This window comes from Micrococcus sp. IITD107 (assembly GCF_041927415.1).
Taxonomy (GTDB): domain Bacteria; phylum Actinomycetota; class Actinomycetes; order Actinomycetales; family Micrococcaceae; genus Citricoccus; species Citricoccus terreus.
This window is the reverse complement of sequence record NZ_JBHFFN010000001.1, coordinates 112,982-168,163: the sequence shown is the minus strand read 5'-3', so window position 1 is coordinate 168,163 and position 55,182 is coordinate 112,982. Positions and strand designations below refer to the sequence as shown.

General features: G+C 69.0%; 56 protein-coding genes, 1 other RNA gene and 1 pseudogene (2 of these 58 only partly in view). 19 read left to right on the top strand and 39 right to left on the bottom strand.

All coding sequences use genetic code 11. The annotated features are described in order from the left end of the window. A protein-coding gene (locus ACEXHE_RS00810) for a sulfurtransferase (RefSeq protein ID WP_285180084.1) crosses the window boundary here: on the bottom strand, positions 1-315 show its 5' portion. Its footprint begins 630 nt before the window's first position; the window shows 315 of its 945 coding nt (coding positions 1-315); its start codon is at positions 313-315; its stop codon lies off the left edge, out of view. Beyond that, positions 312-1,097, bottom strand: a complete 786-nt coding sequence (locus ACEXHE_RS00805; protein WP_374784386.1) for an MBL fold metallo-hydrolase — start codon at positions 1,095-1,097, stop codon at positions 312-314. The genes ACEXHE_RS00810 and ACEXHE_RS00805 overlap by 4 nt, the downstream gene beginning before the upstream one ends. Positions 1,098-1,134: 37 nt before the next feature. Here ACEXHE_RS00805 and ACEXHE_RS00800 point away from each other — a divergent pair, with 37 nt between their 5' ends. Continuing rightward, positions 1,135-1,632, top strand: a complete 498-nt coding sequence (locus tag ACEXHE_RS00800; protein WP_374784385.1) for a Fur family transcriptional regulator — start codon at positions 1,135-1,137, stop codon at positions 1,630-1,632. On the opposite strand, the gene ACEXHE_RS00795 is transcribed toward ACEXHE_RS00800, so the two are convergent. The 6 genes from ACEXHE_RS00795 to ACEXHE_RS00770 form a co-directional block, all read right to left on the bottom strand. Next, on the bottom strand, positions 1,560-2,441 hold the full coding sequence (locus ACEXHE_RS00795) for a metal ABC transporter ATP-binding protein (RefSeq protein WP_374784384.1): 882 nt from the start codon (positions 2,439-2,441) through the stop codon (positions 1,560-1,562). The genes ACEXHE_RS00800 and ACEXHE_RS00795 overlap by 73 nt on opposite strands. Beyond that, positions 2,431-3,315, bottom strand: coding sequence for an iron chelate uptake ABC transporter family permease subunit (locus ACEXHE_RS00790; RefSeq protein WP_374784383.1), 885 nt, complete (start codon positions 3,313-3,315; stop codon positions 2,431-2,433). The genes ACEXHE_RS00795 and ACEXHE_RS00790 overlap by 11 nt, the downstream gene beginning before the upstream one ends. 13 nt (positions 3,316-3,328) lie before the next feature. Further along, complete coding sequence (locus ACEXHE_RS00785) at positions 3,329-4,402, bottom strand: metal ABC transporter substrate-binding protein (RefSeq protein ID WP_374784382.1); 1,074 nt, start codon at positions 4,400-4,402, stop codon at positions 3,329-3,331. A 110-nt stretch (positions 4,403-4,512) separates the two neighbouring features. Continuing rightward, positions 4,513-5,598 (bottom strand): hemolysin family protein, encoded by a 1,086-nt coding sequence (locus ACEXHE_RS00780; protein ID WP_356965894.1) that lies wholly within the window; start codon positions 5,596-5,598, stop codon positions 4,513-4,515. Beyond that, a complete protein-coding gene (locus ACEXHE_RS00775; protein WP_374784831.1) occupies positions 5,595-7,001 on the bottom strand; it encodes a hemolysin family protein in 1,407 nt (468 codons plus the stop codon). The genes ACEXHE_RS00780 and ACEXHE_RS00775 overlap by 4 nt, the downstream gene beginning before the upstream one ends. A 193-nt stretch (positions 7,002-7,194) precedes the next feature. Beyond that, positions 7,195-8,673 carry a GuaB1 family IMP dehydrogenase-related protein gene (locus tag ACEXHE_RS00770; RefSeq protein ID WP_374784381.1) on the bottom strand — a complete coding sequence of 493 codons (1,479 nt, stop codon included), beginning with the start codon at positions 8,671-8,673 and terminating at the stop codon, positions 7,195-7,197. A gap of 164 nt (positions 8,674-8,837) precedes the next feature. Here ACEXHE_RS00770 and ACEXHE_RS00765 point away from each other — a divergent pair, with 164 nt between their 5' ends. From ACEXHE_RS00765 to ACEXHE_RS00755, 3 genes are all read left to right on the top strand, one after another. After that, the gene (locus tag ACEXHE_RS00765; RefSeq protein ID WP_374784380.1) at positions 8,838-12,683 is read left to right on the top strand and encodes a multifunctional oxoglutarate decarboxylase/oxoglutarate dehydrogenase thiamine pyrophosphate-binding subunit/dihydrolipoyllysine-residue succinyltransferase subunit; all 3,846 of its coding nucleotides are present in this window, start codon (positions 8,838-8,840) and stop codon (positions 12,681-12,683) included. A gap of 149 nt (positions 12,684-12,832) precedes the next feature. Next, the gene (locus ACEXHE_RS00760; protein ID WP_091694767.1) at positions 12,833-13,435 is read left to right on the top strand and encodes a GDSL-type esterase/lipase family protein; all 603 of its coding nucleotides are present in this window, start codon (positions 12,833-12,835) and stop codon (positions 13,433-13,435) included. An 83-nt stretch (positions 13,436-13,518) separates the two neighbouring features. Then, positions 13,519-13,593 (top strand): 50S ribosomal protein bL37, encoded by a 75-nt coding sequence (locus ACEXHE_RS00755; RefSeq protein WP_143109412.1) that lies wholly within the window; start codon positions 13,519-13,521, stop codon positions 13,591-13,593. Between the two features lie 145 nt (positions 13,594-13,738). Here the strand turns inward: ACEXHE_RS00755 and rsrA are convergent, their stop codons facing one another. Together rsrA and ACEXHE_RS00745 are read right to left on the bottom strand one after the other, a co-directional pair. Then, positions 13,739-14,023 carry a mycothiol system anti-sigma-R factor gene (rsrA, locus tag ACEXHE_RS00750; protein WP_091694771.1) on the bottom strand — a complete coding sequence of 95 codons (285 nt, stop codon included), beginning with the start codon at positions 14,021-14,023 and terminating at the stop codon, positions 13,739-13,741. Then, a complete protein-coding gene (locus tag ACEXHE_RS00745) occupies positions 14,020-14,730 on the bottom strand; it encodes a sigma-70 family RNA polymerase sigma factor (RefSeq protein ID WP_091695363.1) in 711 nt (236 codons plus the stop codon). The genes rsrA and ACEXHE_RS00745 overlap by 4 nt, the downstream gene beginning before the upstream one ends. A gap of 197 nt (positions 14,731-14,927) precedes the next feature. Here ACEXHE_RS00745 and aroA point away from each other — a divergent pair, with 197 nt between their 5' ends. From aroA to ACEXHE_RS00720, 5 genes are read left to right on the top strand one after another with little or no spacing between them, the layout of a single operon-like run. Further along, complete coding sequence (gene aroA / locus ACEXHE_RS00740; RefSeq protein ID WP_374784379.1) at positions 14,928-16,289, top strand: 3-phosphoshikimate 1-carboxyvinyltransferase; 1,362 nt, start codon at positions 14,928-14,930, stop codon at positions 16,287-16,289. Next, complete coding sequence (gene rsgA / locus ACEXHE_RS00735) at positions 16,286-17,410, top strand: ribosome small subunit-dependent GTPase A (RefSeq protein WP_374784378.1); 1,125 nt, start codon at positions 16,286-16,288, stop codon at positions 17,408-17,410. Before aroA ends, rsgA begins: the two co-directional genes overlap by 4 nt. Positions 17,411-17,419: 9 nt before the next feature. Beyond that, positions 17,420-18,250, top strand: a complete 831-nt coding sequence (gene hisN, locus ACEXHE_RS00730; protein ID WP_374784377.1) for a histidinol-phosphatase — start codon at positions 17,420-17,422, stop codon at positions 18,248-18,250. Beyond that, positions 18,247-18,789: a fluoride efflux transporter FluC gene (locus ACEXHE_RS00725; RefSeq protein WP_374784376.1), complete on the top strand. Its 543-nt coding sequence runs from the start codon at positions 18,247-18,249 to the stop codon at positions 18,787-18,789. Before hisN ends, ACEXHE_RS00725 begins: the two co-directional genes overlap by 4 nt. Beyond that, positions 18,786-19,217 (top strand): CrcB family protein, encoded by a 432-nt coding sequence (locus ACEXHE_RS00720; RefSeq protein ID WP_260061097.1) that lies wholly within the window; start codon positions 18,786-18,788, stop codon positions 19,215-19,217. The genes ACEXHE_RS00725 and ACEXHE_RS00720 overlap by 4 nt, the downstream gene beginning before the upstream one ends. A 107-nt stretch (positions 19,218-19,324) precedes the next feature. Here the strand turns inward: ACEXHE_RS00720 and ssrA are convergent. From ssrA to ACEXHE_RS00665, 11 genes and pseudogenes are all read right to left on the bottom strand, one after another. Continuing rightward, positions 19,325-19,695, bottom strand: a transfer-messenger RNA (tmRNA) gene (gene ssrA, locus ACEXHE_RS00715). 118 nt (positions 19,696-19,813) lie between these two features. Next, positions 19,814-20,320 (bottom strand): SsrA-binding protein SmpB, encoded by a 507-nt coding sequence (smpB, locus tag ACEXHE_RS00710; RefSeq protein ID WP_091694832.1) that lies wholly within the window; start codon positions 20,318-20,320, stop codon positions 19,814-19,816. An 81-nt stretch (positions 20,321-20,401) separates the two neighbouring features. Next, a complete protein-coding gene (locus ACEXHE_RS00705; protein WP_356965877.1) occupies positions 20,402-22,045 on the bottom strand; it encodes a peptidoglycan DD-metalloendopeptidase family protein in 1,644 nt (547 codons plus the stop codon). Between the two features lie 41 nt (positions 22,046-22,086). Continuing rightward, positions 22,087-23,001 carry a permease-like cell division protein FtsX gene (gene ftsX / locus ACEXHE_RS00700; RefSeq protein WP_374784375.1) on the bottom strand — a complete coding sequence of 305 codons (915 nt, stop codon included), beginning with the start codon at positions 22,999-23,001 and terminating at the stop codon, positions 22,087-22,089. Beyond that, positions 22,998-23,702 carry a cell division ATP-binding protein FtsE gene (gene ftsE, locus ACEXHE_RS00695; RefSeq protein WP_091694844.1) on the bottom strand — a complete coding sequence of 235 codons (705 nt, stop codon included), beginning with the start codon at positions 23,700-23,702 and terminating at the stop codon, positions 22,998-23,000. The genes ftsX and ftsE overlap by 4 nt, the downstream gene beginning before the upstream one ends. 184 nt (positions 23,703-23,886) lie before the next feature. Continuing rightward, positions 23,887-24,552: a CoA transferase subunit B gene (locus tag ACEXHE_RS00690; RefSeq protein ID WP_091694847.1), complete on the bottom strand. Its 666-nt coding sequence runs from the start codon at positions 24,550-24,552 to the stop codon at positions 23,887-23,889. Continuing rightward, a complete protein-coding gene (locus ACEXHE_RS00685) occupies positions 24,552-25,343 on the bottom strand; it encodes a CoA transferase subunit A (RefSeq protein WP_091695371.1) in 792 nt (263 codons plus the stop codon). Before ACEXHE_RS00685 ends, ACEXHE_RS00690 begins: the two co-directional genes overlap by 1 nt. A 56-nt stretch (positions 25,344-25,399) precedes the next feature. Next, positions 25,400-25,612: pseudogene (locus ACEXHE_RS00680) on the bottom strand (SDR family oxidoreductase); the annotation flags it as partial. A 101-nt stretch (positions 25,613-25,713) separates the two neighbouring features. Continuing rightward, positions 25,714-26,943 carry an acetyl-CoA C-acetyltransferase gene (locus ACEXHE_RS00675; protein WP_374784374.1) on the bottom strand — a complete coding sequence of 410 codons (1,230 nt, stop codon included), beginning with the start codon at positions 26,941-26,943 and terminating at the stop codon, positions 25,714-25,716. Positions 26,944-27,000: 57 nt separating this feature from the next. Then, a complete protein-coding gene (locus tag ACEXHE_RS00670; RefSeq protein WP_374784373.1) occupies positions 27,001-27,180 on the bottom strand; it encodes a hypothetical protein in 180 nt (59 codons plus the stop codon). Positions 27,181-27,196: 16 nt separating this feature from the next. Continuing rightward, positions 27,197-27,685 (bottom strand): SRPBCC family protein, encoded by a 489-nt coding sequence (locus tag ACEXHE_RS00665; protein ID WP_374784372.1) that lies wholly within the window; start codon positions 27,683-27,685, stop codon positions 27,197-27,199. 121 nt (positions 27,686-27,806) lie between these two features. On the opposite strand from ACEXHE_RS00665, the gene ACEXHE_RS00660 reads away from it, so the two are divergent. Further along, a complete protein-coding gene (locus tag ACEXHE_RS00660) occupies positions 27,807-28,115 on the top strand; it encodes a hypothetical protein (protein WP_374784371.1) in 309 nt (102 codons plus the stop codon). On the opposite strand, the gene prfB is transcribed toward ACEXHE_RS00660, so the two are convergent. Beyond that, complete coding sequence (gene prfB, locus ACEXHE_RS00655; protein WP_091694870.1) at positions 28,066-29,178, bottom strand: peptide chain release factor 2; 1,113 nt, start codon at positions 29,176-29,178, stop codon at positions 28,066-28,068. The genes ACEXHE_RS00660 and prfB overlap by 50 nt on opposite strands. A gap of 28 nt (positions 29,179-29,206) precedes the next feature. Next, positions 29,207-29,875 carry an AmiS/UreI family transporter gene (locus tag ACEXHE_RS00650; protein WP_374784370.1) on the bottom strand — a complete coding sequence of 223 codons (669 nt, stop codon included), beginning with the start codon at positions 29,873-29,875 and terminating at the stop codon, positions 29,207-29,209. 198 nt (positions 29,876-30,073) lie between these two features. On the opposite strand from ACEXHE_RS00650, the gene ACEXHE_RS00645 reads away from it, so the two are divergent. From ACEXHE_RS00645 to ACEXHE_RS00630, 4 genes are read left to right on the top strand one after another with little or no spacing between them, the layout of a single operon-like run. Continuing rightward, positions 30,074-31,534: a rhodanese-like domain-containing protein gene (locus ACEXHE_RS00645; RefSeq protein WP_374784830.1), complete on the top strand. Its 1,461-nt coding sequence runs from the start codon at positions 30,074-30,076 to the stop codon at positions 31,532-31,534. Next, positions 31,531-32,127, top strand: a complete 597-nt coding sequence (locus tag ACEXHE_RS00640) for a rhodanese-like domain-containing protein (protein WP_374784369.1) — start codon at positions 31,531-31,533, stop codon at positions 32,125-32,127. The genes ACEXHE_RS00645 and ACEXHE_RS00640 overlap by 4 nt, the downstream gene beginning before the upstream one ends. Positions 32,128-32,130: 3 nt before the next feature. After that, positions 32,131-33,033, top strand: coding sequence for a sulfite exporter TauE/SafE family protein (locus tag ACEXHE_RS00635; RefSeq protein ID WP_374784368.1), 903 nt, complete (start codon positions 32,131-32,133; stop codon positions 33,031-33,033). Then, positions 33,033-33,311, top strand: a complete 279-nt coding sequence (locus tag ACEXHE_RS00630; protein ID WP_091694885.1) for a metal-sensitive transcriptional regulator — start codon at positions 33,033-33,035, stop codon at positions 33,309-33,311. The genes ACEXHE_RS00635 and ACEXHE_RS00630 overlap by 1 nt, the downstream gene beginning before the upstream one ends. Positions 33,312-33,581: 270 nt before the next feature. Here ACEXHE_RS00630 and ACEXHE_RS00625 read toward each other — a convergent pair whose 3' ends face one another. From ACEXHE_RS00625 to ACEXHE_RS00595, 7 genes are all read right to left on the bottom strand, one after another. Continuing rightward, positions 33,582-34,037, bottom strand: a complete 456-nt coding sequence (locus ACEXHE_RS00625) for a hypothetical protein (RefSeq protein ID WP_374784367.1) — start codon at positions 34,035-34,037, stop codon at positions 33,582-33,584. 14 nt (positions 34,038-34,051) lie between these two features. Then, positions 34,052-34,498 carry a hypothetical protein gene (locus tag ACEXHE_RS00620; protein ID WP_374784366.1) on the bottom strand — a complete coding sequence of 149 codons (447 nt, stop codon included), beginning with the start codon at positions 34,496-34,498 and terminating at the stop codon, positions 34,052-34,054. After that, positions 34,479-34,859, bottom strand: a complete 381-nt coding sequence (locus ACEXHE_RS00615; RefSeq protein WP_374784365.1) for a TadE family protein — start codon at positions 34,857-34,859, stop codon at positions 34,479-34,481. The genes ACEXHE_RS00620 and ACEXHE_RS00615 overlap by 20 nt, the downstream gene beginning before the upstream one ends. A 10-nt stretch (positions 34,860-34,869) precedes the next feature. Continuing rightward, positions 34,870-35,103, bottom strand: a complete 234-nt coding sequence (locus tag ACEXHE_RS00610) for a hypothetical protein (RefSeq protein ID WP_374784364.1) — start codon at positions 35,101-35,103, stop codon at positions 34,870-34,872. A gap of 128 nt (positions 35,104-35,231) precedes the next feature. Beyond that, positions 35,232-36,173 carry a type II secretion system F family protein gene (locus ACEXHE_RS00605; protein ID WP_374784829.1) on the bottom strand — a complete coding sequence of 314 codons (942 nt, stop codon included), beginning with the start codon at positions 36,171-36,173 and terminating at the stop codon, positions 35,232-35,234. A gap of 5 nt (positions 36,174-36,178) precedes the next feature. Continuing rightward, on the bottom strand, positions 36,179-37,033 hold the full coding sequence (locus ACEXHE_RS00600; protein ID WP_374784363.1) for a type II secretion system F family protein: 855 nt from the start codon (positions 37,031-37,033) through the stop codon (positions 36,179-36,181). Then, positions 37,033-38,256: a CpaF family protein gene (locus ACEXHE_RS00595; RefSeq protein WP_374784362.1), complete on the bottom strand. Its 1,224-nt coding sequence runs from the start codon at positions 38,254-38,256 to the stop codon at positions 37,033-37,035. Before ACEXHE_RS00595 ends, ACEXHE_RS00600 begins: the two co-directional genes overlap by 1 nt. A gap of 217 nt (positions 38,257-38,473) precedes the next feature. On the opposite strand from ACEXHE_RS00595, the gene ACEXHE_RS00590 reads away from it, so the two are divergent. Beyond that, positions 38,474-41,614 (top strand): FtsK/SpoIIIE domain-containing protein, encoded by a 3,141-nt coding sequence (locus ACEXHE_RS00590; protein ID WP_374784361.1) that lies wholly within the window; start codon positions 38,474-38,476, stop codon positions 41,612-41,614. On the opposite strand, the gene ACEXHE_RS00585 is transcribed toward ACEXHE_RS00590, so the two are convergent. Next, positions 41,611-43,005, bottom strand: a complete 1,395-nt coding sequence (locus ACEXHE_RS00585; protein WP_374784360.1) for an MFS transporter — start codon at positions 43,003-43,005, stop codon at positions 41,611-41,613. The genes ACEXHE_RS00590 and ACEXHE_RS00585 overlap by 4 nt on opposite strands. 240 nt (positions 43,006-43,245) lie before the next feature. Here ACEXHE_RS00585 and ACEXHE_RS00580 point away from each other — a divergent pair, with 240 nt between their 5' ends. Further along, positions 43,246-43,761 carry a hypothetical protein gene (locus ACEXHE_RS00580; RefSeq protein WP_374784359.1) on the top strand — a complete coding sequence of 172 codons (516 nt, stop codon included), beginning with the start codon at positions 43,246-43,248 and terminating at the stop codon, positions 43,759-43,761. A 42-nt stretch (positions 43,762-43,803) separates the two neighbouring features. Here the strand turns inward: ACEXHE_RS00580 and ACEXHE_RS00575 are convergent, their stop codons facing one another. Beyond that, complete coding sequence (locus ACEXHE_RS00575; protein ID WP_374784358.1) at positions 43,804-44,415, bottom strand: LURP-one-related/scramblase family protein; 612 nt, start codon at positions 44,413-44,415, stop codon at positions 43,804-43,806. Between the two features lie 180 nt (positions 44,416-44,595). Here ACEXHE_RS00575 and ACEXHE_RS00570 point away from each other — a divergent pair, with 180 nt between their 5' ends. Genes ACEXHE_RS00570 through ACEXHE_RS00560 form a run of 3 tightly spaced genes read left to right on the top strand, consistent with a single transcriptional unit; the run spans position 44,596 to position 47,022 of the window. Beyond that, positions 44,596-45,777, top strand: a complete 1,182-nt coding sequence (locus tag ACEXHE_RS00570; protein ID WP_374784357.1) for an LLM class flavin-dependent oxidoreductase — start codon at positions 44,596-44,598, stop codon at positions 45,775-45,777. Beyond that, on the top strand, positions 45,774-46,481 hold the full coding sequence (locus ACEXHE_RS00565; RefSeq protein WP_374784356.1) for an FMN reductase: 708 nt from the start codon (positions 45,774-45,776) through the stop codon (positions 46,479-46,481). The genes ACEXHE_RS00570 and ACEXHE_RS00565 overlap by 4 nt, the downstream gene beginning before the upstream one ends. After that, on the top strand, positions 46,456-47,022 hold the full coding sequence (locus ACEXHE_RS00560) for a MarR family winged helix-turn-helix transcriptional regulator (protein ID WP_374784355.1): 567 nt from the start codon (positions 46,456-46,458) through the stop codon (positions 47,020-47,022). The genes ACEXHE_RS00565 and ACEXHE_RS00560 overlap by 26 nt, the downstream gene beginning before the upstream one ends. 57 nt (positions 47,023-47,079) lie before the next feature. On the opposite strand, the gene ACEXHE_RS00555 is transcribed toward ACEXHE_RS00560, so the two are convergent. The 7 genes from ACEXHE_RS00555 to ACEXHE_RS00525 all read right to left on the bottom strand — a co-directional run. After that, positions 47,080-48,033: an SseB family protein gene (locus tag ACEXHE_RS00555; RefSeq protein WP_374784354.1), complete on the bottom strand. Its 954-nt coding sequence runs from the start codon at positions 48,031-48,033 to the stop codon at positions 47,080-47,082. Then, positions 48,030-48,827 (bottom strand): bifunctional 1-(5-phosphoribosyl)-5-((5-phosphoribosylamino)methylideneamino)imidazole-4-carboxamide isomerase/phosphoribosylanthranilate isomerase PriA, encoded by a 798-nt coding sequence (gene priA, locus ACEXHE_RS00550; protein ID WP_091694932.1) that lies wholly within the window; start codon positions 48,825-48,827, stop codon positions 48,030-48,032. Before priA ends, ACEXHE_RS00555 begins: the two co-directional genes overlap by 4 nt. Before the next feature lie 38 nt (positions 48,828-48,865). Beyond that, positions 48,866-49,033 (bottom strand): hypothetical protein, encoded by a 168-nt coding sequence (locus ACEXHE_RS00545; protein ID WP_177227825.1) that lies wholly within the window; start codon positions 49,031-49,033, stop codon positions 48,866-48,868. Continuing rightward, entirely contained in the window at positions 49,033-49,674 is a 642-nt protein-coding gene (gene hisH, locus ACEXHE_RS00540) for an imidazole glycerol phosphate synthase subunit HisH (RefSeq protein WP_091694935.1), read from the bottom strand. The genes ACEXHE_RS00545 and hisH overlap by 1 nt, the downstream gene beginning before the upstream one ends. Next, on the bottom strand, positions 49,674-50,291 hold the full coding sequence (gene hisB, locus ACEXHE_RS00535) for an imidazoleglycerol-phosphate dehydratase HisB (RefSeq protein WP_356965798.1): 618 nt from the start codon (positions 50,289-50,291) through the stop codon (positions 49,674-49,676). Before hisB ends, hisH begins: the two co-directional genes overlap by 1 nt. A gap of 125 nt (positions 50,292-50,416) precedes the next feature. Then, entirely contained in the window at positions 50,417-51,532 is a 1,116-nt protein-coding gene (locus ACEXHE_RS00530) for a histidinol-phosphate transaminase (RefSeq protein WP_374784353.1), read from the bottom strand. A gap of 85 nt (positions 51,533-51,617) precedes the next feature. Continuing rightward, positions 51,618-55,182 carry the 3' portion of an Ig-like domain-containing protein gene (locus ACEXHE_RS00525; RefSeq protein ID WP_374784352.1) on the bottom strand. Its footprint extends 2,594 nt past the window's final position, so only the last 3,565 of its 6,159 coding nucleotides appear in the window; its start codon lies beyond the right edge, outside the window; the stop codon is at positions 51,618-51,620.

Here is a 55,182-nt window from a genome sequence, read left to right as displayed (position 1 = left end):
GGGCAGGGGATGCCGCCCGTCCTGGGGTTCACCGTGGCCGGCCAGCTGATCATTGAGGGAGACGTAGACCGCCCCGGGCAGATGGCCCTGCAGGTGGTCCTCATGGGCACCGCCGCCCAGCGGTGTCCACCGCACATCCAGCAGCTTGACGGTGCCGGCCCGGGGTGCCGGGGTGGCCGGGACGAATCCGGGTCCGGTCCTCGGGGCCACCACGGACTCGGCGCGCTCGGCCGGGTCGAGGTCCACACCCAGCCAGTCGGCCAGCACCCAGGGGTCCACCAGGACCGGATCGGTGACCGGAAGCAGGCCGCTCATGCGCGTGCACCGGGCGTGGCCGTCGTCGGGAGGTCCTGGCCGGTGCCGCCCCCCGGGACCTGGACGCTCTCCCCCACTTGCAGACGGGTCAGCTCGGCGCCGTCCGCCTGGGCGAAGCCGCCGGTGAGCTTGAGATAGATGCCGTGTCCGTGCTCGCTGAGCAGGCCGTCATGCACGGGGATGAGCTGACGGGCCCCACGGGCGGCCATCAGGCGCAGGAAGTCGATGCTCTCGGAGACCTTGGCCCACGGAGCGTTGAGCGGGACCAGGACGGCGGCGGGTCGGTGCTCCCCCGGCACCGCGAAGCAGTCGCCCGGATGGTAGACAGCACCGTCCAGGACGTAGCCGATGTTGTCCACGCGGGGGATCTCCATGTGGATCATGGCGTGGTCCCCGCCCACGGTGTCCACACGGAACCCCGCCGCCTGGAACGACTCCCCCGGCACCACGGTGTGGATCTGTCCCGTGTCCGCGCCGGCCTCGGCGGCAGCGGAGCGGAGACGGTCGGCGGCGGCCTGAGGCGCGTGCAGCTGCACGTTCGGGTGCGCGGCCAGGTGGGCCAGCACGGGACCATCATCCACGTGGTCCGCATGCTCATGGGTGATCAGGATGTGGTCTGCATCCTCCAGCGCCGCCGGGACCTCGGTGAAAACGCCGGGGTCCAGCACCAGCACCTGCCCGTCCTTCTCCACGCGTACACAGGCATGCCCGAGCTTGGTCAGGGTCAGGGCGCCGGCGGCAGAGGCCTGCGTGGCGCCGGGCGCGGAGTCGGTGGTGCTCACCCGTTCAGCCTACCGACCCGCTGGTACCCTGCAAGGGATGACCGAGCAGCCCTCCACCCCCGCAGCACCCGCCTCGTCGGCGTCCTCCCGCAACACCCCCGCCCCCGTGCGGCAGCGGTCGACCCCCCAGAAGGCGGCGGTCAACCGGGTCCTGGACGAGCTGCCGGACTTCCTCTCCGCCCAGGACCTGTTCCAGCTGCTGCGTGAACGCGGCGAGAAGGTCTCTCTGGCCACGGTGTACCGGACGCTGCAGCAGCAGGTGGAGGACGGCACCGTGGACATGCTCACCCCGGACGACGGCGAGGCCCGCTACCGGCGCTGCGCCGTCGAGGAGCACCACCATCACCTGGTGTGCCGTCAGTGCGGCAGCACGGTGGAGATCCTGGCGCCCACGGTGGAGTCCTGGGCGGCCCAGACCGCCGCCGAGCACGGCTACACCTCCGTGGAGCACACCGTGGAGATCTACGGTCTGTGCCCAGCCTGCTCCGCAGAGTCCGCCGCGTCGCCTGACTCTGCCGCGTCCGACCACGCCTGACCCGCCACCACCCCGGACTCGGGCAGCACCTGCACGCCTGGCCCGCACTCCGGATCGTCGATGAACGTCCCGGCCGGACGGTGGATCGAGCCCAGACCATAGACCGACTCCAGGTTCTCCTGGGTCAGCACCTGCTCGGGCGTGCCGGAGGCCACCACGCGCCCGCCCATCAGGATCACGTGGTCGGCAGCACGCGCCTCATCCAGGTCATGCGTGGTCAGCACCACCGAATGTCCGTGGTCGGTCTCGGCGTGGATCAGGTCGTCGATGGTGCGGGCCGAGACCAGGTCCAGTCCGGTCATCGGCTCATCGAGCATCAGCAGCTCGTGGCCCTGGGCGATCCCCTGGGCCACGTACACGCGCTGGCGCTGACCCCCGGAGAGCTCGTCCAGGTGCCGGTGGGCCAGATCGGCCACGTGCATCTGCTCCATGGCCTCCTGCACCGCGGCCCGGTCCTGGCGCCGGCAGGGACGGAACCACCCCAGGGAGGGGTACCGTCCCATCCGCACCACGTCCCGCACGGTCATCGGCGTGCCCTCCGGGTACACCACGGACTGCATGACGAAGGAGATGTTGTGCCGGGCCTGCTCCACCGGCTGGCCGAACACGCGCAGGGTGCCCGAACTGGGCGTGAGCACACCGGCCATGGCCTGCAGCAGGGTGGACTTGCCCGAGCCGTTGGGCCCGATCACCGCCGTCACCGTCCCGCGCGGCACCCGGAACCCGGAGCTGCGCACCGCCAGATGGTCTCCGTGCCGCAGCACCAGACCGTCGGCCTCCACCACCCAGTCCTGGCTCTCACCGGACATCGGCGCCCACCTCCAGAGCAGATTCACGACGACGGCCCCGGGAGTTCCGCGCGGACCGCAGGGTCTCGCGGACGGCCAGGACCAGGAAGAACAGCACGATGGGCACCAGGGCCATGGTGGCCGAGCCGGCGGTGCCGATCCGGTAGCTGAGCACCAGCCCGCACCAGACCGAGAACAGGGCGATCAGCACCGACCACGCGAACATGGCCGGCACCGTGCGGGAGATCAGCGCAGCCGTGGCCGGGGGGCCCACCAGCAGGCCGAACACCAGCAGGGTGCCCACGGCCTGGAAGCTGCCGATCACCGACGTGGCGATCAGCACGAGCAGCAGCATATGGGTCAGCTGGGGCCGCATCCCCAGGGACCGGGCCTTGGGCGGGGCGAAGGACAGGGCCATCATCGGACGGTAGAGCAGCACCGCCAGGACGATCACCGCCACGGCCATGATCGACTGCACGCGGATGTCCTCCCAGCTCACCCCCAAGGCGTCGCCGAACAGGATGCTGGTCAGCGAACCGGTGTAGGAGTCCGAGCGGGAGATCATCACCACGCCCAGGGCCATCATGCCCACGAACAGCAGGCCGATCGAGGTGTCCTCCTTCAGCGTGGTGCTGCGGTGGATCAGCTCGATCCCGCCCACCATGGCCACAGCGGCGACGGCGGCGCCGAGGTAGGGCGAGAAGTCGAAGAGGACTGCGGCGGCGATCCCCGGGATCACCCCGTGCACGAAGGCGTCCCCGAAGAAGCTCATGCCGCGCAGCACCAGCCACACGCCCACGACGGAGGACATCACCGCGGCGATCATCCCGCCGATCAGGGCACGCTGCTGGAAGCCCAGAGTGAAGGGCTCAGCCAGCCAGTCGATCAGCTCCATGCGTCCAGCCCCCTCACGTCAGGGCGTCGGCGAGCGCACGGGCGTTGAAGACCATGGCCTCCGCGTAGGTCTCTGCTCCGGAGCCGGCCGGGCCGATCCCGCTCTCGTAGAGCTCCACCACGGGCACGTCGCCGACCTCCTGGGCCACGGCCTGGACGGTGCTGCTGCCGGCCCCCACGCTGGTCAGCAGGGCGTCGGCGCCGCTGTCGCGGATCTGGTCCACCAGGGCGGCCAACTCCTGCGAGGAGGGCTCAGCATCGGTGGACCCTCCGGGGATGACCACCCCGGAGACCTCCAGCCCGTAGGCGTCGGCCAGGTAGTTGTAGGCGGCATGGTCGGTGACCAGGGTGCGCCGGTCCTCGGGGATCTCAGCCAGGATCTGCGCCACCTGCTGGTCCACCTCTGCCAGGTCGGCCTTCACCTCGCCGCCGCAGTCGGCGTACCTCGGCTCGCCCGTCTGCTGGGCCAGGGCTTCACCCATCACCTCAGCGGCCTGGGCCATCCGGCCGGCGTCCATCCACACATGCGGGTCGAGCGGACCATGGTCGTGTCCGTCATGCGCGTCACCCTCAGCCTCGTCGGCGTGCTCGGCATGCTCTTCGGCCGTCTCGCCGGCATGGTCGTCATGTCCATCCACAGCGGTGAACGGCAGCGGGTCCAGCTCCGGGGCGACCTCCAGGATCGTGGCACCGTCTGCCGCGGCGTTGGACAGGGCCGCCTCCAGCCCGGCCTCCAGGCCCAGCCCGTTGGCGAAGACCATCTCGGCCCCGGCCATCTGCGCCACCTGCTGCGAGGATGCGGAGAAGTCATGCGGATCGTCCCCGGGGCCCATCACGGCCGCCGACCCCGTGCCGACGCAGTCGGTGATCTGGCCCAGCACGCTGCCCAGCTGGGTCGTGGTGGCCACCGCCACCACCTCTCCCTGAGGAGCGCTCGAGGTGGCCTCAGCCCCCTCCGGTGAGGTGCCGCCGTCGTGACCTGCGCCGCAGGCCGAGAGGGTCAGCAGGGCAGTCAGGCCCAGCGCGCCAGGCATCAGGGCACGACGACGGCCACGCACCAGGGCGGGCACGCTCGGGGAGTGCGTCATGGGGGTTCCTTCCCGGCCGGACGGTGCCGACAGACGAGATGAGTTATTGCGAACCGTTAGCAATATAGCACGGTGCTGCAGCCCGTTCGGACGCACCTCACCCGTCGAGGTCAGCGCGATTCGGAGGACTGCTTCCGCCCACGGATCCGACTGGCGTTCTGCGCCTGGGTGGCGTCGTGGATCTCACCCACCAGCACCTCCAGCACATCCTCCAGGAACAGCACGCCCACCGTCTGGCCAGAGGCGGAGATGACGCGAGCCAGGTGGGAGCCGGTGCGTTGCATCAGGCTCAGTGCATCCTCGATCTCGTCCTGGGCCCCCACGTTGGCCAGCGACCGGACCTTGGTGACAGGCACCGACTCCTCGTAGCGGGACTCCGGCACCGTCATGACGTCCTTCAAGTGCAGGTACCCGGTGTAGGCGCCGTCGGTGTCCTGCAGCACGAACCGGGAGAACCCGGTGCGGCCCACCGCGATCTCGAAGGAGCGGGGGTCCACGTCGGCGGGCAGGGTGACCACATCGGAGACCGGAACCATCACGCTCTCGGCGGTGTAGTCCGAGAACTCCAGGGCACCGGAGATCAGTCCCGAGCCGTCGTCCACCAGCCCGGTCCGGGTGGACTCGGCCACGATCGACTGGACCTCCTCCAGGGTGTAGGTGGAGGTGACCTCGTCCTGGGGCTCGACCTTCATGGCCCGCAGCACCAGGTTCGCGGTGTGGTTGAGCACCCAGATCACCGGGTGCAGGATCCGGCTGATCCACACCAGCGGGGTGGCCAGCAGCAGCACCGCCTTGTCCGCCATGGACACGGCCATGTTCTTGGGCACCATCTCACCGAAGGTCACATGGAGGAAGGTCACGATCAGCAGGGCGATGACGAAGGCGGAGACGTCCGCCACCCCGGTGGGCACGCCCACGGTCTCCAACGGGATGACCAACAGGTGGTGGATCGCCGGCTCGGCCACGTTCAGGATCAGCAGCGAGCACACGGTGATGCCCAGCTGGCAGACCGCGAGCATCTGGGAGACGTGCTCCATGGCGAACAGCGCGGTCTTGGCGCGGGCCGAGCCGGATTCGGCCTTCGGCTCGATCTGACTGCGCCGGGCGCCCATGACGGCGAACTCACCGCCCACGAAGAAGGCGTTGGCCAGCAGCAGCACCACCAGCCACACGATGCCCATGACGTCCTCGCTCATCGGGTCACCTCCCCTGCGGCTCGATCCGTGCGGCCGATCCGGCTGCCGCGTCCACCTCGGCCGGACTCACGGGAGTCCGACACCGGGGTGAGCTCGTCCGCCGGCGTGCGCTCCTCCGGGATGAACTTGATCCGATCGATGCGTCGACCGTCCATGCGCTCGACCTCCAGGATTCCGCCCTCGGCTTCCACCTTGTCCCCGACCTCGGCCACCCGCCCCAGAACGGCCATCATGTACCCGCCGACGGTCTCATAGGCACCGCCCTCCGGCACCTTCAAGGTCGCGATCTGGGCCCCGGCCTCGTCCGGACGCATCAGACCGGGAAAGTACCATTTGCCCGAGGCGGTCTGCAGCACGCCGGGGGTGATGCGGTCGTGCTCGTCCGAGACCTCGCCGACGATCTCCTCCACCAGGTCCTCGAGGGTCACCACCCCGGCGGTGCCCCCGTACTCATCCACCACGACCGCCATCTGCAGGCTCGCCTCGCGCAGCTCGGAGATCAGCTGGTCCAGGTGCACCGTCTCCGGCACCCGTCCGATGTCGGTCATCACGGTCGCAGCCACCAGGTCGGCACGGCGTGCGCGAGGCACGGCCACGGCCTTCTTGACGTGGAGCACGCCGCGGATGTCGTCCGGGGACTCTCCCAGCACCGGGAAGCGGGAGAAGCCGGTGCGCCGTGCGGTGTCGATCACCGACTCCAGAGGCTCCTCGGCATCCACGGTCTCCATCCGGATGCGCGGGGTCATCACATCGGCCGCCGTACGGTCGGAGAAGCGCAGGGTGCGGTCCAGGAAGGTCGCAGTCTGCTCATCCAGGGTGCCCATGGCCGCCGAGCGGCGCACCAGCGAGGAGAGCTCCTCCGGCGTGCGGGCTCCGGAGATCTCCTCCTTGGCCTCGAAACCCATGGTGTGCAGCACACGGTTGGAGAAGCCGTTGAGCAGGATGATCACCGGGCGGAACACGGCGGTGAACATCAGCTGCGGCCGGGCCAGCAGCCGCCCGACCTGCATCGAGCGGGCGATCGAGAGGTTCTTGGGGACCAGCTCACCGATCAGCATCGAGAGCAGGGTCGCGATCACCATGGCCGCCACCAGTCCCATCGAGGCGGCCGCTGACTCGCTCAACCCCCAGGAGATCAACGGGCCCTGGAGCAGGCGTCCCAGGGAGGGTTCCATCAGGTAGCCGGTCAGCAGTGTGGTCAGGGTGATGCCCAGCTGGCATGCCGAGAGCTGGGTGGACAGGGACTTCAGGCACTTCAGCAGCGGCTCAGCGCCCTGGTCCCCCTCGTCCACCATCCGCTGGACCGTCGGCACGTCCAGGGCGATCATGGAGAATTCGACGGCCACGAAGAACCCGGTGCCGAGGATCAACAGCAGGCCGATGGCCAGCAGCAGCCATTCCACAGTCAGCACTCACCTCCGAGGACGTGCCGACCGCACCGGCCGGGGATCACGCGCTGAGCGCGCGTGTCAGGACCGGGATGACGGGATGAGCGGGGACTGGAGGGCTCCATTCCGGCCGCGGTCGAATGACGGCGGCAACGGGTGGTGGCACCGGATCGGTGTCTGTCCATAGCCAGGCCAGTATACGGAACGCTCACCAGGACTGCGGCAGCGGCCGACCCTCCTCGTACCCGGCGGCGGACTGGACGCCCACCACGGCCCGCGCACGGAACTGCTCCAGGTCCACCGCACCGGCATAGGTCATCGAGGACCGGACGCCGGCGGTGATGGAGTCCAGCAGGTCCTCGACCGAGGGGCGGCTGGGCTCCAGGTACATCCGCGAGGTGGAGATGCCCTCTTCGAACATCGCCTTGCGCGCCCGCGAGTACGCGTCCTCGGTCCGGGTCCGGTTCTGCACCGCCCGTGCCGAGGCCATCCCGAAGCTCTCCTTGTACTGACGGCCTTCGGCGTCCACCAGCAGGTCCCCGGGGGACTCATAGGTGCCGGCGAACCAGGAGCCGATCATCACCTGACTGGCGCCGGCGGCCAGGGCCAGGGCGACGTCGCGGGGGTACCGCACGCCGCCGTCGGCCCACACCCTCTTGCCCAGGTCGCGGGCGGCCTCGGCGCATTCGAGCACCGCAGAGAACTGGGGGCGTCCCACAGCGGTCATCATGCGCGTGGTGCACATGGCGCCCGGGCCGACGCCCACCTTGACGATATCCGCGCCGGCGGCCACGAGCTCTCGCACCCCGGAGGCGGAGACCACGTTGCCGGCCACGATCGGCACCGGGACGTCCAAGGCCCTGATCGCCGAGAGAGCCTCCATCATCTTGCGCTGGTGCCCGTGTGCGGTGTCCACCACCAGCACGTCCACCCCGGACTCCACGAGGGCGCCGGCTCGCTCGGCGACTTCCCCGTTGATGCCGACAGCGGCTCCGAGCCGCAGCGCGCCCTGATCGTCCAGGGCAGGCCGGAACAGGCTCGAGCGCAGGGTGCCGGCCGGGGTCAGCACCCCGACCAGGCGCTGTCCGTCCAGCACGGGCGCATAGGGGGACTGCGCCGCGTCCATGGCCAGGAAGATCTCGCGCAGCGCGTCCGGGCCCGCCAGTCCCTGCTCGTCCAGATCCAGCTGGGCCACGGGAATCGTGATCGAGGGCTGCCGCAGCACGCTGGAGACGGTGGCGAACCGGTCCACGTCCTCGCAGTCCTCGGCACGGACGATGCCGACGAAGCGCTCTCCGTCCTCGCCGGAGCCCTTCACCACGCACACCGCGGCGTGGTTGCGCTTGCCCAGCAGGTGCAGCACATCCAGCACCGTGTCCTGCGCGCGGACCGTCACCGGGGTCTCCACCACGGCGTGCCGGGCCTTGATCCAGCGGGTCACGTCCTGGATGACCTCCAACGGAACATCCTGGGGAAGCACCCCCAGACCGCCACGCCGGGCCATCGTCTCGACCATGCGCCGCCCCGTCACGGCGGTCATGTTCGCCGAGACCAGCGGGATGGTCGTGCCCGTTCCGTCGTCGGAGGAGATGTCCACGTCCATCCGGCTGGTGACCTCCGAATGGGAGGGCACCAGGAAGACGTCGGCATAGGTCAGATCAGTGGCCGGTGCAGTGAGGAACCTCATGTGCTCCACTATCGCACCTGATCCAGCACGAGCATCTCAACGACGTCGTCGCGCCTGGTGGCCGCGGGGTCCAGGGAGTCACTATGCTGGAGTCCAGGAATGCCCATGGCCGGGCGGGCGCAGCCCGGCGCACAAGAGACCCCAATGGAAGAGGCGTATCCACCGTGCCAGAACTGACGTCCGACCAGATTTCCGCGGAGTTCCCCGGAAACGAATGGCTCGTCGCGGACATCTACGACAAGTACAGGACGGACAGGTCCTCGGTGGACGCCCAGTGGGCCGCCATCTTCGAGCGGCTGGAGTCCGGTGGGTCGAAGGACGAGGGGGCAGCCCCGGCCCCCTCGGCGGCGAAGACCTCCGCTGGCGGTGGCCCGTCTGCCCAGGCCACCGAGACCGTGACCGACTCCCCCAAGGATCCGGGCGAGGCGTCCGACTCGGGCAAGCCCACTCCCCAGGAGCCGAAGAAGTCCGCCTCGTCGGCGAAGAACGAGAAGACCCAGAAGAAGGACGAGACCAAGACCGCTGCCTCGTCAGCGCAGAAGGCCACCACTCCCAAGCCCACGGTGAAGCGCTCCGGCGCCCCCTCCACCGCGCCGGTCCCCTCCGAGCCGACCAAGGCCACCAAGAAGGACGCCCCCGACCCGGCTGAGGACAAGGTCACTCCCCTGCGCGGCATCGCCAAGGCAGTGGCCAAGAACATGGATGCCTCGCTGTCCATGCCCACCGCCACCACGGTGCGTGATGTCCCCGCGAAGGCGCTGATCGACAACCGCATCGTCATCAACAGCCACCTCAAGCGCTCTCGCGGCGGCAAGGTCTCCTTCACCCATCTGATCGGCTACGCGATCGTCCGCGCCCTGGCTCAGTTCCCGTCCATGAACGTGCTCTACCGCGAAGAGGACGGCAAGCCAGTCATGGTCGAACCGGCCCACGTGAACTTCGGTCTGGCCATCGACCTGCCCAAGCCCGACGGCACCCGCACCCTGGTGGTGCCGAACATCAAGGCCGCCGAGACCCTGGACTTCATGGAGTTCTGGCAGGCCTATGAGGACCTGGTCAAGCGCGCCCGCGACACCAAGCTGGGCATGGACGACTACGCCGGGACCACCGTCTCGCTGACCAACCCCGGTGGCATCGGCACCGTGCACTCCGTGCCGCGCCTGTCCGAGGGCCAGGCCGCGATCATCGGTGTGGGCGCACTGAACTACCCCGCCGAGTTCCAGGGGGCCGCCGAGAAGACGCTGAACAACCTCGCGGTCTCCAAGACCATCACCCTGACCTCCACCTATGACCACCGGGTCATCCAGGGTGCCGGCTCCGGTGAGTTCCTCAAGCTCATCCATGGCCTGCTGCTGGGCGAGCAGGACTTCTACGACGAGATCTTCCACTCCCTGCGCATCCCGTACGAGCCGGTGAGCTGGAAGCCGGACATCCAGGTCAACCCCGAAGACCAGATCAACAAAGTCGCCCGCATCCAGCAGCTGATCCACGCCTACCGCGTGCGCGGACATCTGATCGCCGATGTCGACCCGCTCGAGTACGTGATGCGTCGTCACCCGGATCTGGACATCCTGCAGCACGGACTGACGCTGTGGGACCTGGAGCGGGAGTGGCCCACCGGCGGCTTCGGCGGCAAGCCCATGCTGACCCTGCGCAGCATCCTGGGCGTGCTCCGCGATGCCTACTGCCGCAACACCGGTGTGGAGTACATGCACATCCAGGACCCGACCGAGCGCCAGTGGTTCCAGGACGAGCTGGAGCACCCGTACTCCAAGCCCACGCGCGAGGAGCAGCTGCGCATCCTGGGCCGGCTCAACGCCGCCGAGGCCTTCGAGACGTTCCTGCAGACCAAGTTCATCGGCCAGAAGCGCTTCTCCCTTGAGGGCGGCGAGTCCCTCATCCCGCTGCTGGACGGGGTGATCTCCGGGGCTGCCGACGACGGCCTGGACGAGGTCGCCATCGGCATGGCCCACCGCGGCCGTCTGAACGTGCTGACCAACATCGCCGGCAAGACCTACGCCCAGGTCTTCCGCGAGTTCGAGGGCACCTCGGTGCCCGGCCAGGTCCAGGGATCGGGCGATGTGAAGTACCACCTGGGCACGGAGGGCACCTTCGTCTCCGACCGCGGCAACCGCACCAAGGTGACCTTGGCCGCCAACCCCTCCCATCTGGAGGCGGTCAACCCGGTCCTCGAAGGCATCGTGCGTGCCAAGCAGGATCGGCTGGACCGTGGCGCCGACTCGACCACCTCGTTCTCGGTGCTGCCGATCCTGGTGCACGGTGACGCCGCCTTCGCCGGACAGGGCGTCGTCGCGGAGACCCTGAATCTCTCGCAGCTGCGCGGCTACCGCACCGGCGGCACCATCCACGTGGTGGTCAACAACCAGGTCGGCTTCACCACCCCGCCCACCTCGGCCCGGTCCTCCGTCTACGCCACCGATGTGGCCAAGACCATCCAGGCGCCGATCTTCCACGTCAACGGCGATGACCCGGAGTCGGTCGTCCGTGTGGCCCAGCTGGCTTACCAGTACCGCCAGCGGTTCAACAAGGACGTCGTGATCGATCTGATCTGCTACCGCCGCCGCGGTCACAACGAGGGCGATGACCCCTCCATGACCCAGCCGCGCATGTACAACCTCATCGAGCACAAGCGTTCAGTGCGCAAGCTGTACGTGGAGAACCTCGTCGGACGCGGTGACATCACCCAGGACGAGGCCGACTCGGCCATGAAGGACTACCAGCAGCGCCTGGAGCGGGTCTTCTCGGAGACGCATGAGGCCCAGACCTCGCCGATCCCCGTGGTCGGCACCGGTCTGCAGTCCCTCACCGAGGATGAGAAGGACCTGGTCCCCGCCGCACCGGAGACCACCGCGATCTCCGAGGAGATGCTCCAGCGCATCGGGCAGGCCCACCTGGAGGTCCCGGAGGGCTTCACGGTCCACCCCAAGCTCCAGGCCCTGTTGGAGAAGCGCGCCAAGATGTCCGTCAACGGGGACATCGACTGGGGCTTCGCCGAGCTGGCCGCCTTCGGTTCGCTGCTGATGGAGGGGGTGCCTGTCCGCCTGGCCGGCCAGGACTCCCGCCGTGGCACGTTCGTCCAGCGCCATGCGGTCTTCCATGACCGAGTGACCGACGACGAGTGGACGCCACTGCGTCACCTCTCCAACGATCAGGCCAAGTTCTGGATCTACAACTCCCTGCTCAGCGAGTATGCCGCCCTCGGGTTCGAGTACGGCTACTCCGTGGAGCGCTCGGATGCCCTGGTGCTCTGGGAGGCCCAGTTCGGCGACTTCGTCAACGGTGCCCAGACCGTGATCGACGAGTTCATCTCCTCGGCTGAGCAGAAGTGGGGACAGTACTCCTCGGTCGTCATGATGCTGCCGCACGGCTACGAGGGACAGGGACCGGACCACTCCTCCGCACGCATCGAACGCTTCCTGCAGATGTGCGCCGAGGACAACATCCGCGTGGCCAACCCGTCCACCGGCGCCAACCACTTCCACCTGCTGCGGGAGCAGGCGTACTCGCGTCCCCGCCGTCCGCTGGTGATCTTCACCCCCAAGCAGCTGCTGCGCCTGAAGGCCGCTGCCAACTCGGTGGCGGACTTCACCCAGAAGGGGTTCCAGGCGGTCATCCCTGACGAGCAGGCCAGCTCGTCGGCCACCACCGTGCAGCTGGTCTCAGGTCGGCTGTACTACGACCTGCTGGCCCGCCGGGAGAAGCAGAAGGACACCAAGACCGCGATCGTGCGCGTGGAGCAGCTCTACCCGCTGCCCGTGGAGCAGATCCAGGCCGAGCTGGACAAGTACCCGAACGCCCAGGTCCTGTGGGTCCAGGACGAGCCCGCGAACCAGGGACCGTGGCCGTTCATGGCGCTGAACCTGCTGCCGCAGCTGGAGCGCGAGGTCACCCTCGTCTCCCGTCCGGCCTCGGCGTCCACCTCCACCGGCACCAAGAAGCGTCACGACCAGGAGGCCACCGTCCTGCTGGATGAGGCCTTCGGCGGCTGACCGGTCCGACTCAGCGCATCAGCCGGTGCTGGGGTCAGGTCCTCTCACGATGACCCGGCCCCAGCCCCGGCTGGATTGCTACAGTGACGGACAACTCCGAACGTGAGACCGCACCGGCGGCCAGCCGGTGACGGAAGGAAAGGGACAACGTGGAGATTCGACGGATCCGCATCGCCTCCGTGGGCAACGAGCTGTTGGCCGGGGTGGGAGATCCACGAGCCTTGGGCTGGCTCGGCCGCGTCCTGGCCAAGACCTCGGCACCCGGGGTCCAGCTGGAGAGCTACGTGCTGGCCCAGCCGGGAGAAGGCACTGAAGCCCTCTCGGCCCGCTGGCAGCGTGAAGCCGAGGCGCGCTACAGCGAAGAGACCGAGAACCGGCTGGTGATCGGGCTGTCCGATCTGGACCTGGACCTGGAGACCTCCACAGCACGGGCTCGGCTGAACCTGGCCAACATCCTGGACCGGGCCGCTCAGCTGGACATCCGCACCCTCGTGGTCGGCCCCGTCCCCTCCCTGGACAATGAGCGCAATGCCCGGCTTGCCGAGCTCAACACCGCCTACCTGGATGTGGCGGACCGACGCCGTCACTACTACGTGGACACGTTCACCCCCTTGGTGAACCACGAGCAGTGGCGCAATGACCTCGCCGCCGGCCACGGCCTGCCCGGTCAGGCCGGCTACGGGCTGATCGCCTGGCTGGTCCTGCACCGCGGCTGGTACCAGTGGCTGGGTGTTCCCGAGCCCACCGCCTGATTCGATCCGCATCCCACCCCTGTGAGAAGATGGACGGCAGAGTACGGGTCCCCCGTGTCTGCCCTCGAACCGAAGGAGTCGCCATGAGCAAGCGTGGCCGCAAGCGGCGTGACCGCAAGAAGAATGGTGCCAACCACGGCAAGCGTCCCAACGCCTGACCTGGTGTTCCGGCCCAGCGCCGGTTGAATGCACTCAGACCCCGCCGATCGGGACGGTTCCTCCGTCCGCCCCGGCGGGGTCTGCTGTGTCTGGTGGACTTGTTCTCAGGAACAGGTGGGGGCGCCCCGGCGGGGCACCGAGGGCTCAGTGACCGGAGTGGGTGGTCTCCACACGGATCTGGCTGATCCGGGTCATGATGCGCACCTTCAGCTGGTCAGGGGCCTTCTCGCAGCAGCTGCGGCGGACCACCGAGCGGATGATGCACTCCAGGTCGTAGGCACGGGTGCAGTCCTCACACTCCTCGAGGTGATGACGCACCTCCTCCAGATCCTGATGGGTCAGGGCCCCGTCCAGGTACTCGTAGAGTCGCTGGATCCTGGCGTCCTCGCAGTCGCCGATCTGTTCACAGTCTCGATTCTCCGAGCTCACTGGTCGGCCTCCTGTCCTGCTGGTGCTGTGTTCGGGGTCGTCTTGGTCTTCTTGGCGGCACTCCTGCGTGCGGCCTTCTCCACGTCCATGCCGCGTTCCCGGGCATAGTCCGTGAGCAACTCGCGGAGCAGCTTGCGCCCGCGGTGCAGCCGGCTCATCACCGTTCCGATCGGGATGTCCAGGATCTCGGCGATCTCCCGGTAGGCGAAGCCCTCCACGTCCGCGAAGTACACGGCCAGGCGGAACTCCTCGGGAATGGACTGCAGGGCCTCCTTGACATCGGAGTCCGGCAGCCGGTCCAAGGCCTCGGTCTCCGCCGACCGCAGGCCGGTGGAGGTGTGCTCGGCCGCCTGGGCCATCTGCCAGTCCTCGAGGGTGTCCATGGTGGACTGCTGAGGCTGACGCTGACGCTTGCGGTACAGGTTGATGTACGTGTTCGTCAGGATCCGGTACAGCCAGGCCTTCAGGTTCGTCCCGGGCTTGTACTGGTGGAACGAGGAGTACGCCTTGGTGTAGGCCTCCTGCACCAGGTCCTCGGCGTCCTGAGGGTTGCGCGTCATGCGCATGGCCGCGGAGTAGAGCTGGTCCACGTACTCCATGGCATCGCGTTCGAACCGGGCGCGGCGCTGGGCCTCGCTCTCGGACTGCACATCCACCCCAGGCAGGTCATGGGTCACCGGGTCGCCGGTGGCGTTCTGAGTCTCCATCACCGGCCAGTCTACGGCGGGCCGGGGAGGCTTCCGCGGAGGTGCCTCCAGAGTGAGAGGTGGGGTCATGGCAGGTACAGCGTCGTCCCTCCCCGGGATATTCCGTGCCCGGTATCCTGAAGGACGGGACCCGCCCTCGCTGAGGGGTCCCTTGCGCCCAGCACCAGCACCCTCGCGACCCCGATGATGGAGACCCCGTGACCCCAGCCGACCCCTGGCCCGCACCCCACCCCGCCGGCCCGGTGGACGGCACCGTACGGGTGCCAGGATCCAAGTCGCTGACCAACCGCTGGCTGCTGCTGGCCGCGCTGGCTGACGGGCCCAGCACCCTGCACGGGGTGCTGGACTCACGCGACTCCCGGCTGATGCTCCAGGCACTGCAGACACTGGGGGCCCAGGTCGCCTGGTCAGGTCCTGACACCGTGCAGATCACTCCCCTTCCCCACCGGCCCGACGTCGGCTCGGTCACCATCGACTGCGGCCTCGCCGGCACGGTGATGCGGTTCATCCCCGCCGTGGCCGCCTTGACCACCGGCGGCGTCACCCTGGACGGAGACCCCGAGGCCCGGGTCCGCCCCATGGGTCCGGTGCTGCGGGCCCTGGAGCAGCTGGGTGTGCGGATCGATGCCCCGGAGTCCGCTGGCCCTGAGCCGACCACGCTGCCGATCACCGTGCACGGGACCGGCGAGGTCCGAGGAGGCCGGGTGGAGATCGATGCCTCCGGTTCCAGCCAGTTCGTCTCGGCACTGCTGCTGGCAGCCCCCCGATTCGCCCAGGGACTGCATCTGGTCCACACCGGCCGGTCCGTGCCCAGCCCGGAGCACATCGCCATGACCGTCTCGGTGCTGCGGCAGGCCGGCGTGGAGGTGGACGATTCGATGCCTGGAACCTGGCGGGTGGCCCCGGGCCCGGTCCTCGTCCGTGAGACCACGGTGGAGCCGGACCTGTCCAACGCCGGCCCGTTCCTGGCAGCGGCCGTGGTCACCGGCGGCACGGTCCGCATCCCTGACTGGCCGGCCGAGACGACTCAGATCGGGGACCGCTGGCGCCAGATCCTGCCCCGGTTCGGCGCCACGGTGAGCTTCGAGCCGGGGACGGAGTCGACCGGCACGCTCACCGTGACCGGGTCGATCGACACGGACGGGACTCCCACGATCTGCGGTCCCGGTGAGATCGCCGGGACCGCAGAGCTGGCTCCCACGGTGGCCGCGCTCTGCCTGCTGGCGGACGGCCCGTCCTCCCTGACGGGGATCGGCCATCTGCGTGGGCACGAGACGGACCGACTCTCCGCCCTGGCCATCGAGACCGCTCGGGTCGGCGGAGCGGTCCAGGAGGGCACGGACCGCCTGGACTTCGCTCCGGTCTCGCGCAGGTCGCTGAAGCCTGAGGTGATGCAGACCTATCTGGACCATCGCATGGCCACCTTCGCGGCCGTCGTCGGGCTGGCTGTCCCGGAGGTGCAGATCCAGGATGTGGCGACCACGGCCAAGACCATGCCGGACTTCCCGCAGATGTGGACCGCGCTGATCGGCACGGCTCAGCCCGGGAGCGGTGCATGAGCCGGCCGGGCCGAGGGGTCTCGGCACGCGACTGGGACGAGTCCGATGTCCGAGTCCGCCCGAACAAGAAGGGGTCACGCCCGCGGACCAAGGACCGCCCCGCGCATGAGGATGCCGTCCAGGGCCGCGTGATCACCGTGGACCGCGGTCGCTACACGGTGCACCTGCCGCAGGACGCCCACGGCCCGGCACGTGAGGTCAGCGCCATGCGGGCCCGGGAGCTGCGCCGTCAGCCCGTGGTCACCGGGGATCTGGTGGGCCTGGTGGGCGATCTCTCCGGGGCCGAGGGCACGCTGTCCCGGATCGTGCGGATCGAGGACCGGGAGACGGTGCTGCGCCGGTCCGCGGACGACTCCGATGCCGTGGAGCGCGTGGTGGTGGCCAATGTGGACACCCTGGTGATCATGGTGGCCGCGGCGAACCCCGAGCCGCGCACCGGGTTCATCGACCGCGCCCTGGTGGCAGCCTACGATGCCGGAATCGAACCGGTGCTGTGCATCACCAAGACCGACCTGAAGGACCCGGCGGAGTTGCTGGCCCACTACCGGGAGCTGGAGCTGGAGGTCTTCACCTCCGCCTCGGACTCCCCCGTGGACACCGGCTCCCCGGACCAGGACCCGGCCCTGGACCCGGACCTGCTGACGGCGCTGCGGGACCGGCTGGACGGTCACATCTCCGCGCTGGTGGGGCCGTCCGGCGTGGGCAAGTCCACCCTGATCAACGCCCTCACCGGTGCCGAGCGGGCCACCGGGCAGGTGAACGCCGTGACGGGGCGCGGCCGGCACACCTCCTCCTCGGCCCTGGCCCTGCCGCTGCCCAGTGAGGACGGCACCGTGCGGGAGGACACCTGGGTGGTGGACACCCCTGGCATCCGCTCGTTCGGCCTGGGCCTGGTGGACCCGGACCGGGTGATCGAGGCCTTCGACGACCTCTCCCCCGCCCTGGCCGACTGCCCCAAGGGCTGCACGCACGCCGAGGGGGCGGTCGGCTGCGCCCTGGACCCCTGGGTGGCCTCCGGGCACGCCGGTCCGGCCGGGCCGCGCCGCCTCGAGTCGCTGCGGCGGCTGCTCGCCGGCCGCTCGGACGCGCCGGTGACTGCACCGCCTCGCGACGGGCGGTAGCGTGAACGCATGACCTCTGACTCCGCTCCGTCCCCGAACTACACGGACGATCTGCGGCTGGCCCACATCATGGCCGATGCCGTGGACGCGCAGACCATGGCTCGGTTCAAGGCCGTGGACCTGCAGGTGGACACCAAGCCGGACCTGACGCCCGTCTCGGACGCCGACCGCGCCGCCGAGGAGATCATCCGCGGCAATCTCTCCCGGGCCCGCCCGCGGGATGCCGTGCTCGGCGAGGAGTTCGGTTTGGAGGGCCACGGGCCCCGCCGGTGGATCATCGACCCGATCGACGGCACCAAGAACTTCGTGCGCGGGGTCCCGGTGTGGGCCACGCTGATCTCCCTGGTGGATGAAGGGGCCCCGGTGGTCGGCGTGGTCTCGGCTCCGGCCCTGAACCGCCGCTGGTGGGCCGCGCGTGGCACCGGTGCCTACACGGGTCGTTCCCTGGCCTCGGCCACCCGGCTCCAGGTGTCCGGCGTGAACCGCCTGGCCGACGCCTCCCTGTCCTACTCCTCCCTCGAGGGCTGGCGGGAGCGGGGCAACATCCGCGAGTTCCTCGAGCTGACCTCAGACGTCTGGCGCACGCGGGCCTACGGCGACTTCTGGTCGTACATGATGGTGGCCGAGGGGTCGGTCGATCTGGCGTGCGAGCCAGAGCTGGAGCTGTACGACATGGCCGCGCTGGTGCCGATCGTCACCGAGGCCGGCGGTTGTTTCACCTCGTTGGAGGGGGAGCCTGGCCCGTTCGGCGGCAATGCCCTGGCCAGCAACGGCCTGCTGCACCAGGAGGTCCTGGAGCGGCTGAACCCTGACCTGGTGGGTCAGTGCCCGGCCGAATGAGCCGGTCCGGTCCTGGTGGGGCACCGGACCACCCCGGCTCACCGGTTCCTTCGATCACCTCCTCCCCTTCCCGACGACGTCACCCCGGCTGGCGGGTCATCCTCGCCGTGGCGGTGGGCGGCCTGGTGGGATCGCTGCTGCACACGGGCACGACCCGGACGTTGCTGAGCCTGGCGGGGGCCTCCCCTGCCGGCGCGCTGGACCGGCCGCTGGTGGACACCGCGGTCCTGGTGGTGGTCAATCTCGTGGGCTCGTTCCTGCTGGGCATGCTGACCGCCCGTTCCGCACGGTGGAACCGGCCGACGTGGCTGGCCACCGGACTCGGCGTCGGGGTGTTGGGCTCGTTCACCACGTTCTCCGGGGTCCTGGTGGTCTGGACCGTGCTCCTGCCCCACGGCGATGTCACCGACCCCGCAGGACAGCTGATCATCCTCGGCACAGCGGTGCTGGCCCTTGCCGTGCAGGGGTTGTCAGGGAGCGCGGCCGCGCTGGGCGGGCTGTACCTGGGCGGCGTGCGGGAACGAGGGCTCCGATCATGACCGCGGCCGAGCTGGCCCTCTGGCTGGTCCCTCTCGCCGGTGCCTTGGGTGCCGTCACCCGATTCCTCCTGGACTGGTACGTGTCTGTTCGAGGCGTGCTGTGGGCCAACCTGGCGGGGTCGTTCCTGGCAGGGGCGGCCACGGCGCTGCTCGGGCGCGGGTCACTGCACGCCACGGACGTCATGGCGAGCGGATCGGTCCTGGGACCTGCGGTCCTGCCAGCGGCACTGATCGTGCTGGTGGGCTTCACCACGGCGCTGACCACGTTCTCCACCGTCTCAGTACGCAGCGCGGAACAGGTGCTGGACCGTCAGTGGGGCGCCGCGGTGCGGATGTGGCTCACCCATCTGGGCGGTGGTCTGGCGGCCGCCGTTGCAGGAGCGCTGGTGGCCTGGTGCCTGTCCGGTGTGACCGGGCTCGCCACCTGAGATCCGTGGTGGGCCCATGGTGCACCGGCGAAGCAGCACGGGCACGACGAAGGCCCCCAGACCGTCGCCGGTCTGAGGGCCTTCACCACCGCTGTGCAGCGGCAGAAACGTGGAGACGGCGGGAATTGAACCCGCGTCCGATGCAGTGTTGCCAGGTCTTCTCCGGGCGCAGTCTGCTGTGGGTGTTGCTCGGCCCTGGCTGTCCCGCAGACGGGCAGCCAACCCAGGCCCAGCCGGATTGATCTCGCCATCACGACCCCCGGCGAGGGTGATGGCCAGTGGCTATCTAGATGACGTCAGGATCCGGGGCGATAGCAACCCCGGGCTGACGGACTCGATCACTGATCAGGCAGCGAGAGCGAAGTCAGTGCGCTTAGATTCGGCACTTATTGGTGTGCAGAGAGCGTTGACGAGATGACTCTGCATCCTCGGCCCGCTTCTCCTGTCGCGACTCACATCGTCGAAACCGATCGTCCCCGTGTTCTGTTGTCAATCAACCGGTCCCCTGCGGCGTTCTCTGATCCACCGCCTGGTCCGGAACATCGAGTATAACCCAGCCGGCCGTCGTCGTATTCCCGAGGGCTCGGCGCGGCATGTCAGGCCGCGCGGCGGTTGCGCATCCGCATGGCCCGCTGGGCCTCGCGGTTGTCCTGCTTCTCGCGCAGCGCCTGCCGCTTGTCATAGTCGCGCTTGCCCTGGGCGACACCGATCTCCACCTTGACCCGGCCGTCCTTGAAGTACAGCTGCAGGGGGACGATGGTGTGGCCGGACTCCTGGATCTGACGGGCGATCTTGGTCAGCTCCTGGCGGTGCAGCAGCAGCTTGCGGCGGCGCCGAGAGGCGTGGTTGGTCCAGGACCCGTTGAGGTACTCGGGGATGTACACCTGCTCCAGGAACAGCTCGTCCCGGTAGAACGTGGCGTACCCGTCCACCAGGGAGGCATGCCCTTCACGCAGGGACTTCACCTCGGTGCCCATCAGGGAGATCCCGGCCTCATAGGTGTCCAGGATGAGGTAGTTGTGCCGGGCCTTGCGATTGGTGGCGATCACCTGACGGTCCGACGCGGTCTTCTTGCCGGCACCCGCTGACTTCTTGGCGGCCATGGTGTCTCCTCTCGGGCCTCGGTGCACGCGTGCCGGACGGCACACACAGACCTACCAGTCTACCTGCAGGCCGCACGGGCCTCAGAGCAGGCCCAGGGGGTCGACGGCGGCCCCGTCCAGAATGGTCTCGAAGTGCAGATGGCATCCGGTCGAGTTCCCGGTGTTCCCGGAGTATCCGATGACCTCTCCGGCCTCGACCTGCTGTCCCGGCGAGACGATGTACCGCGTGAGGTGGTGGTACTTGGTGGCCAGGGCCCGGCCGTTGACCACACCGTGGGAGATGATCACCCGGTTCCCCGAGCTCCACACCGCCTGGTCGGCATTCCACACCTCGCCCGCGGCGGCGGCACGGATGGGGATGCCGCATCCTCCGCCGAAGTCCACGCCGGTGTGCACGTATCCGCCGACTCCCCCGTAGTCGAAGGAGCCAGCCGGGGTGCTGCGCCAGCCGAAGCCGGACGTGATGTACGTGTTGATGGGCAGCTGCAGTCCCCAGGCCGAACTGGGCTGGGCCTGCTGCTCGGCTTCGGCGGCCTGGACCACCCGGCGATCCGCCTCCGCCGCGGCCCGGGCCTGCCGGTCGGCCTGCTCCTGGGCTGCGCGGGCGGCACGCTCCTGCTGGACCGCACGCTGCTGGGCGGCGCGGGCCTCTGCGGCAGCCGCTCGCTGCTGGGCTTCCCGAGCCTGGCGCGCCGCTTCGGCGGCCTGCCGAGCCTTGCGCGCAGCCTCTTCCGCGGCGCGTCGTTGGCGCTCGGCCTCTGCCACGGCCTCCTGGTGCTGACGCTGGAGCTCGCTCTGCTCCGATCCCGCCTGGACCAGGGACCGCTGGCGTGCGGCGATGTCGTCGTTCACCTTCTGCTGGGCGGCGCGGTTGGCGGCAAGCTGCTCTTGGATGACCGGGCGCTGCGCCTTGAGCTCATCGGTGATGCGGGTGGTGTCGGCAACCATCGCATCCAGCTCACGCTTGGCTGAAGCGGCTTCCCCGCGTGCCCGCTCCTCCTGTTCCAGCGCCTGCTCGGCCTGGTCCTGCAGCACACGGATCCGCTCCTCCACGGCGGCGAGTCGAGCCTCGGCGTTGCGGTCTGTGGCGGCACGCTGTGAGACCTCGGAGAGCCGTCCGTTCTGGATGCGCAGCGCCTGATGGGCCAGGCCCATCGCCTCGGGCAGGGACGAGTCCCGCATACCCAGCATGAAGGCCAGGTCAGAGGAGACACCACCCTGCTTGTACGCCTGGTTGGCGATCTGTCCGATCTCAGCGCGGGCCTGGGTGAGTGCCTGTTCACCGGCGTCGATCTCCTCCAGGATCCCCGCACGGTCCGCTTCGGCCTGCTCGACGCGTCCGGCCAGTGACCGGACCTGTGCCGTGGCCGCGCTGACCCGACTTTCGGCGTCCCGCAGGGCCTGCTGAGACCCCGGGAGCCTCTGCTGCAGGCCGGTCAGCTCGGTGACCTGGGCAGCGATGTCCGCGTCCAGTCCCTCCAGCGAGGCGCTCAAGTCCCCGCCCTGCTGCTCGAGACCGGACTGCTGGTCGTCGAGCCGACCCAGCTCCTCCGAGAGCTCCTGCTGCTGCCGCTGGGCCTCCTCGATCTGCCGCTGGAGGTCATCGATCTCCCCCTGAGCGCCGGCGGCCCCGGCCATGCCGAGGGCCAGAGCCGAGGCCAGGCCGAATCCGAGCACGGCCCGGCTGATCCGCCGAGGCGTCAGACCGTGGTGCTGTGCGGACATGCGGTGGCTCCTTCGAAGGACAGCAGGTGGGCGAGGGCGATTCAGACCGTGAGGTAGCGCCGCAGGGTGAGCAGGGAGGAGACAGCGGCCAGCAGGACGGCGATGCCGAGCAGGACGGGCACCAGGATCAGGGCATCCGTGCCTCCGATGAATCCGGTCCCAGGATACTGCTCCGTCAGCCACCCCCCGATGAACAGCTCCGCAAGCAGCCAGGTGGTCAGGCTGGCCAGGACGGCGCCCAGGAGCGCGGCGATGACCCCTTCGAGCAGGAAGGGCAGCTGGATCATCGTCTTGCTGGCCCCGACCAGACGCATGATGCCGGTCTCCCGTCGCCGGGAGAAGGCCGAGAGTCGGATGGTGGTGGCGATGAGCAGGACGGCGCAGATCAGCATGACCGCCGCGATGGAGACGGCGATGACCGAGGCCATGTTCATCAGTGAGAAGATCTGCTCCAGCAGTTCGCGTTGGTCCGAGACCAGCTCCACGCCGGGCATGCCGGACACCAGTTCGTCGACCACCGCATACTGTTCAGGATCCACCAGGGCCACCCGGAACGCCTCCGGCAGCTGGTCGGCCGTGACGGTCTCCACCATGGCCGAGTTCTTGAACTGCTCCTGGAAGATCTCCAGGGCCCGTTCTTGAGATTCGTACTCGAAGCTCTGCACGTACGGGGCTGCGGTGGGCGACTCGAGCAGTGACTGCACGGCCAGGCGCTGGTCCTCGGTCACGGCACCGTCCGCACAGGTGGCCGTGGTGGAGGTCTCGGTGCACAGGAAGACGGCCACCTCCACGCGGTCGTACCAGTAGCCCTTCATCTGGTTGATCTGCAGCTGGAGCAGTCCGGCGGCACCGACGAAGCTCAGCGAGATGAAGGTGACCAGCACCACGGAGACCACCATGGAGAGGTTGCGCCGGATGCCGGAGAGGGTCTCTCCCAGGATGAACGCCAGTCTCATGCCACCTGCTCCGTGGAGGCGGTGCGGTAGGAGCCCTCCGGCTGGTCCCTCACGATCAGGCCACCCTCGAGCTGGATCACCCGGCGGCGCATCTGGTTGACGATGTCGTGATCGTGAGTGGCCATCACCACGGTGGTGCCGTTCTGGTTGACCCGGTCCAGCACGTCCATGATGCCGTGGGAGGTGTCCGGGTCCAGGTTGCCGGTGGGCTCATCGGCCAGCAGGATGTCCGGGCGGTTGACGATGGCCCGGGCGATCGCCACCCGCTGCTGCTCGCCGCCGGAGAGCTCATGGGGCATCCGCTTCTCCTTGCCGTCCAGTCCCACGGTGCGCAGCACCTCAGGAACGGCCTGGTGGATCTGTGCCCGCCCACGTCCGAGCACCTGCATGGCGAAGGCCACGTTGGCGTAGACGGTCTTGTTCGGCAGCAGGCGGAAGTCCTGGAAGACGACCCCGATCCCCTGGCGCAGCCTCGGCACCCGCCAGCTGGGCAGACGCGCCACGTTCCGGCCGGCCACGTAGACGGTCCCGGAACTGGCGCGCTCCTCCCGCAGGACCAGACGGATGAAGGTCGATTTGCCCGAGCCGGAGGCCCCGACGAGGAAGACGAACTCTCCGCGCTGGATCTCGGCGGTCACTCCGCCCAGGGCGGGTCGGGATCGTCGGTCATAGACCTTGGTGACCTCGTCGAACCTGATCATCGCTGCCCTGTGTCTGCCCGGCCCGCATCGGCCGCCGGTGCGTGAGCGGATCGGGGGAAGATGCGGCACCGGCACCAGACAGATTAGTCACGATCTGGTAACAACGCCGGGAGGCCGCGCCGACCAGTCCTGTGACTGATCGGCGCGGCCTCCCTGACGGCGTCTATCCGGGCCTGACCTGGGGTCAGGACTCGTGCAGCTCCACGCCGGTCCGCTCCTGGACCTGCTCCCGGCTGACACCGGGAGCGGTCTCCACCAGCACCAGACGCGGGTCAGCCTCCGTGCCAGCGACGTCGATCACCGCCAGATCGGTGATGATCCGATCCACCACACCCTTGCCGGTGAGGGGCAGGGTGCAGCTGGGCAGGATCTTGGGGCTGCCGTCCTTGGCGCAGTGGTCCATCAGCACGATCACCTGGCCGGCGCCGTGGACCAGGTCCATGGCGCCACCCATGCCCTTGACCATCTTGCCCGGGACCATCCAGTTGGCCAGATCTCCGGTGGCCGAGACCTGCATGGCACCCAGGACGGCCACATCGATCTTGCCGCCGCGGATCATCCCGAACGAGGTGGCCGAATCGAAGAACGAGGCACCTGGCAGGACGGTCACGGTCTCCTTGCCGGCGTTGATCAGATCCGGGTCCACTGCCGACTCCTCCGGATAGGGTCCCACGCCCAGGATCCCGTTCTCGGACTGCAGCACCACGGTGCGCCCCTCCGGGATGTGATTGGGGATCAGCGTGGGCATGCCGATGCCCAGGTTGACATAGGCACCGTCCGGCAGCTCCTGCGCGGCCCGTGCGGCCATCTGGTCCCGGCTCCATCCGGTCTGCTGCGTCTGCTCGGTCATCACTGCTCCCCTGTCTTCTGGACGGTGCGCTTCTCGATCGGCTTCTCGATCTCCGTGCCGACCTCCACGATCCGGTGCACGAACACGCCGGGCAGATGGACCTCGTCCGGGTCGATCTCCCCGGGTTCCACGAGCTCCTCGACCTGGGCGATGCAGATCCGCCCGGCCATGGCCACCGGTGGGGAGAACTGCCGGGCGGCCTTGTTGAAGACCAGGTTGCCGTGACGGTCGCCTCGCAGGGCATGCACCAGCGCGTAGTCCGTGACGATGGACTCCTCCAGCACGTACTGCTGCTCCTGCTGGTCCCGGGCCGGCCCCGGAGTGAAGGCACGCACATCCTTGGGTGAGGAGGCCTTCACCACGTTGCCGGCGTCGTCGTACCTCATGGGCAGGCCGCCCTCGGCCACCTGGGTGCCCACACCCGAACGGGTGTAGAAGGCGGCGATGCCGGACCCACCGGCGCGCATCTTCTCGGCCAGGGTCCCCTGCGGAACCAGTTCGACCTCGAGCTCGCCCTCCAGGTACTGACGGGCGAATTCCTTGTTCTCCCCTACATACGAGGAGGTCATCTTGGAGATCCGGCCGGCCGAGAGCAGAATGCCCAGGCCCCAGCCGTCCACGCCGCAGTTGTTGGAGACCACGCTCAGATCGGAGGCCCCCTGCTCCAGCAGGGCCTCAATCAGCTGGATCGGGTTGCCCGAGAGGCCGAAGCCGGCCACCGCCAGCGAAGCCCCCGTGGGGATGTCTGCCACCGCTTCAGCGGGGGTGGCGACCGTCTTGTCCAGACTCATCATCGAGTCCTCTCTGTTCGATGGGCGTCGTGCAGGTGCAGGTGGTTCAGGGTCGGTCAGCGCGCCGTCCAGGCCCCGTCCATGGCGTAGGAGGCACCGGTGACCATGCCCGCGTGGTCCGAGGCCAGCCAGGTGGCCAGAGAGGCGACCTCGGCCGGCTCCACGAGGCGCTTGACGGGCGAGTTGGCCAACATGATCTTCTCCAGCACCTCATCCTCGGGGATGTTGTTGGTGCGGGCCTGATCGGCGATCTGCTTCTCCACCAACGGGCGCCCGTCCAGGGTTCCGGATCCGGTGGCGGGCTGCGCCTGCGAGGCGCTCATCTCGTGGTCCTCTCGCCTGTCGTGCCTCGGGGTGGTCTGGGTGGGGCTCAGCGGCTGAGCAGCAGAGCGTCGCCCTGGCCGCCGCCGCCGCACAGGGAGACGGCGGCGCGGCCGGACCCGCGGCGGGTCAGCTCCAGGACAGCGGTCAGCACGAGCCGGGCTCCGGAGGCACCGATCGGGTGGCCCAGGGCGATCGCCCCGCCGTGGATGTTGGTCTTCTCCAAGGGGTAGTCCAGGTCGGCCAACGACTGACACGCCACGGCCCCAAAGGCCTCGTTGATCTCGATGAAGTCCAGGTCCTGCACCGTCCAGCCGGCCTTGTTCACGGCGGCCTGGATCGCCCGGGAGGGCTGGGAGTGCAGCGAGGAGTCCGGACCGGCCACCTGGCCGGCGGCTCCGATCGTGGCCAGCACCGTCAGTCCGTTCTGCTCGGCATAGGCGCGGGAGGTCACGACGACGGCGGCGGCACCGTCGGTGAGCGGCGAGGAGTTCCCGGCGGTGATGGTCCCAGAGGCATCCTTCGCGAAGGCCGGGCGCAACGTGCCGAGGGACTCCACGGTGGTGTCCGGGCGGACCCCCTCGTCCTCGGAGACGGTCACCGGGTCACCCTTGCGCTGAGGGATCTCCACGGCCACGATCTCCTCGGCGAACACGCCGTCGGCCTGGGCCTTCGCCGCACGCTGGTGCGACGAGGCGGCGACCTCGTCCTGTCCGGCGCGGTCCAGATTCAGCTGGGCGTTGCCCTCCTCGGTCAGCTCGCCCATGGCCTGCCCGGTCAGGGCGTCGGTCAGGCCGTCATGCGCCACAGTGTCCAGCAGGCCCACCGTGCCGTACTTGTGTCCGGACCGGGAGCCGGGCAGCACGTGCGGGGCGTTGGTCATCGACTCCTGTCCGCCGGCAACCACCACGGATGCCTCCCCCAGGCGGATGAGCCGGGCCGCGTCGATCACAGCGGTCAGTCCGGACAGGCACACCTTGTTGATGGTGATGGCCGGGACGTCCCAGCCGATTCCGGCACCCAGGGCCGACTGACGGGCAGGGTTCTGCCCGCAGCCGGCCTGGACGACCTGCCCCATGATGACGGTGTCCACTGCAGAGAGGTCCACGCCGGAGCGTTCGATGGCACCGCTGATGGCGTGGGCGCCCAGCTCGGTGGCCTGCAGGGAGGCCTGCCCGCCCAGCAGCCGGGTGAACGGGGTGCGGGCACCGCCGACGATCACCGCGTCCTGCGGAGAGGACGAGGCGGTGGTGGATGCGGTCTCTGGGGTGGACGTCATGGCGTGCGCTCCTGGATCAGTGGTCGACGGGTGTGTCAGTGCGGGGTGAGCCGCGTCTCATCCCAGCCTACGTGCTGGGCTGAGACGCGGCTCAGAGGTCACCTGGACGGTCTCGACGACGATCGGCTGGTCCGATCCCAGGGCCTCCACCAGACGGTGGATGCTCCCCGTGACATCCTCCTGGTGACCTGCAGCGTTCTCTGCGTTGGTCTCATGCCGCTCACGGGCCCACCGCACCGGCGGTCAGGCTGGATCAGTCCTGTGTGCGCTCCCCTTCGGCCAGTGCGGCGAGCCTGCTGAGCGAGGCCATCAGGTTCTCGGACCGTGTGGCACGGGCCCGCTCGAACCGGGTCTCATCCCACAGTCCGGACCAGTCGTAAGTGTGCCGCACGCGCGTGGTGGTCTCGTCGATCGGCGTGAGGTCGTAGCGCCAGATGTGGCCGCGCGGCTCCTCCCCTGCGGGGGCGGGCTTCCAGGCGATGACCCGCCCCTCCTCGAACGCCACGATCCGGTTCTCGCGCTCCTGGCCGTTGGTGAGGGTCATGCCGAAGACGTCCCCCACGGCGCGCACGCGCTGGCCGGTGGGCGCCTCGGCGAGGTTGTCGTTGCCGTCCCATTCGGGCTGGCGGGACGGGTCGGCGATCAGCTCGAAGATGGCCTCGGCGGGGGCGTCGATCTCACGCTCTGCGTGGACGACCCGCTGCTCACCGGAGGACGGGGCGGGGCTCTGGTTCTCGGTCATGGAGCCAGTCTGGCCCACCTACTCGGCCCGCACCAGAGGCGAGGCCGCCCGGAGTGGCGAGGGGCCGTCGTCGTGCCCGCGGCCTGCCGGAAGGGGCATCCGCGCGCGTAGGCTCCACCCCATGGAGACCCCTGACACCGCTGCAGGCCACGTCCGCACCGCCACCCGCCGCCTGTGGTGGGCGGTGGCGGTCACCGCGTTCTGCGCGGCCGCCGCACTCCTGCTCTTCCTCCAGCCGTGGGTCAGCTGTGACTATGAGGACACCTCAGCCGGCTGTGCCAGCACCCCGCTCGTGGCAGGTCTGCTGATGGCGGCCGTGGCTGGCACCGGGGCAGGCCTGCTGATCACGCTGGGCCTGGCGCTGAGCCGGGACGCGGAGATCAGTCCTCGACGACGCCGCCGGCACGCCAGCGGATGCCGGCGTCGATGAACCCGTCGATGGCGCCGTCGAACACGGCGGAGGGGTTGCCCTCCTCGTGGTTGGTGCGCAGGTCCTTGACCATCTGGTACGGGTTGAGCACGTAGGAGCGCATCTGGTCGCCCCACGAGGCCTTGACGTCGCCAGCCATCTCCTTCTTCTTCGCGTCCTCTTCAGCCTTGCGGACCAGAAGGAGGCGGGACTGCATCACGCGCAGAGCGGCAGCGCGGTTCTGGATCTGGGACTTCTCGTTCTGCATGGAGACCACGATCCCGGTGGGGATGTGAGTCATGCGCACCGCAGAGTCGGTGGTGTTCACGGACTGCCCGCCAGGACCGGAGGAGCGGTAGACGTCGATCTTCAGCTCGGACTCGGGGATCTCGATGCTGTCATCGCTCTCGATCAGCGGGATGACCTCGACGGCGGCGAACGAGGTCTGCCGGCGGCCCTGGTTGTCGAAGGGACTGATGCGCACCAGGCGGTGCGTGCCGGCCTCCACGGAGAGCGTGCCGTAGGCGAAGGGGGCGTTGACCTCGAAGGTGGCCGACTTCAGACCGGCCTCTTCAGCGTAGGAGGTGTCCATGACCTTCGTGGACCAGCCGCGCTGCTCGGCCCAGCGCAGGTACATGCGCATCAGGATCTCGGCGAAGTCAGCGGCGTCCACACCGCCGGCGCCGGCGCGGATGGTGATGACGGCGTCCCGCTCGTCGTACTCACCGGAGAGCAGAGTGACGACCTCCAGCTCGGAGAGCGTCTTCTGGATGGCGGTCAGCTCCTTCTCCGCATCCGCCATGGTGGAGGCGTCCTCCTCCTCGCGGCCCAGCTCCACCATGATCTCCAGGTCGTCGATGCGCGACTCGATCTTGGCCATCCGGTTCAGCTCGGCCTGACGGTGGGAGAGCTTGGAGGTGACCTTCTGCGCGGCCTCCGGGTCATCCCAGAGGTCCGGGGCAGCGGCCTGCTGCTCCAGTTCGGCGATGTCCGCCTTGATCTTGTCCAGGTCCGAGACCTGCTCGATGGAGGACAGGGTGGAGCGCAGCTCGGCGATCGAAGCGGAGAAGTCAGTTTCAGCCATGGTGCCCACCAGCCTACAGCCCGCGCGGTCAGGCTGAGGCGGTGACGGGGAGCGGCCCGGTGTGCACCGTGGGCTCAGGGCGGAGCGCACAACGCCTCTCCCGGACCATCAGCACGGCATAGACCACGACGACGGCCGCCTGGGCTCCCAGCACCAGGGCCAGGGGCGCCTGACGCCACCAGCCGGCCAGATCCAGCAGGGCCGGGATGGTGGCGGTGGTGACCGACTGCATGACGGCGAGCGCCCCGGCTGGCCGCTGAGACCACGCCCAGGGTGTGGCCTGGGCGAGGAAGAAGGCGGCGAACAGGATGGCCCACGCGCCCCACAGCACGGCCAGGTGGGGGTCCTGCAGCACGAGCAGCTGGACCAGGGTGATGACGGCAGAGATGGCGGCCGCCCAGAGGCAGTACCAGCCCAAGGCGCTGCCCTCTCCCCCGGTGAGGGTGTTCACGGCCACGGTGAGGTAGGTGAACGAGAAGAGCATGAACCCGGCGGCGGACCAGAGGGAGCTCGACGCCGCAGAGAGTTCGGGACCGAGCGCGTCAGTGGTCAGGATGATCTGCAGGGCAGTTCCGGCCAGGGCCAGACCGACCAGCAGGTTGATGGGCACGCTGGAGCGCGGCGGGACGAACCCGAGCAGCACCAGGCCGTTGATCAGCAGCACGGCTCCGACGAACACGAAGGCCACCAGGGCCACGGCACACCTCCGGGTCAGGTCGGCCTGGCGATCCTCGCCCAGCCACGGAACCAGTTGTAGTCGACGCGGCGGCCGACCACCGCCAGGACACGATCTGGACGGCTGGCCATGCCGACTTGCATACCCCACAGGGTATTGAATACCCTCGGGGGTATCCGGTTCTGCCGGATGCCCACCGACCCCGAACAGGAGACCCCCATGCTGCTCGAGCGCATCTATGACGAAGACCTGGCCCAAGCCAGCTACTTCATCGGCTGCCAGGCCCAGGGCGAGGCGATCGTCGTCGATCCCCGCCGTGACATCCAGCCGTACCTGGACCTGGCCGACCACCACGGCATGACGATCACGGCCGTCACCGAGACTCACATCCATGCCGACTTCCTGTCCGGCACCCGTGAGCTGGCCGCGGCCACCGGCGCACAGATCTACCTCTCCGGTGAGGGAGGAGAGGACTGGACCTACGGGTTCGAGGGCGTGCTGCTCAAGGACCTGGACACCATCACTCTCGGCAACATCACCATCACCGCGCGCCACACTCCCGGTCACACCCCGGAGCATCTGTCCTATCTGGTGACCGATGGCGCGTTCACCGACGAGCCGGGCTACTATCTCACCGGTGACTTCGTCTTCTCCGGAGACCTGGGGCGTCCAGACCTGTTGGACGAGGCCGCCGGCTTCCAGGACACCCGCTTCGCTGGAGCGAAGCAGCTCTTCGCGTCGCTGAAGACGTCCTTCCTGACGCTGCCGGACCACGTGCAGGTCTTCCCCGGCCACGGCGCCGGCTCGGCCTGCGGCAAGGCCTTGGGCGCACTGCCCTCCACCACTGTGGGCTACGAGCGCAGGTTCGCCTGGTGGGCCCCGTACCTGCAGAACGACGACGAACAGGGCTTCATCGACGAGCTGCTGAACGGCCAGCCGGACGCCCACGCCTACTTCGCCCGCATGAAGCGCCAGAACAAGCAGGGTCCGGCACTGCTGGGCCAGCTCTCTGCCCTGCAGCAGCTGGACAACCGCGAGATCGCCCTGGGCCTGCAGAACGGCACGTTGGCCTTCGTGGACACCCGCCCCGTGGCCCAGGTGCACCGCGGGACGGTGACCGGCGCGCTGAGCATCCCGGATGCCTCCAAGGCGGCCACCCACGGCGGCTGGGCCTATGACCCCGAGTCCGAGGACACCCCGCTGGTCCTGCTCGCCCAGGATGCCGACCAGGCCACGGACATCCGTGACCACCTGATCCGGGTGGGCATCGACCACGTGGCCGGATACACCCCGTCCCTGGAGGGGCTGGAGGCCACCGTGCCGAGCACCGTGGCGCCGCAGGACCTGGAGTCCTATCTGGAGACGACCCCTGGGGCCCACCTGCTGGACGTGCGCAACCGTACCGAGCACGCCGAGGGCCACATCCCCGGTTCTCAGCAGCTCAACGCCGGCAAGGTCCTGTTCCATCAGGACGCGCTGCCGGCCCCGGGCGCCGGTCCGCTGGTGACCTACTGCCAGTCCGGTCTGCGCAACTCCGTGGCCGCCGGAGCACTGCGCCGTGCCGGGTACCACGTCGTGGAACTGGAGGGCAGCTACGCCGGCTGGTCCACCTGGAAGGCCCGCTCTGGCGCCACCCGGCCCACTGACCTCCACACCGCTGCCCAGGAGGGTGCTCGATGACCACGGTGACCCAGGGAACCTCGCTGTCCCCCGCCGAGCTGCGCCGCCGTCTGGCCGCGGATGAGGACCTGATGGTGGTGGACGTGCGCACCCCCGGCGAGTTCGAGTCCGTGCACATCCGCGGCTCCTACAACGTGCCGTTGGATCTGCTCGCCGAGCACACCCATGACCTGGCCGAACGGATGCAGGGCCACGTGGTGCTGATCTGCCAGTCCGGCAACCGCGCCGGACAGGCCTGCGAACGCCTGCAGACCGCTGGGTTCGACACCGCCGATGTGCTGGAGGGCGGCATCGCCGCCTATGAGGCGGCCGGCGGGGAGGTGGTGCGTCAGGGCGCCCGGTGGGCCATGGACCGTCAGGTGCGCATGGCGGCGGGCTCACTGGTGCTGCTGGGCACGCTGGCCGGGCAGCTGGTGCACCGACGCTGGGGTCTGATGGCCGGTGCGGTGGGAGCCGGGCTGGCCTACTCGGCGGCCAGCGACTCCTGCGCCATGGCCGCTGTGCTCTCGCGCATGCCCTGGAACCGGGCCGAGGCGGACCCGTCTCTGGCCTCCGTGTTCCAGCAGATGCCGCAGTCCTCGGTGGTGATCTGAGGGATGGAGTCGCTGCTGATCCTCACGCTGGTGCTGACCGTTCTCGTCGGGCTGTCGCTGGGCCTGCTGGGCGGCGGCGGCTCCATCCTGATGGTGCCGTTGCTGACCTATGTGGCTGGCATGGAACCCTCACAGGCGATCACGGCCTCTCTGGTGGTGGTCGGGGTGACCTCGGCGGTCAGTGTGATCACCCACGCCCGCCACGGGCGGGTGCAGTGGCGCACCGGACTGCTGTTCGGCGCCGCCGGCATGGTCGGGGCGTTCCTGGGCGGGCTGGCTGGCGGTCACCTGCCCGGACAGCTGCTGATGATCGCGTTCGCGGTGATGATGCTGGCCACGGCCGGCGCCATGATCCGGGGACGCAAGAACGCGACTCCGCGCGAGTCGACGGACCGTCTGCCGATCGGCAAGGTCCTCATCGAGGGTCTGGTCGTCGGCTTGGTGACCGGGATCGTCGGCGCCGGCGGCGGCTTCCTGGTGGTGCCGGCGCTGGTGCTGCTGGGCGGGTTGCCCATGGCGGCCGCCGTGGGGACCTCCCTGCTGGTGATCGCGCTGAAGTCACTGGCTGGCGTTGCCGGCTACCTGACCACCACTGTGGTGGACTGGCCCCTGGTCGCCGCACTGACCGTCATGGCGGTGGCCGGTTCCCTGGTGGGCGCACGCCTGCAGTCCCGGATCCCGGAGGACGCCCTGCGGCGGGCCTTCGGCTGGTTCGTGGTCGGCATGGGCGTCCTGGTGCTGGCTCTGGAACTGCCCGCTCCTGCCGCGATCGCCGTGGTGGGCGTCGCCGGGCTGGCTCTGGCCGCCGTCGTCGTCTGCCGCCTGGTCCCCGCGGGGACCCTGCCCTGCCCAGCCTCGTGGCGCCGGGGCATCCTGGATGTACCTCTGACGAAGGAGAGCACCTGATGAAGACCGCTGATCCGCAGACCCAGCGCAAGATCGCGAACCGCCTCAAGCGGGCCCGGGGCCAACTGGACGCGGTGATCGAAGCCGTGGAGTCCGGCGGCTCCTGCCGGGACGTGGTCACCCAGCTCTCCGCGGTGTCCACGGCCCTGGACCGGGCCGGCTTCGTGATCGTCTCCTCAGCCATGCAGTACTGCATCACCGATCCGGAGACGGCCGCCGCCGAGGAGGACGGACTGACCGTGGATGAGCTGGAGAAGCTCTTCCTCTCCCTCTCCTGACGCACCTGTCCGCCGTTCTCACGCCCTTCCTTCTTCCCCTCAATCCCCTCCTGAAAGGACCCCTCATGTGCCGTGCTGTCTCCTGCAAGGTCTGCGGCAGGACCACCTGGGCTGGCTGTGGCCAGCACGTCGACCAGGTCAAGCGCACCGTCCCTGCGTCGAACTGGTGCAATGGCCATTCGGCCTCTGAGAAGGCCTCCGCCCCGAAACCGTCCGGTTTCTTCGCCCGCCTCTTCAGACGCTGATCCGCGCCGGACGCCACCTGCCTCCTCACCGCGTCAATGCGGTGCGGGAGGAGCTGGTGGCCAGGACCGTCACCCCCTCAGGAACCACGATGCTGGCGATCGGCGGCCGCGCTGTGGCGGTCAGGACCACGTCTACTGTCTGGCCCTGGTCACCGACCCTCACCTCCTGCACCCGCAGCCCCTCGAATCGGCTGCTGGCTGCGGCCGATTCGAGGTACTGCTGGACCGTGGCCGCCGCGCGCTCTTGGGTCAGGACCGGGGCAGACCCCTCCGGATCCTCCCCCACGTCCAGCGTGAAGCTGTCGGCGGCCGCCGCCGAGGCACCATCGGCCAGCGAGAGCAGCCGACGGGCCTCGATGTTCACTGCGGTGGCAGCCAGGATGACGGTCGCCAGCAGGATGCAGATCGCCGAGAGGCCGACCACCAGGATCGTGGTCTGACCCGAGTCGTCCTCACGCCAGGGGCGGATGCACCGGTTCATCCTCGTCTCCCCCATCAGCCGAACCTCGGAACCACATGCAATGAGCTGCTCGTCACCGTGGCAGCCGAGGTGTCCCACCCCAGGAACGACGGGATGAACGGAACGGGCACTCGAACATCCACCGAGACGGTCACGGACGAGCCCGGTTCCAGACACGGGTCGCTGCTGCAGGCCACCTGCACCTCGTGGGTTCCTCCTCCATGTCCATAGTCAGCCAACGTCAGGTCGACCACCTGCTGGATGCGGCCTGCTGACTCAGCCGGGTCCTGGACGGCGACTGCTGACTTCGCAGCCTGGTCTGCGGCTGCCACGGACGCGTAGGCGGCAGCCTGGATCTGGCTGGTGAGGACCAGGAAGTAGATCACCGGGATCAGCAGCAGCACGGCCAGGAGGATGAACTCGATCGTGGCCGATCCCTCGTCCTGAGCGTCGCGTCGGCCATCAGTCGAATCTGTACGCACGTCCTGTGGCCTCCACGTCGACGGGACCGGTGATGAAACCGACCATGGGCATCTGGGTCCGCACAGTGACGGTCACCGTCGGCACCGGGCCCTCGGACAGCGATGCGGTGATCTCTGCCTGGTCCGCCCCAGGGACGGAGCTGGCGAGCAGATCCCTGGTCCGGTGAGCCCCGTCAGCAGGGGTCCGGTCCGCGAGCGCACCGTGCCGGGCTCCGGCGCTGGCCGCATCGATCACCGTGTTGCGCACATGGATGATCAGTCCGAACTGCAGGACAGCGGCGAAGACCACCGCCAGCAGCGCCATCACCATGACGGACTCTGCGACGGCGGATCCCTCGTCGTCTCTCAGCGGTGCGACCATCAGCGCTGGATCAGGGTGCAACCTGGCTGATGGCCTGCTCGAACAGTGTCTTCAGCGCATCTCCGGCGATCACCATCAGTCCTGCGACCAGCATGGCCGACATGAGCGTGATCATCACCCATCCCGGCACATCGCCGCGGTCATCATCCCGCAGGCCGGCTGCCCAGGCCCTCACGGTGAGCAGGAATCCCGCCAGTCTGCGGTTCGTCATCGCTGTGGTCTCGGTGTTCTCAGTGGTGTTCATGGTTCCCTCCAAAGTTGTCTCGGCTGGTTTCAGGGGCAGCCGTGGTGTCATGTCTCGATCCAGTGGTGGACAGTGCGGAGCTCTCAGCTCAGCAGGTTCTGGGTGTGCTCGTGGGCTCGATGCTCCTTTCAGAATCCCAAGGTCATCAGGGAGATGCCCGGGTAGACAGCGAACAGGACAGTCAAGGGGAGGATGCCGAAGACGACCGGCACCATCATGCCGATCTCCTTCTTGCCGGCCGCCTCCATCAGCTCCCGCTTGGAGAGCTCTCGGACATCGTGGGCCTGTGCGCGCAGCACGTCGGCCAGGGGTGTTCCGCGCTCCAGTGCCACGAGGACGCCCTCGATGAACCGTTCGACCGGTGCCAGCTGGATGCGTCGAGCCGCCGCCTTCAGCGCCCGTTGGAGCGAGGATCCGGCTCGCATCTCGGTCAGCACACGACGGAACTCCTCGGCCAGTTCACCGTGGGCCGTGGTGGCCACTCGCTCCAGTGCACCGGCTGCGCTGTCTCCCGCGCTGACGGAGAGGGCGAACAGCTCGGCCACGGACGGGAACTCCGCCAGGATGTCTGATCGCCGCCGGGTGATGCGTGAGCTGAGCTGATTGTCCCGCAGGAAGAATCCTGTGACGCCCAGGGCCAGCACCACGATGACGCCCAGCAGTGCGTGGAGGCCCGAGTTGACCACCAAGCCGATCGCCACCACCATGCCCACAGCTGCCCCTCCTGCCGCGCAGAGCAGCTGCTGCGCCCGATAGTCCGCCACGGTCAAGGGCGAACCAGCTGATTCCAGTCGCCGTTCCAGAGCATGATTGCCGAGGTTGAGACGACCCAGCAGCTGCACGCCTTCGTGCAGAACCGGCCCCAGGATCCGACTGATGGATCCCCATGTCCCCACGGCTGAGTCCTCGCCCTGCAGCAGGCCCGAGGCCGGAACGTGATGCCGCAGCTGAGGTTCCACTCGTCGGACCAGAGACGGCCGCCACCCCCACGGCAGTGCCTTCAGAACGAGGGCCAGTCCCAGGCCCAGAGCCAGTCCCAGGACCACCGACCAGGTCGTCAGGGGAGTCATCGTGCTCACAGGACCCTCCGTTCCTGAGGGAGCGAACCGATGCGCACCATGAGCCGGTAGCAGACGACGGAGATGACCAGTCCTGCGGCCAGGACCATGGCGCCGGCAAAGGACTGATAAGCGGCCACAGCCTGTGGCTGCGTCCCGAGCAGGAGCAGGACGATCCACGGTGCCGCCACGGCCAGTCGAGCCGCATTCACGGTCCAGGACTGCCTGGCCTCGAGCTCGCTGCGCGTGTGTGCATCCTCGCGGAGGAACTCAGCCAACGTCGACAGGAGGTGTCCGATGTCGGCACCGCCGACCTCTCGAGTGAGACGGAGAGCCGCTGCCAGGCGATCGGCCACGGGGTCTGCCATCCGGTACTTAAGGTTCTCCACCGCGTCGGCGAACCGCACTCCCGACCGGTAGTCCCGGGCGAACTCACGGAAGGCGGGCCGGAGCGTCTCCGGGCCCTTCTCCCCCAGCTGGATCAACGACTCGGGCAGGGTCAGGCCGGCCCGAATCGCCGATCTGAGGTGATCGACAGCATCAGGCCAGACATCCCGCAGCAGTGTCCGTCGCTTGGCGGCCTGCCACCGCAGCGCGAACCACGGAACGGCCGCGCCGAACAGGGCGAAGCAGACGGCGATCGGCAGTGTCCGTGTCAGGACGAACACGATCAGCAGGACCATCAGCCCGCACATGACCATGGCCCCGACGACGCCGGCCGGGCTGACACGTTGGATGCCGGCTTGGGCGATCAGCTCGCGCAGTCGACCATCCTGACGGGCTCTCCCGGAGGCGGCCTCCTGCTGAGGCCGGAACGACCACCAGATCAGCAGCAGGCCGCTGCCGAGCATCAGTCCCCAGACCACTGCCATCAGCGTGCCCCGACGACCGAACGGATATCCAGGCCGCGAGCGTCCAGTTTGGCGTTGTCCAGCATCGCTGACGGATTCATCACGAATTGCCCCTCACGGCGGTGGAACACCGTGGAGGACTCGATGATCCCCTCTTCGACCCGGGTGCCCACGGAGAGGATCTCCTCCACATAGCGACGGCCATTGCGGTCTCTCGTGCAGTGCACGACCAGATCGAAGCACGAGGCCACCGTCGGAACCACGAAGTTGCGGGAGATGTTCTCTCCAGCCAGCAGCGGCAGCGTGCAGATCTTGGTCAAGGCATCGTGGGCGCTGTTGGCATGGATGGTGCACATCCCCGGCAGCCCGCTGTTCAGGGCCACCAGCATGTCCAGGCTCTCTGCCTCACGCACCTCGCCGACGATCAGTCGGTCCGGTCGCATGCGCAGTGCCTCCTTCACCAGACGCCGCAGCGGGATCTCACCATGCCCTTCCAGGTTCGGCTGACGGCACTGCATCTGGATCACATCACGCAGGGGGACCTTCAGCTCGAAGATCTCCTCGACCGTGACCACACGCTCGCGGCTGCCGATCGACGCTGACAGGCAGTTGAGCATCGTCGTCTTGCCCGCTTGGGTCGCCCCGGAGATCAGGATGTTGAGCCCGGCGTCCACACACGCATCCAGGTACCGCGCCGCCTCGGTCGACAACGACCCTCCTCGGACCAGGTCCTCGAGGTGATGGGCCCGCACGACGAACTTGCGGATGTTCACGGCCCAGTGCCGTCGGGTGATGTCGGGGATCACCACATGCAGTCTCGACCCGTCGGGAAGCGAGGCATCCACGAAAGGCGAGCTCAGGTCCAGACGCCGCCCAGAGGACCGCAGCATGCTCTCCACCAGATCGCGGACCTTCTCCTCCGTGAGAATGACGCTGGTCAGCTCGGAGACTCCACCGCGTGCGCAGTACACCTGGTCGGGCGCATTGATCCAGATCTCCTCGATGGAGTCATCATCCAGCAGAGGCTGGAGCGGACCGAAGCCGGCGACCGCGTCCGCCACGATGCGCACGGACTCCACTTGATTGTGCAGCTGGGGCAGCGAGCCCGACAGCGCACGCGACTGATAGTCCTCCGCTGCATCAGCGACGAGGCGTCGGACAGCGTCCGGCTCCTGCGCCGGGTCCAGCCCTCTGCGGCGCACCAGTTCGCGGACTTCGTCTTCCAGGATCCGAATGGCATCCATGGCATCCCCTCCATGTCAGCTCTGTGAGCTCCGTTTCAGTGATCCACGATACCCACAGGTGACACCGGAGCTGCGGCAGAGAGCGACTGCTGTGGACAATCCCCCACAGTCCGGGCTGCTCGGGAGCCCGAACCGAAAGTTTTCCACAGCCTCATCCCGTGGTCTCTGACCGCGTCCCCGTTCTACGTCAGCATGGAGACCGACTGGAGGGAGAAGCATGCTGGTGAGGATCCTCGGGCTCAACGACGGCCAGCCCGCGCTCTGGGAGGTCTCCGGCCGCCTGCCGGCCTCGGGCGCAGAACTCGAGCAGGTGCTGACCGAGCATCTGCCCGGAATGGCGTTCGGCGCCCGGACAAGGACAGGGCTGACGGTGCCCCTGCATCGGATCCCCGGCGAGGACATCTGCCGCGCCCTTCGCACCAGCCGACCCCTGCAGATCGTGGCGCGACCGCACCGGGACGCACGCGGCCATCACTCGGCCCGATCTGCGGACGACGGCCCCGAACTGGTGCTGGTCACCCGGGCCGGAGCGGACAGCGGCCGCCTGGTGCCCCTGGCACGGTCGGGGTTGACGGTGGGCCGATCATCGGCACAGATGAGGATCGCCGATCCCTGTCTCTCCGCCCTGCACCTGCGGGTGGCCCTGGGGAACGAGGACGTCCTCATCCACCAGGACGGAACAGTGCGCCCATGGATTCCGGGCACCCCGCTGTGCCTCGGAGAGACTGAACTCCACCTGGTCCGCGGCTCCTCTGCGCCCCTGCGGCCGGCCGGGCCGCTGCCCCCTCTTCGTGTCGCCCCTGGCCCTCCACCGGCACGACCGTCCTGGGCACTGCAGGCGGTGATGGCCTTGAGCCCCCTGCTGATCGGTGTGGTGATGGCAGTGGTGACAGGCCACTGGTACTTCCTGCTGTTCAGCTCGGTCTCCGTCCTGGTCGCCGCTGTGCTCTGGCATCAGCATCGGCGAGCGCAGAGCGACTTCGGCAGGAGCATTTCTGAACTGACGGATCGACTCGTCATGGCTCGTGGTCGTTCAGTGCCCGATCCCGCCGACGTCGCACTGGCCTGCAGGTCGATCGATCCCGACCGCTGTGGTCTGCGCCATCCTGGAGCCGAATCGGGATCCGCGCCGTCGGGCGACGAGGAGTCCGGCCCCGTGCTGCATTGGGGCCACGCGACCGTGACCGTCCCCCTGGACCTTGCCAGCCCCTCCTCGGCGCGGACCCGGCAGAAGCTGGATCCGTGGAGCACCACTCGTGCACCGGCCGTCTCACCGATCGGTCCCGGTCAACTGACCGTGGTCCGGGGGCGACCAGCCGAGGTGGAAGCGGTCCTGCACTGGGTTCTGCTCCAGCTGCTCCGAGACGCACAGTCCAGCGGCCGTGGGGTCCTGCTGCGCCGCGAGGGCCAGGATCGGCACGAGCTCATGGCCGCAGCCGAGGTCGGCCGAGGTGGAACGGTCCTGTCCTGGGGCGGCTCTCCTGCCACTGCGCCACCGGGATGGGGCACAGTCCATCTGACCTCGTCGCCAGCGAAAGACCCCCCGGGCTCCCAGGGGGACCTGGTGGATCTGGACAACGCCACCGCACGCCTGGAGGGGGTGACCTACAGTCAGCTGCAGTGGGCGGGCATCTCCTCCGCGACCCTGGACTGGATGAGCGATGAACTGCTGGGGGTGCCGCTGCCCACACACCGGCAGAACTGCACCTCACCAGCGGCAGAGCTGATGCAGGTGAGCGCAGCACCGCCACAGGGCTCTGCGGTCCAGTCACTTCCCGTCCAGCTGGACCTGGCAGAGGAGCCCACCGTCCTGGACCTCGTGGCGGACGGCCCCCACGTGCTGGTCGCCGGCACCACTGGCTCGGGGAAGTCAGAGCTCGTGCTCTCGTTGCTGATGGGCCTGGCCAGCCGTCACGGTCCAGCTGAGGTGTCCTTCATCCTCCTCGACTTCAAGGGCGGATCCTCGTTCTCGGTCCTGGACGCCCTGCCCCACACCATGTCGGTGGAGACCAATCTGACCGGTGCCACGTCCATGCGCGCCCTGGATGCGCTCTCGGCCGAGCTGCACCGGCGGGAACGGCTCTTCCTGGACGCCCACGTCCCGGACTACCCCGCCTACCGCGCACGGCACCCGGCCCAGGACCTGCCACGACTGATCGTCGCCGTCGATGAGCTGCGAGTCCTGGTCGATGAGCACCCTCACGCGAGCTCCGTCCTGATGCGACTGGCCGCCACCGGACGCTCCCTGGGATTCCATCTTCTGCTGGCCACTCAGCGTGCCCAGGGCGCCGTGGGACCGGATGTCAGGTCGAACATGGGCACGGTCATCTCCCTGCGCACCGCCTCAGAACAGGAGTCCTGGGACCTGGTCGGATCCGCAGCAGCCGCGGCCATCCCGGCTGATGAGCCCGGCCGGGCCGTGATGCGCCGGGGAGGCCGTGCCGTCGAGCGGTTCCGCACGGCCCGTTTCGCGGCCCTGTCCTCCACCACGACGCTGCGCCCCTGGCACCCGCAGAGCACAGGAGGCGACGCCTCGGTCGCCAGCTGGCCCGAACTGGTGGAGCATGTCTCCACGCTCTGCCGCAGCGCCGGGCTGCCGAGACCTGAGCCCGTGGTGCTGCCCGGGCTGCCGGACCGCTGGTCCGCCTCGGCGTCTCCGAACAGCCCGGCTCCGCGCCCCGGCGAGGTGCCCTTGGGGCTGGTGGACGAGCCACGGCACCGACGTCAGCAGGTCCATGCCTGGAGGCCGTTCCACGACGGACCAGCCGCGTGGATCGGCACCGAAGCCGGCGGGCTTCCCGCGGTCGCACACGCACTGCTGGACCAGATGGGACATGACCGCGTCACCTCCGGCTCGTCCCACCTGGTGATTCTCGACGGCGGCGGTTGGCTCCCCCGGCCGGCGCACCGATCGCCGAGCGGGTGCGACTCCAAGGACCTGTGGCTCAGCCAGGATGATCTTGACCCCGATGCCCTCGGGCGGATCTGGGAGCGCCTCAGCGCGTGGCGCGAGGAGGGGGATCAGGTGCTGATCGTGGCCACCCAGTGGGGCCGGATCGCCGGGCAGCGGACAGCAGGCACCTTCGAGACGTTCGAGGAACGCCTGGCGGCCCTGCTCAGAGACAGCCCCGCGCGCCTCATCTCGGCCGCGGTCTTCGGCGGCCGAGAACTGGCCGGAGGGCGTCTGCTCGGGCTGATCCCCACCCGCTTCCACGTCCCCTACGGAACCACTCCGGAGCACCGGATGGTCTGGCCGAGCCTCATCCCGGTGCATGAGGTCCCCGCCCGTGCCGTGCTGATCGATCCAGACCACCCCGCCCCGGGCGTGGCCGTCCAGCTGTCCGTCGCCGAACCCTAGGCCCGGGCCCGGCCCCGCCGGCGGAAGGCCCGCACCACGTAGGCGGCGGCCACCATCAGCAGGGCCACGCCGGCGGCGAAGATGTACCCCCCCTCCGGGGAGATCAGGTCGATGAACACACCGGCGATCGGTGCACCCATGGCGGCACCGGCGGTCATGGCCGAACCGTAGTACCCCATGGCCTCGCCGCGGCGCTCCTCCGGCACGATGTGCGAGAGCATCGAGGACGCCGCCGCCAAGGTGGGGGCGGTGAACAGTCCGGAGACGATCGAGACGAGGGCCAGCGGCCACACCCCGTCCACGAACGCCAGCGGCAGGGCGCACAGCGCGAACAGGGTCATCAGCACCAGCGGGGAGACCTTGGTGTTCATCGCCCCGTACAGCAGCCCGCCGATCGCCGAGGCGCCACACCAGAACGCGTACACGATGCCCACCTGGCCGGCCATGCCCGCGGCCTCCAGCTCGGCCACCAGGGACACCTCGGTGCCCACCATCAGGATGCCCGCGGCCATCGAGACCACCAGGACCGCGAGCGCCTGGGCGCTCACCCAGGAGAACTGGGTGCGCATCCTGCCCACCCAGCCACCGCGGGAGGTGCCGGGGGCACCTGCCGGTGCGGCGTCGTCGGGAATCTGCTGGTCCGCATCCGAGAGGGTGCCATCCGGGTTGATCCGCGGCAGGGTGCCGGTGTGGACCTCCGGGGCGGTCAGGTCCAGATGCGCTGGGGCGCCGTGGACAGCGCTCTGCACGGCCCGCTGCTGGTCCTCCTCCTCGGTGTAGTCGTCCGGGCGGGAGGGGGCCATGATCTGGGAGGAGCGGGTGGGCGGGTTGAACCACATCAGGTAGAGACCGGCCACCGCCCCGGACCAGCCCACGATCATCAGCCCCCACACGCTGGACCAGCTGGTGGCCACCACGGCGCCCAGGGCCGGGCCCATCATGAAGATGGTCTCGGTGATGATCGAGTCCAGGGCGAAGGCGGTCTGCCGGTCCGGGCCGCGCGTGAGCACGCCCAGGGACTGGCGCACCACGGAGAAGATCGGCAGGGAGAAGACACCGCCGAAGAACACCGCCAGCAGCATCCACGGGAAGGGCAGGTGCGGGACCGCCGTCCAGATCAGCCCCTCGGCGATCACCGAGGGGATCAGGGCCCGGCGCAGACCGTGCTTGTCCACCTGACGTCCGCGCCACGGTGCGCCCACGGCGATCCCCAGGGTCATGGCGGCGGCGGCCAGGCCGGCCATGCCGTAGCCCATGCCCAGGGTCACAGCCACGTGCAGGGTCAGGATCACACCGGCCGCGGAGTGCGGGAACCGGGCGATGAACCCCACGCCCAGGAGTCGGCGCAGACGCGCATCCTGCAGCAGCCGACCGTACGCGGCGAAGTCCACGGCACCTCCAGTGCGGTCCCGCAGGATGCGGGCAGAGTGATGGTTCCCGACGACGGCACGCGCCGGATGCTTGCAGGTCGCCTCACAGCCACACAGCCGGGCAGACACCACACCAGGGTAGACCCTGATCAGAGGTGCTGGCTCCGCGAGCGCGGTGGGCTTATTCCGTCCGGGGTCTCTGGTGCACTCCGAGATGTCCGATCACACCGCACGCCCACCCTGTCCACGATTGGAGAGACGATGACCACCACCCTGGCCGACCCCGTCACCACCGCCCCCACGCCCTCCCTGGCAGCCGCTGCCCCGGCACCGGTGGAGGAGCTGTTGCAGTACATGTCCCAGTGGGAGACGGGTACCGCACGTCTGCCGTGGGTGGATCCGCTGACCGAGAGTGAACCGGAGCCGCAGCACCTCTACGTCACCGAGGAGATGGCCGGGCCGGCGGTGCTGCAGTCCTGGGTGCAGTTCCGCCATCTGCTCGAGGAGGTGATCGCCCGGGCGGATGCCGATCCGGATGCTTTCCAGTACCTGACCCTGATCCACGGGGAGCACACCTCGATCTGGACGCAGATGACTCCGCTGGGCCCGGACCAGCACTATGTGGAGCTCTCTGACGGCGCCGGCTGGGTGGACGAGCTGGTCCCCGCTGACCCGGAGAAGCCGTGGAGCACCGATCAGACTGAGGCGATCATGCGGCTCTGGGTGACACAGCGGTTCCAGCGGGCCGACTCTCAGCGCTCTGCCGTCCCCCGGTGACGCTGGCGGCCTGGCCTGGCCAGGAGAGCTTGTCGGTCCGTGTCAGCGGCGCCGGCGCCGGGACTCCTTCTCGCGGATCAGGTCCAGGGCGATCACGCCGCCGATCACCGCATAGCGCACCAGCTCGGGCATCCCCGGGTCCAGGCGCAGCACATAGGTGCTGTGCCCCATCAGGGCGCGGCCCAGGCCCGACCACTGCCGGCTGACCGCGGCCACCTGCGTGGATCCGGCCACGATCTGGAAGTCGTACTCGAACAGGCTGCCGCGCAGGGTGAGCACCGTGCCGTCGGCGACCTCCAGGTCCACCTGCTTGGAGAAGAACGTGAAGCGCTGGATGATCCGGGCGATCGGACCGCCGGCGGCGTCCAGCACCTGGTACCGGTCTCGTCCCAGGGTGGCCAGGTCCTGCACGTGGAACAGGGTGGCACCGTTCAGATCGGTGATCTCGAACTGCCGGCTGCCCAAGAACATCCGCCCCAGTCCCGAACCGCGCGTGTGCACCTGGGCGATCGGCCGGCCCTGGGCGTCCTCGATCGCGAAGTCGTTGGAGAGCATCCCGGTGGTCTGCTGCAGCACCAGGACGTGCGCCTGGCCGGGGTCTGGTGCGGATCGCTCGGACGGAGGCTGGGCGGGTGGCGTGGGACGCGGGCTCATGCACCTCAGTCTGGGCGGAGCGGACCGCGACGTCCACCGAGACAGAGATCACCGCGCGTGGAGGGTGGAGCGTTTCAAAAGTGAGGGAATACTCTCGAGGTAGGCGTCGTTGTGCCAGGTGATTCAAATTTCAACGACTAGGATCCTGATTCGGACCCGCGCATCGCCAAGGAGCATCCCATGCAGTTCGGTATCTTCACCATCGGTGACATCACCACCGACCCCACCACCGGCACGACTCCCACCGAGAACCAGCGCATCAAGGACACCGTCCGAATCGCCCAGCACGCCGAACAGGCCGGCTTCGAGGTCTTCGCCACCGGTCAGCACCACAACCCCCCGTTCGTGGCTCCGGGCAATCCGCCCACCCTGCTCGCCTACCTGGCGGCCACCACGGAGAAGCTCACCCTCTCCACCGCCACCACACTGATCACCACCATGGACCCGGTGCGCCTGGCCGAGGACTACTCCTACCTGCAGCACCTGGCCGACGGCCGAGTGGACCTGACCATGGGCCGCGGCAACACCGGCCCGGTCTACCCCTGGTTCGGCAAGGACATCCGCCAGGGCATCAACCTGGCCGTGGAGAACTACAACCTGCTCTACCGCCTGTGGCACGAGGAGACCGTGGACTGGCAGGGCCGGTTCCGCACCCCCCTGCAGGACTTCACCCTGACCCCGCAGCCGCTGGACGGTGTGGCCCCCTTCGTGTGGCACGGCTCCATCCGCTCTCCCGAGATCGCCGAGCAGGCCGCGTACTACGGTGACGGGTTCTTCCACAACAACATCTTCTGGAACAGGGAGCACATCATCCAGATGGTGCAGCTCTACCGCCAGCGCTACGAGTACTACGGCCACGGCAAGGCCCACCAGGCCTATGTCGGCCTGGGCGGACAGGCCTTCATGCGCAAGAACTCCCAGGACGCCGTCAAGGAGTTCCGTCCGTACTTCGACAACGCCCCGGTCTACGGCCACGGCCCGTCCCTGGAGCAGTTCTCCCGGATGACCCCGCTGACCGTGGGCTCCCCGCAGCAGGTCATCGAGCGCACCCTGGAGTTCCGCGACTGGGTGGGCGACTACCAGCGTCAGATGTTCCTGATCGACCATGCCGGCCTGCCCACCGAGACCGTGCTGGAGCAGATCGACATCTTCGGCGAGGAGGTCCTGCCGGTGCTGCGCCAGGAGTTTGCGGCCCTCAAGCCGGCCGATGTCCCCGAGGCGCCCACCCATGAGTTCCTGGTGGAGCGTCACCGCCGCGGCGAGGATCCGGTGCCCGGCGGCGCCGAGGGATCCCAGGCCTACGCCGACCGCCAGCAGGCCCTGGCCGAGGCCGAGCAGCAGAGCGCGAAGGAGCAGAAGTGAGCCAGAACGCGTTCGACTCAGGCTTCGAGTCCGCCTTCGAGTCCACGCATCCGTTCACCCCGCAGGCCCGGCACATCGCCGTGGTCTCGGGTGGGCTGAGCGACCCCTCCTCCACCCGCAAGCTGGCCGATCGGCTGGCCGAGGCCGCCACGTCCTACCTCTCGGATCGCGGCATCGTCCCGGAGGTGCACGTGATCGAGCTGCGTCTGCTGGCCACCGACCTCGCCGAGGCCATGGTCAACCCCGCCCGCTCGGAGGCCTTGACCCAGGCCCTGTCCCAGGTGGAGCAGGCCGATGGCATCATCACCGTCTCCCCCACCTTCAAGGCCTCCTACTCGGGGCTGTTCAAGTCCTTCTGGGACCTGGTGGAGGACGGCTCGGTCACGAACGTGCCGGTGCTGCTCGGCGCCACCGGCGGCACCGCCCGGCATTCCCTGATGATCGACACCGCCCTGCGCCCGCTCTTCAGCTACCTGCGCACCAAGGTCATGCCCACCGCGGTGTTCGCTGCCTCGGACGACTGGGGCGAGGTGGAGGGCGGCACGGAGTCCACCCGCACCGCTCCCCTGCAGTCCCGGGTGCGCGCGGCCGGTGTGGACTTCGCCGAGGTCGTCGGGCGGCTGCCTGCTCGGCCGCGCCGCAGCACGGGCGAGTCCAAGCCCTTGGAGGTGATCCCCTTTGACCAGCTCCTCCGCGAGAACTGAGGTTCCACAGACAGATCTCCCGACGACGGCAGAAGACGCCCCTGCCCAGCGGCAGGAGGGCGCCTGGTCACGGTCCGCCACGCCGGAACACCGGGAGAAGGACGCGGCCCTGCAGGCCTGGCGGGCCTACTTCGAGGCCACGGCCCTGCTGCAGGACCGCGCTGAACGGCATCTGAAGGATCAGGTGAACCTGTCCCTGGGCGACTACAACGTGCTGCTGCTGCTCAGCGAGGCTCCGGGCCACCGACTGCGCATGGGACAGCTGGCCAGCCAGATGGTGTTCTCCCCCTCCCGTCTGACCTACCAGGTCAAGACGCTGGAGGCTCGGGGGCTGGTCACCCGTCAGCCCTGTTCGGACGATCGACGCGGCTCTGAGGCGGAGCTGACCGACGCTGGCCGCCGGGTCTTCCGCAAGGCGGCCGCCGTGCACACGCGGCAGGTCCGGCGGGACTTCCTGGATCAGCTGGACGAGCGGGAGATCGAGACCCTGCTGCAGGTCTTCTCCCGGCTGGGCCGATCCCTGGAGGACACGGGATCCTGACCGCCACCGACGGCGATGTGACCAGCTGGACCCGGCACCAGCGTGGAGGACACCGTCTCAGCCCGTCTGGACGGTGATCTCCACGGAGTCGGCCCGTTCGGCCAGAGTGGGGATCTCTCCCAGCAGCTGCTGCAGGGTGGCTGCCATCAGCCGCAGGCCGGCCTCGTCCATGCCGGGTTCGGGGAAGGCCACGATCTTGAGTTCCGGGCCCGCTCCGCCTCCGGGCAGCACCTGTCCGGACGCGGTCTGGGTGGCCACCCCGGCTCCGGGGGCGAGTCCGATCCGCTCCAGCCCCGGCACCAGGTCCACCACGGATCCCACAGCGCGGGCCAGGGACGGATCCTGATAGGACGGCGTCCAGTCCTGCTGCTGGCCCAGAGCCCACACGGCAGGGCGGCGCACCACGAATGTGGTCTCCGCACCGGGGTCCACCACCACGAGCTCGTTGCCCTCGTCCACCGCCGAGAGGCAGGCTCGGGGCATCCAGGCGGCCACCGGCCGGGCCTGCGGGTTCCAGCTGGTCAGTGCCGGCACCGAGCTGAACACCGGCAGGGCACGGCGTCCGTCCCGGGACTGCAGGGAGACCAGAGCGACGTCCGCCGCCTTGTCCCCGTGCAGGGTCTCGCCGTGCTCATGATCGTGTCCGGAGTGCTCGTGCTCCGAGGTCTCAGCCACCGTCGGGACCACAGCGGCGAACACCCGCATCCGGGAGAGCGTGCGGACCACATCGGCTTCGTCGGCCTCGCCCTGAGCCAGCCGGCCGAGCACCGCTGCCCATGCTGGGTCTGTCGTGCCGTCGTCGTGGTCGAAGGCGTGCAGCGGATTCGCTGAGCCCTCGATGCCCGGCCCACTCAGGTCACGCCCCTCCCACGCCACGCCAGCGGAGTCTGCGGGACGGCCCTGGTCGTCGCGGTGCTGGCGGGCCAGGTTGCGGTCGATCGCGGCCTGGATGTGCCCGGGCAGGTGCCGCTCGGCGCCGGAGTGGTTCGAGGACTCTGAGGGCACGGTCACTCAGCGGCAGGGGTGGGCGACTGCCGCACGGCATCTTCCACGGACACACCGCGCGAGACCAGCAGCGCCTGCTCCAGGGTGAAGCGTCCGGCGTAGAGGGCCTTGCCCATGATGGCCCCCTCCACCCCGGTGCCGACCATGGCGTACAGCGCCGCCACGTCCTCCAGAGAGGAGATGCCCCCGGAGGCCACCACGGGCTTGCGCGTTTTCTGGCAGACCTCAGCCAGCAGCTCGGTGTTGGGGCCGCGCAGGGTGCCGTCCTTGGTGACGTCGGTGACCACGTAGCGGGCGCAGCCGGCCTGCTCCAGGCGGGCCAGCACCTCCCAGAGGTCCCCGCCCTCCTTGGTCCAGCCGCGGGCGGCCAGGGTGGTGCCCCGGACATCGAGCCCGACGGCGATCTGGTCACCGAAGCGCTCGATCACCCGGGCCGTCCATTCCGGGTCCTCCAGGGCGGCGGTGCCCAGGTTCACGCGGGTGGCGCCCATGGCCAGGGCGTTCTCCAGGGACTGATCGTCCCGGATGCCGCCGGAGAGCTCCACCTTCACGCCCAGCTCGTCCACCACGCGGGCCATGACATCGCGGTTGTCCCCGCGGCCGAAGGCGGCGTCCAGGTCCACCAGGTGGATCCATTCGGCACCGGCGTTCTGCCAGGCCAGGGCGGCCTCCAACGGGTCGCCGTAGGAGGTGGCCGAACCGGCCTCGCCCTGGACCAGGCGCACGGCCTGGCCGTCCTGCACGTCCACGGCAGGCAGCAGCTCGAGCGCGGGTCCGGTGGTGGGAGTGGTCTGGGTCATGGTGGGGTCCTCTCGGGGATGGGGACGGGTGGAAGGTGTCAGGCGTCGCCGGGCAGGGCCAGCAGGATGCCGGCGATCACGGCCATCACGGCGCAGATCGCCACGGCGACCCACAGCCAGGTGGGGGCCTTCTGCTGGCGCAGCGACCAGGCCCCGCCCAGCAGCAGTCCGCCGAAGGCGATCATCAGGGTGGTCCACCAGGGCATCAGAGGGTCTCCAGCCAGTTGGAGAGCAGCTGCATCCCGGCGTCCCCGGACTTCTCCGGGTGGAACTGGGTGGCTGAGAGCGGCCCGTTCTCCACCGCGGCGATGAAGTCCGCACCGTGGTGGGCCCAGGTGACCTGCGGGGGGCGGATGTGCTGGATCGTCTGATCGAAGTCCCAGTTCAGCACGCCATAGGAGTGGACGAAGTAGAACCGTTCGTCTTCGATCCCCCGGAACAGCTGCGAGCCTTCCGGAGGCCGGACCGTGTTCCAGCCCATGTGCGGGACGATCGGCGCCGGCAGGGCCTCGACCACACCGGGCCACTCCCCCATGCCCTCCGTCCGTTCGCCGTGCTCCACACCGGCCTCGAAGAGGATCTGATGCCCCACGCAGATGCCCAGGACGGGGCGGCCTCCGGCGACGCGCCGCCCGATCCAGCGGGTGGCGCCGACCTGCTGCAGTGCCTGCATGACCGAGGCGAAGGCGCCCACTCCGGGCACCACCAGGCCAGCGGCGTTCATCACGGTGTCCGGGTCGGCGGTGAGGCTCACCTCAGCACCGGCGCGCTCCAGGGCGCGCACGGCGGAGTGGATGTTCCCGGAGCCGTAGTCCAGCACGGCCACGGACGGACGGGCACCGGCCATCAGAGGGCACCCTTGGTGGAGGGGATGCCCTGCACGCGGGGGTCATCCTCCACTGCGGCACGCAGGGCACGGGCGAACGCCTTGAACTGCGCCTCGACGATGTGGTGGGGGTCCCGACCCCGAACCACGTCCATGTGCAGGCAGATCGAGGCGTGGTAGGTGATGGACTCGAAGACATGGCGGGTCATCGACCCGGTGAAGTGGCCGCCGATCAGGTGGTACTGCTGGCCCTCCGGCTCACCGGTGTGCACCAGGTAGGGACGGCCGGAGACGTCGACGACGGCACGGGCCAGGGCTTCATCCAACGGCACGCTGGCCTCGCCGAAGCGGCGGATGCCACTCTTGTCCCCCAGGGCGGCCTTGAGGACCTCACCCAGGGTGATGGCCACGTCCTCCACCGTGTGGTGGACGTCGATGTGGGTGTCTCCCGTGGCCTGGACGGTCAGGTCGATCTGGGAGTGCTTGGCCAGCGCGGTGAGCATGTGGTCGTAGAACGGCACGGTGGTGGAGATCGTGGCCTGTCCGGTCCCGTCCAGGTCCATCTCCACCAGCACGTCCGACTCACTGGTGGTCCGCTGCATGCGTGCCTTGCGGCCTTCGAGGCGCTCCGCGCTCATCACACTGTGTCCATTCTTGATCGGGAGGAGAGACTGTCGTGCCCGCCCTCCCGCTGGAAGGTGGATTCGACCACTCGAGTCTACTGGCCGTCGTCGGGCCTCGGCGGGGTGCTACGCCCCCAGGACTACCGGTCCAGGACCTGGCGCAGCGCCGTCAGGAAGGCCGTGGTCTCCGCCTCCGTGCCCGCCGTGACGCGCAGGTGGCCGGGGATGCCGACGTCGCGGACCAGCACACCGTGGTCCAGCAGCCCCTGCCAGGTGGCGTGCGCGTCCTCCAGCCCGCCGAAGAAGACGAAGTTGGAGTCGGACACCGCTGGGGACAGCCCGAGGGCGCGCAGCTCGTCGACGATCCGGTCCCGCTGGGCCTTGATGTCCTCCACGTTCTGCAGGAGGACCTCGACGTGCTGCAGTGCGGCATCGGCCGTGGCCTGCGAGACGGCAGAGAGGTGATAGGGCAGGCGGACCAGTCGCAGGGCATCGGTGACCTCCGGTGCGGCGGCCAGGTAGCCCAGACGTGCACCGGCCAGGGCGAACGCCTTGGACATGGTCCGAGTGACGATCAGACGGGGGCGCCCCGGAAGCAGGGAGAGGGCGGACTCGGTGCCTGCCAGCGCGAACTCGGCGTAGGCCTCGTCCACGATCACCATGCCGTGGGACTCTGAGGCGGCCTCATAGACCGCTTCCACGACGTCCAGGCCCAGTGCGGTGCCGGTGGGGTTGTTCGGGGAGCACAGGATGGTCAGATTCGGCCGATGCTCGCGCACCTGAGCGGCGGCCGACTCGGCGGTCAGGGAGAAGTCCTCTGCACGCTGTCCGGCCAGGTACTCGGTGTCCGTGCCGGAGGCCAGCAGCGGGTACATGGAGTAGGTGGGCGGGAAGCTGAGCACGGTACGGTCGGGGCCGCCGAAGGCCTGCAGGATCTGCTGCAGGACCTCGTTGGATCCGTTGGCCGCCCAGAGGTTCGTCTCCGAGAGACCGTGTCCCAGGTACTTGGCCAGGCGCTGGCGCAGCACCGTGAACTCCCGGTCCGGGTAGCGGTTGAGGGTGGCGGCGGCCTCGGCCACGGAGGCGGTGACGGCTGCGACGACCTCTTCCGGGACCGGATGGGTGTTCTCGTTGGTGTTGAGCATCACCGGAACATCCAGCTGCGGTGCACCATAGGGGGTCAGTCCGCGGAGGTTCTCGCGCAGCGGCAAGGCCTCCAGGGCGTGTTGGGTCGAAGTTCTGTCCTGCTCACTCACCCGGACAGCCTAGGCGGTGCCGTGCGCCGCGGCCTTCCGGTGACGTGCCTGCTCAGCACATCACCGGGCGCTGGGCGGGACCGGCCTACGGCCAGGGGCCGTAGATGACGTTGGACTCGACGCCGTGTTCCTTCATGCGGAGGCGGAAGTCGCTATGGCCGTCATGGAGGATGCAGAACCTGGGGACACCCGAGTAGGTGCCGTCCGCACCAATCGTGACAGTGCCGGTCGCGTACTCGTAGAGCTCGCCGGCTCGATGCGAGCCCTCGGCTCCCCGCGGCGTGCAGGTCACGGCGAGCTCACCCGGCGGGAATCCGATGAAGTCCATCTGGGTGTCCCAGCAGTTCGAGTACTCCGTGCCGCCGTTCTCGGTGCACGTGGAGATCGAGGACTTCGGACCCACGCTCAGACGCGCCGTGGGGTCCGGGATCGGCTCGGAACGCGCCGACTGGCCGGCCACCTGACAGTCCGCCCCGCCGGCGGCGCAGACCTGGATCTGGATCCGATAGTCCGTTGCCGTCTTGGTCTGCGGGGACTCATAGGAGCCGGAGTTGGGAACGCTGGAGCCGTTCACCGTGACGGCGAACGTCACCGAACGGCCGTTGCCCGCGCGGACCGTGTCCGGGTTCCAGCTGAACTTCACGCCGCCCTGGTGAGACGAGGCGGCGATCTGCGGCATGGCGTACGGCCCGTAGGCGGCCACTGTGGTGGCGGAAGCCGTCGGGCCGGAGCCGGCCTCATTCACCGCGCGCACCGAGACGGTGTAGGTGGACCCGTTGGCCGGAACCCGAATGGTGTCCGAGGTGGCCGCACCGAGACTCGTCCACCCGCCGCCGAGGGAGTACTCGTACCGGACCGGCGAGCCGTTGGCGGCGGCACCGGAGAAGGACAGGCTCAGGGTGTTGTCCTGACCGGTCGCCGACGTGCGCACACTGCTCACGGCACCCGGCAGTCCGAACGGCGTCACTGCCGAGGACTGCCCCGACGAGGGGGAATCACCCTTGCTGTTGGTGGCGGTCACCGAGAAGCGGTAGGCCGTGGACTTCTCCAGCCCGGACCAGGACAGCGAGGTGGCCCCGGCCCCGACCTGCCGAGTGCCGGCCACGGAGTTCCCGGCGTAGGCGGTCACCGTGTACCCGCTCAAGGGGGCGCCGTTGTCATCGGCCGCCGACCACGCCACCCGGACCACACCGCCATCGACGACGGACTGATCTCGGGCGGCCGTGGGCGTGCCCGGCGCGAACGGCTTGCCCGCAGGGGTGACGTCCACCGACCACGGAGACCATTCCGAGGGTTCGTCCGCCTGGTTCAGTGCCTGGATCCGGAACCGGTAGGGCACGCCGTTGCCCAGACCGTCCCACCGCAGCGACGTGGTGGCCCCGGTGCTGCGGGTCGCGCCCCCGGAGAGCGCCGGTGAGATCTGCACACGGTACTCGGTGATCGCCGATCCGCGATTCGCCGGCGGCGTCCAGGTCAGGTCGACCCGTCCGTCCTCGGCCGTCGCAGACGGGGCGGCGGGCATCTCCGGTCGCACATCCGGGACAGCCGGGGCAGAGGCTCCCGAAGGATCGGATTCACCGACCTCGTTCGTCGCCGTCACCGTGAACCGGTGCTCCACCGCGTTCTCCAGTCCCGTGATGGTGCAGGTGGTGGAGCTGCAGGCCTGTGTCCTGCCGGTGGTGGTGTCGGTGACGGTGTATCCCGTGATCGGCGCGCCGTTGTCGGGCGGAGCAGCCCAGGACAGGGAGACCTGGCCGTCGTCGATCCCCTCGATGCGAGGCACCCCGGGGGCGCCGGGCGCACCCTTGACGACCACCGTGATCTCACCACGGGCCTGCCGCGCCTGGTCCTGGGTCATGTCCTGGATGGTGTAGGTGACCCTCATGCGCCCGGACCAGCTCGCGCCAGGCGTCACCGTCACCGTGGTGCCATCAGTGGTTGCAGTGCCCTCGCCGACCACGACCTGGGTGTCGACGATGGTCAACGGGGCCTCGCCCTGGAACGGATTGACGTCGTTCTCCAGCGCGGGCACCACCACCGGATCGCCGGACCGGGCGTCCTGGACGAGATCGGCGATGGCACGGGGCAGCTCGCGTGAGGTCCCGACGACGGCGACCGACACCCTGGCCGCCACCGGGTCCGAGTTCCCATCCGTGACCGTGAAGTCCACGGATCCGGCCCCGCCTCTCCGTGCATTGGCGGCCGGAGTCACCGTCAGCACGGTCCCCTCCAGCGTGGCCGCCAGATCCCCAGAGCGCTCCCCCAGCGCGAAGCTCAGGTCATCCCCGTCCGGATCGCTGGCCAGCGGTGCCAGGTCCAGGGTCACCGGATCCCCGCCCTGTTCGATCTGCATCTGGGTGGACTGCACCCTGGGCGGGTTGTTCTGTTCGGGCCGGGGAAGCACCGTCACCGGGATCGAGAGCGTGGAGACCAGGCCGTTCGGATCCGTGCCGTTCTCGCCGTCGGTGACGGTGACGTTCACCGAGGCGTTCCCGGAGAAGTCCTCGGCCGCGGTGAACGCCATCGTCGTGGCAGACCGCACCTCCAGCGAGGCACTGGTGGGAGCCGCAGTGGCGGAGGAGTCCTCGGTCAGCCGGGGACGACGGCCGTCTCGGACGCCGACATGGTCCTCGAGGTCCACGTCGAGGGACTCCCCTGCCATGACCTGCAGCGGTTCCCCCGTCACCAGCCACGGCGGCCTGTTGTCGTTGCCGGGGACCAGGATGAAGGCGTGGCCGACATTCCCGTCGATGTCGGTGACCGTGTACTTCACCGTCTGGGCTCCGGAGCCGACGGGGACCACGACGTCCTGGCCGTCGACCTGCACCCCGGCCTCCGCCGCAGCATCGTCCACGGTCACGGTGAGGTCCCCGACGGCACCGTCGGGATCCTCGTCATTGGTCAGGACCGAGACGACGACCTGGTCCTCATCGGCGATCTGTTCGTGTCCCAGGACATCATCCCGAGCGATCGGCGACAGCAGAGGTGCCTCCGGGCTGACGGTCACAGCCAGGTTGCCCGTGTCCTGGGCTCCTGCCGGGTCGGCGATCGTGTAGGTGATGTTGAGGAAGCCCGGTTCCTCGGGCGCCGTGACCTGGACCCGGCCTTCGATGATCTCGATGGAGGTCTCCGGGATGCTGGGGGTGAATCCGTCACGCACCAGCGCCACCTGGTCTCCGTCCGGGTCGGCGTCGTTGGCCAGCACGTTGGTGGTGAAGGTGCGCCCGGGTCTGACCTCGACGGAGTCGTCCAGGGCGACGGGCGGATGGTTGACCTCCAGGGACCGGGCGATGCCGATCGAGACCGTTCCGACCGCAGTGGCACCGAGACGATCGGTCACCAGGTAGGTGAAGGTGTCGGTGCCGGCGGAGTCGTCCGCCGCGCGGTAGACCAGGCGGCCCTGCTCCATGCGCACCGAGCCCTGCTTCGGGGGCGAGTCCACGCCGACCAGGGTGACCGAGTCGCCGTCCGGATCAGATCCTTCGAGGGCGATGGGGATGGACACGGACTCGCCTGCCAACACCCGAGACCGCACCGTGGGCGGAACAGGGGCAGAGTTGTTCGCACGGTCCATGGCGACCATGGTGATGTCCACGACTGCCGAGGCCCTCTGGCCGTCCGGACCACGGACGGTGTAGGAGACCTGGGTC

What these genes read in the sequence shown, in the direction of transcription:
- ACEXHE_RS00795 (WP_374784384.1), bottom strand. Translation starts at nt 2,441, where the DNA reads ATGTCCGGTGAGAGCCAGGACTGGGTGGTGGAGGCCGACGGTCTGGTG.
- ACEXHE_RS00635 (WP_374784368.1), top strand. Translation starts at nt 32,131, where the DNA reads ATGGAGTCGCTGCTGATCCTCACGCTGGTGCTGACCGTTCTCGTCGGG.
- ACEXHE_RS00600 (WP_374784363.1), bottom strand. Translation starts at nt 37,033, where the DNA reads ATGGCAGTGGTCTGGGGACTGATGCTCGGCAGCGGCCTGCTGCTGATC.
- rsgA (WP_374784378.1), top strand. Translation starts at nt 16,286, where the DNA reads ATGAGCCGGCCGGGCCGAGGGGTCTCGGCACGCGACTGGGACGAGTCC.
- ACEXHE_RS00780 (WP_356965894.1), bottom strand. Translation starts at nt 5,598, where the DNA reads ATGAGCGAGGACGTCATGGGCATCGTGTGGCTGGTGGTGCTGCTGCTG.
- ACEXHE_RS00800 (WP_374784385.1), top strand. Translation starts at nt 1,135, where the DNA reads ATGACCGAGCAGCCCTCCACCCCCGCAGCACCCGCCTCGTCGGCGTCC.
- ACEXHE_RS00725 (WP_374784376.1), top strand. Translation starts at nt 18,247, where the DNA reads ATGAGCCGGTCCGGTCCTGGTGGGGCACCGGACCACCCCGGCTCACCG.
- ACEXHE_RS00785 (WP_374784382.1), bottom strand. Translation starts at nt 4,402, where the DNA reads ATGACGCACTCCCCGAGCGTGCCCGCCCTGGTGCGTGGCCGTCGTCGT.
- hisB (WP_356965798.1), bottom strand. Translation starts at nt 50,291, where the DNA reads ATGAGCGCGGAGCGCCTCGAAGGCCGCAAGGCACGCATGCAGCGGACC.
- ACEXHE_RS00790 (WP_374784383.1), bottom strand. Translation starts at nt 3,315, where the DNA reads ATGGAGCTGATCGACTGGCTGGCTGAGCCCTTCACTCTGGGCTTCCAG.
- ACEXHE_RS00570 (WP_374784357.1), top strand. Translation starts at nt 44,596, where the DNA reads ATGCAGTTCGGTATCTTCACCATCGGTGACATCACCACCGACCCCACC.
- ACEXHE_RS00545 (WP_177227825.1), bottom strand. Translation starts at nt 49,033, where the DNA reads ATGCCCTGGTGGACCACCCTGATGATCGCCTTCGGCGGACTGCTGCTG.
- ACEXHE_RS00685 (WP_091695371.1), bottom strand. Translation starts at nt 25,343, where the DNA reads ATGAGTCTGGACAAGACGGTCGCCACCCCCGCTGAAGCGGTGGCAGAC.
- hisH (WP_091694935.1), bottom strand. Translation starts at nt 49,674, where the DNA reads ATGGCCGGTGCCCGTCCGTCCGTGGCCGTGCTGGACTACGGCTCCGGG.
- ftsX (WP_374784375.1), bottom strand. Translation starts at nt 23,001, where the DNA reads ATGAGACTGGCGTTCATCCTGGGAGAGACCCTCTCCGGCATCCGGCGC.
- ACEXHE_RS00590 (WP_374784361.1), top strand. Translation starts at nt 38,474, where the DNA reads ATGCTGGTGAGGATCCTCGGGCTCAACGACGGCCAGCCCGCGCTCTGG.
- ACEXHE_RS00640 (WP_374784369.1), top strand. Translation starts at nt 31,531, where the DNA reads ATGACCACGGTGACCCAGGGAACCTCGCTGTCCCCCGCCGAGCTGCGC.
- ACEXHE_RS00660 (WP_374784371.1), top strand. Translation starts at nt 27,807, where the DNA reads ATGGAGACCCCTGACACCGCTGCAGGCCACGTCCGCACCGCCACCCGC.
- prfB (WP_091694870.1), bottom strand. Translation starts at nt 29,178, where the DNA reads ATGGCTGAAACTGACTTCTCCGCTTCGATCGCCGAGCTGCGCTCCACC.
- ACEXHE_RS00675 (WP_374784374.1), bottom strand. Translation starts at nt 26,943, where the DNA reads ATGACGTCCACCCCAGAGACCGCATCCACCACCGCCTCGTCCTCTCCG.
- ACEXHE_RS00615 (WP_374784365.1), bottom strand. Translation starts at nt 34,859, where the DNA reads ATGGTCGCACCGCTGAGAGACGACGAGGGATCCGCCGTCGCAGAGTCC.
- ACEXHE_RS00720 (WP_260061097.1), top strand. Translation starts at nt 18,786, where the DNA reads ATGACCGCGGCCGAGCTGGCCCTCTGGCTGGTCCCTCTCGCCGGTGCC.
- ACEXHE_RS00595 (WP_374784362.1), bottom strand. Translation starts at nt 38,256, where the DNA reads ATGGATGCCATTCGGATCCTGGAAGACGAAGTCCGCGAACTGGTGCGC.
- ACEXHE_RS00575 (WP_374784358.1), bottom strand. Translation starts at nt 44,415, where the DNA reads ATGAGCCCGCGTCCCACGCCACCCGCCCAGCCTCCGTCCGAGCGATCC.
- smpB (WP_091694832.1), bottom strand. Translation starts at nt 20,320, where the DNA reads ATGGCCGCCAAGAAGTCAGCGGGTGCCGGCAAGAAGACCGCGTCGGAC.
- ACEXHE_RS00580 (WP_374784359.1), top strand. Translation starts at nt 43,246, where the DNA reads ATGACCACCACCCTGGCCGACCCCGTCACCACCGCCCCCACGCCCTCC.
- ACEXHE_RS00665 (WP_374784372.1), bottom strand. Translation starts at nt 27,685, where the DNA reads ATGACCGAGAACCAGAGCCCCGCCCCGTCCTCCGGTGAGCAGCGGGTC.
- ACEXHE_RS00645 (WP_374784830.1), top strand. Translation starts at nt 30,074, where the DNA reads ATGCTGCTCGAGCGCATCTATGACGAAGACCTGGCCCAAGCCAGCTAC.
- ACEXHE_RS00630 (WP_091694885.1), top strand. Translation starts at nt 33,033, where the DNA reads ATGAAGACCGCTGATCCGCAGACCCAGCGCAAGATCGCGAACCGCCTC.
- ftsE (WP_091694844.1), bottom strand. Translation starts at nt 23,702, where the DNA reads ATGATCAGGTTCGACGAGGTCACCAAGGTCTATGACCGACGATCCCGA.
- hisN (WP_374784377.1), top strand. Translation starts at nt 17,420, where the DNA reads ATGACCTCTGACTCCGCTCCGTCCCCGAACTACACGGACGATCTGCGG.
- ACEXHE_RS00690 (WP_091694847.1), bottom strand. Translation starts at nt 24,552, where the DNA reads ATGACCGAGCAGACGCAGCAGACCGGATGGAGCCGGGACCAGATGGCC.
- priA (WP_091694932.1), bottom strand. Translation starts at nt 48,827, where the DNA reads ATGACCCAGACCACTCCCACCACCGGACCCGCGCTCGAGCTGCTGCCT.
- ACEXHE_RS00705 (WP_356965877.1), bottom strand. Translation starts at nt 22,045, where the DNA reads ATGTCCGCACAGCACCACGGTCTGACGCCTCGGCGGATCAGCCGGGCC.
- ACEXHE_RS00625 (WP_374784367.1), bottom strand. Translation starts at nt 34,037, where the DNA reads ATGAACCGGTGCATCCGCCCCTGGCGTGAGGACGACTCGGGTCAGACC.
- ACEXHE_RS00745 (WP_091695363.1), bottom strand. Translation starts at nt 14,730, where the DNA reads ATGGAGACTCAGAACGCCACCGGCGACCCGGTGACCCATGACCTGCCT.
- ACEXHE_RS00605 (WP_374784829.1), bottom strand. Translation starts at nt 36,173, where the DNA reads ATGACTCCCCTGACGACCTGGTCGGTGGTCCTGGGACTGGCTCTGGGC.
- ACEXHE_RS00770 (WP_374784381.1), bottom strand. Translation starts at nt 8,673, where the DNA reads ATGAGGTTCCTCACTGCACCGGCCACTGATCTGACCTATGCCGACGTC.
- ACEXHE_RS00610 (WP_374784364.1), bottom strand. Translation starts at nt 35,103, where the DNA reads ATGAACACCACTGAGAACACCGAGACCACAGCGATGACGAACCGCAGA.